At 71.1% G+C, this 56,236-nt stretch carries 51 protein-coding genes (2 of these 51 only partly in view); 33 read left to right on the plus strand and 18 right to left on the minus strand.

The genetic code is table 11. From position 1 onward, the window contains the following. On the minus strand, positions 1 to 43 hold the beginning of the coding sequence (locus tag ACFYQ5_RS18560; protein WP_389198634.1) for an ABC transporter ATP-binding protein. It extends 782 nt beyond the left edge of the window; the window shows 43 of its 825 coding nt (coding positions 1–43); it begins with the start codon at positions 41 to 43; the stop codon falls past the left edge of the window. Positions 44 to 81: 38 nt separating this feature from the next. Continuing rightward, a complete protein-coding gene (locus ACFYQ5_RS18565) occupies positions 82 to 759 on the minus strand; it encodes a bifunctional DNA primase/polymerase (protein WP_389198636.1) in 678 nt (225 codons plus the stop codon). 258 nt (positions 760 to 1,017) lie between these two features. Here ACFYQ5_RS18565 and ACFYQ5_RS18570 point away from each other — a divergent pair, with 258 nt between their 5' ends. Beyond that, the gene (locus ACFYQ5_RS18570) at positions 1,018 to 2,400 is read left to right on the plus strand and encodes a transcriptional regulator (protein WP_389198637.1); all 1,383 of its coding nucleotides are present in this window, start codon (positions 1,018 to 1,020) and stop codon (positions 2,398 to 2,400) included. Positions 2,401 to 2,589: 189 nt separating this feature from the next. Further along, positions 2,590 to 4,068: a hypothetical protein gene (locus ACFYQ5_RS18575; protein WP_389198639.1), complete on the plus strand. Its 1,479-nt coding sequence runs from the start codon at positions 2,590 to 2,592 to the stop codon at positions 4,066 to 4,068. Positions 4,069 to 4,129: 61 nt separating this feature from the next. Here ACFYQ5_RS18575 and ACFYQ5_RS18580 read toward each other — a convergent pair whose 3' ends face one another. After that, positions 4,130 to 5,398 carry an ABC transporter substrate-binding protein gene (locus ACFYQ5_RS18580; RefSeq protein WP_389198641.1) on the minus strand — a complete coding sequence of 423 codons (1,269 nt, stop codon included), beginning with the start codon at positions 5,396 to 5,398 and terminating at the stop codon, positions 4,130 to 4,132. 174 nt (positions 5,399 to 5,572) lie between these two features. Here ACFYQ5_RS18580 and ACFYQ5_RS18585 point away from each other — a divergent pair, with 174 nt between their 5' ends. Together ACFYQ5_RS18585 and purU are read left to right on the plus strand one after the other, a co-directional pair. Further along, positions 5,573 to 6,019 carry a hypothetical protein gene (locus tag ACFYQ5_RS18585; RefSeq protein WP_389198752.1) on the plus strand — a complete coding sequence of 149 codons (447 nt, stop codon included), beginning with the start codon at positions 5,573 to 5,575 and terminating at the stop codon, positions 6,017 to 6,019. Positions 6,020 to 6,047: 28 nt separating this feature from the next. Then, the gene (gene purU / locus ACFYQ5_RS18590; protein ID WP_389198643.1) at positions 6,048 to 6,947 is read left to right on the plus strand and encodes a formyltetrahydrofolate deformylase; all 900 of its coding nucleotides are present in this window, start codon (positions 6,048 to 6,050) and stop codon (positions 6,945 to 6,947) included. Positions 6,948 to 6,956: 9 nt separating this feature from the next. Here purU and ACFYQ5_RS18595 read toward each other — a convergent pair whose 3' ends face one another. Together ACFYQ5_RS18595 and ACFYQ5_RS18600 are read right to left on the minus strand one after the other, a co-directional pair. Beyond that, positions 6,957 to 8,222, minus strand: a complete 1,266-nt coding sequence (locus ACFYQ5_RS18595) for a maleylpyruvate isomerase N-terminal domain-containing protein (protein WP_389198645.1) — start codon at positions 8,220 to 8,222, stop codon at positions 6,957 to 6,959. Further along, on the minus strand, positions 8,219 to 8,800 hold the full coding sequence (locus ACFYQ5_RS18600) for an RNA polymerase sigma factor (protein WP_389198647.1): 582 nt from the start codon (positions 8,798 to 8,800) through the stop codon (positions 8,219 to 8,221). The genes ACFYQ5_RS18595 and ACFYQ5_RS18600 overlap by 4 nt, the downstream gene beginning before the upstream one ends. Positions 8,801 to 9,089: 289 nt before the next feature. On the opposite strand from ACFYQ5_RS18600, the gene ACFYQ5_RS18605 reads away from it, so the two are divergent. From ACFYQ5_RS18605 to ACFYQ5_RS18615, 3 genes are all read left to right on the plus strand, one after another. Beyond that, positions 9,090 to 9,464 (plus strand): STAS domain-containing protein, encoded by a 375-nt coding sequence (locus ACFYQ5_RS18605; protein WP_389198649.1) that lies wholly within the window; start codon positions 9,090 to 9,092, stop codon positions 9,462 to 9,464. Positions 9,465 to 9,546: 82 nt separating this feature from the next. Beyond that, complete coding sequence (locus tag ACFYQ5_RS18610; RefSeq protein ID WP_389198650.1) at positions 9,547 to 10,080, plus strand: EF-hand domain-containing protein; 534 nt, start codon at positions 9,547 to 9,549, stop codon at positions 10,078 to 10,080. Positions 10,081 to 10,813: 733 nt separating this feature from the next. After that, positions 10,814 to 11,275, plus strand: coding sequence for an ATP-binding protein (locus ACFYQ5_RS18615; RefSeq protein WP_389198652.1), 462 nt, complete (start codon positions 10,814 to 10,816; stop codon positions 11,273 to 11,275). A 9-nt stretch (positions 11,276 to 11,284) separates the two neighbouring features. On the opposite strand, the gene ACFYQ5_RS18620 is transcribed toward ACFYQ5_RS18615, so the two are convergent. Continuing rightward, positions 11,285 to 12,274 (minus strand): GlxA family transcriptional regulator, encoded by a 990-nt coding sequence (locus tag ACFYQ5_RS18620; protein ID WP_389198654.1) that lies wholly within the window; start codon positions 12,272 to 12,274, stop codon positions 11,285 to 11,287. A gap of 62 nt (positions 12,275 to 12,336) precedes the next feature. Here ACFYQ5_RS18620 and ACFYQ5_RS18625 point away from each other — a divergent pair, with 62 nt between their 5' ends. Together ACFYQ5_RS18625 and ACFYQ5_RS18630 are read left to right on the plus strand one after the other, a co-directional pair. Beyond that, positions 12,337 to 12,762 carry a DUF2809 domain-containing protein gene (locus ACFYQ5_RS18625; protein WP_389198656.1) on the plus strand — a complete coding sequence of 142 codons (426 nt, stop codon included), beginning with the start codon at positions 12,337 to 12,339 and terminating at the stop codon, positions 12,760 to 12,762. Positions 12,763 to 12,826: 64 nt separating this feature from the next. After that, on the plus strand, positions 12,827 to 14,131 hold the full coding sequence (locus ACFYQ5_RS18630) for an MFS transporter (RefSeq protein WP_389198658.1): 1,305 nt from the start codon (positions 12,827 to 12,829) through the stop codon (positions 14,129 to 14,131). A 104-nt stretch (positions 14,132 to 14,235) separates the two neighbouring features. Here ACFYQ5_RS18630 and ACFYQ5_RS18635 read toward each other — a convergent pair whose 3' ends face one another. The 5 genes from ACFYQ5_RS18635 to ACFYQ5_RS18655 form a co-directional block, all read right to left on the minus strand. Then, positions 14,236 to 15,423, minus strand: a complete 1,188-nt coding sequence (locus tag ACFYQ5_RS18635; RefSeq protein WP_389198660.1) for a flavin-containing monooxygenase — start codon at positions 15,421 to 15,423, stop codon at positions 14,236 to 14,238. A 92-nt stretch (positions 15,424 to 15,515) separates the two neighbouring features. Continuing rightward, a complete protein-coding gene (locus tag ACFYQ5_RS18640) occupies positions 15,516 to 16,106 on the minus strand; it encodes a hypothetical protein (RefSeq protein ID WP_389198662.1) in 591 nt (196 codons plus the stop codon). A 9-nt stretch (positions 16,107 to 16,115) separates the two neighbouring features. Further along, entirely contained in the window at positions 16,116 to 17,027 is a 912-nt protein-coding gene (gene htpX / locus ACFYQ5_RS18645; protein ID WP_389198664.1) for a zinc metalloprotease HtpX, read from the minus strand. A 105-nt stretch (positions 17,028 to 17,132) separates the two neighbouring features. Beyond that, a complete protein-coding gene (locus tag ACFYQ5_RS18650) occupies positions 17,133 to 17,798 on the minus strand; it encodes a pyridoxal 5'-phosphate synthase (protein ID WP_389198666.1) in 666 nt (221 codons plus the stop codon). Between the two features lie 141 nt (positions 17,799 to 17,939). Further along, entirely contained in the window at positions 17,940 to 18,587 is a 648-nt protein-coding gene (locus ACFYQ5_RS18655; RefSeq protein ID WP_389198668.1) for a TetR family transcriptional regulator, read from the minus strand. A gap of 415 nt (positions 18,588 to 19,002) precedes the next feature. On the opposite strand from ACFYQ5_RS18655, the gene ACFYQ5_RS18660 reads away from it, so the two are divergent. Both ACFYQ5_RS18660 and ACFYQ5_RS18665 read left to right on the plus strand, forming a co-directional pair. Next, positions 19,003 to 19,797, plus strand: coding sequence for a VOC family protein (locus tag ACFYQ5_RS18660; RefSeq protein WP_389198670.1), 795 nt, complete (start codon positions 19,003 to 19,005; stop codon positions 19,795 to 19,797). Between the two features lie 192 nt (positions 19,798 to 19,989). Further along, positions 19,990 to 22,368 (plus strand): PQQ-binding-like beta-propeller repeat protein, encoded by a 2,379-nt coding sequence (locus ACFYQ5_RS18665; RefSeq protein WP_389198672.1) that lies wholly within the window; start codon positions 19,990 to 19,992, stop codon positions 22,366 to 22,368. A 3-nt stretch (positions 22,369 to 22,371) separates the two neighbouring features. Here ACFYQ5_RS18665 and ACFYQ5_RS18670 read toward each other — a convergent pair whose 3' ends face one another. Beyond that, positions 22,372 to 23,049 (minus strand): hypothetical protein, encoded by a 678-nt coding sequence (locus tag ACFYQ5_RS18670; RefSeq protein WP_389198674.1) that lies wholly within the window; start codon positions 23,047 to 23,049, stop codon positions 22,372 to 22,374. Between the two features lie 214 nt (positions 23,050 to 23,263). Between ACFYQ5_RS18670 and ACFYQ5_RS18675 the strand changes: the two genes are divergently transcribed. After that, complete coding sequence (locus ACFYQ5_RS18675) at positions 23,264 to 23,794, plus strand: hypothetical protein (RefSeq protein WP_389198676.1); 531 nt, start codon at positions 23,264 to 23,266, stop codon at positions 23,792 to 23,794. 239 nt (positions 23,795 to 24,033) lie between these two features. Here ACFYQ5_RS18675 and ACFYQ5_RS18680 read toward each other — a convergent pair whose 3' ends face one another. The 3 genes from ACFYQ5_RS18680 to ACFYQ5_RS18690 all read right to left on the minus strand — a co-directional run bounded on the left by ACFYQ5_RS18680 (position 24,034) and on the right by ACFYQ5_RS18690 (position 28,019). Next, entirely contained in the window at positions 24,034 to 24,198 is a 165-nt protein-coding gene (locus tag ACFYQ5_RS18680) for a hypothetical protein (RefSeq protein WP_389198678.1), read from the minus strand. A gap of 205 nt (positions 24,199 to 24,403) precedes the next feature. Next, the gene (locus ACFYQ5_RS18685) at positions 24,404 to 27,361 is read right to left on the minus strand and encodes a BTAD domain-containing putative transcriptional regulator (protein ID WP_389198680.1); all 2,958 of its coding nucleotides are present in this window, start codon (positions 27,359 to 27,361) and stop codon (positions 24,404 to 24,406) included. Positions 27,362 to 27,815: 454 nt separating this feature from the next. Then, positions 27,816 to 28,019, minus strand: a complete 204-nt coding sequence (locus ACFYQ5_RS18690) for a cold-shock protein (RefSeq protein ID WP_003967102.1) — start codon at positions 28,017 to 28,019, stop codon at positions 27,816 to 27,818. A 284-nt stretch (positions 28,020 to 28,303) separates the two neighbouring features. Between ACFYQ5_RS18690 and ACFYQ5_RS18695 the strand changes: the two genes are divergently transcribed. The 4 genes from ACFYQ5_RS18695 (at position 28,304) to ACFYQ5_RS18710 (ending at position 33,190) form a co-directional block, all read left to right on the plus strand. Further along, entirely contained in the window at positions 28,304 to 29,182 is an 879-nt protein-coding gene (locus ACFYQ5_RS18695; protein WP_389198681.1) for a menaquinone biosynthetic enzyme MqnA/MqnD family protein, read from the plus strand. 419 nt (positions 29,183 to 29,601) lie between these two features. Continuing rightward, on the plus strand, positions 29,602 to 31,266 hold the full coding sequence (locus ACFYQ5_RS18700) for a serine/threonine-protein kinase (RefSeq protein ID WP_389198683.1): 1,665 nt from the start codon (positions 29,602 to 29,604) through the stop codon (positions 31,264 to 31,266). Between the two features lie 72 nt (positions 31,267 to 31,338). Then, complete coding sequence (mqnC, locus tag ACFYQ5_RS18705) at positions 31,339 to 32,538, plus strand: cyclic dehypoxanthinyl futalosine synthase (protein ID WP_389198685.1); 1,200 nt, start codon at positions 31,339 to 31,341, stop codon at positions 32,536 to 32,538. Positions 32,539 to 32,545: 7 nt separating this feature from the next. Continuing rightward, positions 32,546 to 33,190 (plus strand): hypothetical protein, encoded by a 645-nt coding sequence (locus ACFYQ5_RS18710; protein ID WP_389198687.1) that lies wholly within the window; start codon positions 32,546 to 32,548, stop codon positions 33,188 to 33,190. A gap of 41 nt (positions 33,191 to 33,231) precedes the next feature. Here ACFYQ5_RS18710 and ACFYQ5_RS18715 read toward each other — a convergent pair whose 3' ends face one another. Continuing rightward, positions 33,232 to 34,170: a DUF3152 domain-containing protein gene (locus ACFYQ5_RS18715; protein ID WP_389198689.1), complete on the minus strand. Its 939-nt coding sequence runs from the start codon at positions 34,168 to 34,170 to the stop codon at positions 33,232 to 33,234. A gap of 383 nt (positions 34,171 to 34,553) precedes the next feature. On the opposite strand from ACFYQ5_RS18715, the gene ACFYQ5_RS18720 reads away from it, so the two are divergent. Beyond that, positions 34,554 to 35,246 carry a demethylmenaquinone methyltransferase gene (locus ACFYQ5_RS18720; protein ID WP_389198690.1) on the plus strand — a complete coding sequence of 231 codons (693 nt, stop codon included), beginning with the start codon at positions 34,554 to 34,556 and terminating at the stop codon, positions 35,244 to 35,246. A 15-nt stretch (positions 35,247 to 35,261) separates the two neighbouring features. On the opposite strand, the gene ACFYQ5_RS18725 is transcribed toward ACFYQ5_RS18720, so the two are convergent. Beyond that, positions 35,262 to 35,780: a GNAT family N-acetyltransferase gene (locus ACFYQ5_RS18725; protein ID WP_389198691.1), complete on the minus strand. Its 519-nt coding sequence runs from the start codon at positions 35,778 to 35,780 to the stop codon at positions 35,262 to 35,264. 96 nt (positions 35,781 to 35,876) lie between these two features. Between ACFYQ5_RS18725 and ACFYQ5_RS18730 the strand changes: the two genes are divergently transcribed. Both ACFYQ5_RS18730 and mptB read left to right on the plus strand, forming a co-directional pair. Beyond that, positions 35,877 to 37,160, plus strand: coding sequence for a geranylgeranyl reductase family protein (locus ACFYQ5_RS18730; protein ID WP_389198692.1), 1,284 nt, complete (start codon positions 35,877 to 35,879; stop codon positions 37,158 to 37,160). Positions 37,161 to 37,188: 28 nt separating this feature from the next. After that, the gene (gene mptB, locus ACFYQ5_RS18735; RefSeq protein WP_389198693.1) at positions 37,189 to 38,688 is read left to right on the plus strand and encodes a polyprenol phosphomannose-dependent alpha 1,6 mannosyltransferase MptB; all 1,500 of its coding nucleotides are present in this window, start codon (positions 37,189 to 37,191) and stop codon (positions 38,686 to 38,688) included. Positions 38,689 to 38,755: 67 nt separating this feature from the next. Here the strand turns inward: mptB and ACFYQ5_RS18740 are convergent, their stop codons facing one another. Beyond that, complete coding sequence (locus tag ACFYQ5_RS18740; RefSeq protein WP_389198695.1) at positions 38,756 to 39,598, minus strand: C40 family peptidase; 843 nt, start codon at positions 39,596 to 39,598, stop codon at positions 38,756 to 38,758. A gap of 869 nt (positions 39,599 to 40,467) precedes the next feature. Between ACFYQ5_RS18740 and ACFYQ5_RS18745 the strand changes: the two genes are divergently transcribed. The 14 genes in view from ACFYQ5_RS18745 to nuoN are tightly spaced (at most 29 nt apart) and all read left to right on the plus strand, a layout consistent with a single transcriptional unit that may run on beyond the window. Then, a complete protein-coding gene (locus tag ACFYQ5_RS18745; protein WP_003992243.1) occupies positions 40,468 to 40,827 on the plus strand; it encodes an NADH-quinone oxidoreductase subunit A in 360 nt (119 codons plus the stop codon). Positions 40,828 to 40,845: 18 nt separating this feature from the next. Continuing rightward, positions 40,846 to 41,400 carry an NADH-quinone oxidoreductase subunit B family protein gene (locus ACFYQ5_RS18750; RefSeq protein WP_014154689.1) on the plus strand — a complete coding sequence of 185 codons (555 nt, stop codon included), beginning with the start codon at positions 40,846 to 40,848 and terminating at the stop codon, positions 41,398 to 41,400. Continuing rightward, positions 41,397 to 42,113 (plus strand): NADH-quinone oxidoreductase subunit C, encoded by a 717-nt coding sequence (locus ACFYQ5_RS18755; protein WP_389198697.1) that lies wholly within the window; start codon positions 41,397 to 41,399, stop codon positions 42,111 to 42,113. Before ACFYQ5_RS18750 ends, ACFYQ5_RS18755 begins: the two co-directional genes overlap by 4 nt. Then, on the plus strand, positions 42,113 to 43,435 hold the full coding sequence (locus ACFYQ5_RS18760; protein ID WP_389198699.1) for an NADH-quinone oxidoreductase subunit D: 1,323 nt from the start codon (positions 42,113 to 42,115) through the stop codon (positions 43,433 to 43,435). Before ACFYQ5_RS18755 ends, ACFYQ5_RS18760 begins: the two co-directional genes overlap by 1 nt. A 29-nt stretch (positions 43,436 to 43,464) precedes the next feature. Further along, entirely contained in the window at positions 43,465 to 44,283 is an 819-nt protein-coding gene (nuoE, locus tag ACFYQ5_RS18765) for an NADH-quinone oxidoreductase subunit NuoE (RefSeq protein ID WP_389198754.1), read from the plus strand. Continuing rightward, positions 44,283 to 45,656, plus strand: coding sequence for an NADH-quinone oxidoreductase subunit NuoF (nuoF, locus tag ACFYQ5_RS18770; RefSeq protein WP_389198701.1), 1,374 nt, complete (start codon positions 44,283 to 44,285; stop codon positions 45,654 to 45,656). The genes nuoE and nuoF overlap by 1 nt, the downstream gene beginning before the upstream one ends. Next, positions 45,653 to 48,160, plus strand: coding sequence for an NADH-quinone oxidoreductase subunit G (locus ACFYQ5_RS18775; RefSeq protein ID WP_389198702.1), 2,508 nt, complete (start codon positions 45,653 to 45,655; stop codon positions 48,158 to 48,160). The genes nuoF and ACFYQ5_RS18775 overlap by 4 nt, the downstream gene beginning before the upstream one ends. Continuing rightward, a complete protein-coding gene (nuoH, locus tag ACFYQ5_RS18780) occupies positions 48,157 to 49,590 on the plus strand; it encodes an NADH-quinone oxidoreductase subunit NuoH (RefSeq protein ID WP_389198703.1) in 1,434 nt (477 codons plus the stop codon). Before ACFYQ5_RS18775 ends, nuoH begins: the two co-directional genes overlap by 4 nt. Next, positions 49,583 to 50,179 carry an NADH-quinone oxidoreductase subunit NuoI gene (nuoI, locus tag ACFYQ5_RS18785; protein ID WP_389198704.1) on the plus strand — a complete coding sequence of 199 codons (597 nt, stop codon included), beginning with the start codon at positions 49,583 to 49,585 and terminating at the stop codon, positions 50,177 to 50,179. The genes nuoH and nuoI overlap by 8 nt, the downstream gene beginning before the upstream one ends. Further along, the gene (locus ACFYQ5_RS18790; RefSeq protein WP_389198706.1) at positions 50,176 to 51,030 is read left to right on the plus strand and encodes an NADH-quinone oxidoreductase subunit J; all 855 of its coding nucleotides are present in this window, start codon (positions 50,176 to 50,178) and stop codon (positions 51,028 to 51,030) included. Before nuoI ends, ACFYQ5_RS18790 begins: the two co-directional genes overlap by 4 nt. Beyond that, positions 51,027 to 51,326, plus strand: coding sequence for an NADH-quinone oxidoreductase subunit NuoK (gene nuoK / locus ACFYQ5_RS18795; protein WP_389198708.1), 300 nt, complete (start codon positions 51,027 to 51,029; stop codon positions 51,324 to 51,326). The genes ACFYQ5_RS18790 and nuoK overlap by 4 nt, the downstream gene beginning before the upstream one ends. A 12-nt stretch (positions 51,327 to 51,338) precedes the next feature. After that, entirely contained in the window at positions 51,339 to 53,234 is a 1,896-nt protein-coding gene (gene nuoL, locus ACFYQ5_RS18800) for an NADH-quinone oxidoreductase subunit L (RefSeq protein WP_389198710.1), read from the plus strand. A 4-nt stretch (positions 53,235 to 53,238) separates the two neighbouring features. Next, positions 53,239 to 54,810: an NADH-quinone oxidoreductase subunit M gene (locus ACFYQ5_RS18805; protein ID WP_389198712.1), complete on the plus strand. Its 1,572-nt coding sequence runs from the start codon at positions 53,239 to 53,241 to the stop codon at positions 54,808 to 54,810. Beyond that, positions 54,807 to 56,236, plus strand: the 5' portion of a protein-coding gene (nuoN, locus tag ACFYQ5_RS18810; RefSeq protein WP_389198713.1) for an NADH-quinone oxidoreductase subunit NuoN. Its footprint extends 235 nt past the window's final position; 1,430 of the gene's 1,665 nt are visible here — the first part of the coding sequence; the start codon lies at positions 54,807 to 54,809; its stop codon lies off the right edge, out of view. The genes ACFYQ5_RS18805 and nuoN overlap by 4 nt, the downstream gene beginning before the upstream one ends.

Below are 56,236 nucleotides of genomic sequence, written 5' to 3' on the forward strand. Positions count from 1 at the left end.
CCGCCGTGTCCGTCCCGCCCGAACTGTCCGCCTGGTCCGGCATGGCACTGCCTTTCGATATCCCCGCGTGTGGGGACCACCCTACGAAAGACGTGTCCGGGCGTCGGCCGCCTCCCTGGCGCAGGCGTACGCGAGCGGGGTGATCAGCTCGTCCGCTTCGGGCAGCCACAGATTGGCGCGGGAGGGGCGGCGGGCCCACTGCACGGCGCCGCGCCCCGCGACCCGGGTCGGCGGCCCGGCCACGTAATCGCCCTCACCGCGTCCCACCATGCCGATCGCCTCGGTGTCCCAGCCCAGTTGCCGTACGAGCCCAGGGGCCTTGGCGGCGGCGCCCGGCAGGGCGAAGAACAGCATGCGGCGGTCCGGGGTGCGGGTCACCGGGCCGAGCGTGAGGCCCATCCGCTCCATCCGGGCCAGGGCCAGGAAACCGGCGGACTCCGGCACGTCCAGCGCGTCGAACGTCCGGCCGGTGGGCATGAGGACCGACGACTCGGGCTGCCCGGACCACATCCGGCGGGCCGCGGCGGCGCTGCCGGTCGCCTGGCCCGCCCAGTCCGGCCGGGTGGGGTGGGCTCCGGGCGCGGCGCAGCCGGTGTCGCCGCACGAGCAGCACTCCGTCCCGCCGACGGTCTCGAGCCAGGCGCCCGGGAACACGTCCCAGTGCCGCTCCTGGGCGTACCAGGCCGCGGCCTCGAGGAGCTGTTCACCTCGCTGCCGGGGGACCTGGGGGGCTTCCGTCACTCCGATGGTCTCTTCCACGCCCCACTCAACTACCGGCGTCACCTGGGGTTACGGGCGAGCGTGCGCCCTTCGCGGCGGATCGATCCTGCACGTGGGGCGCACGGGTGCATGGACGGGGGCGCGTGGGAGGAAGCGCACCGATGCACGGGTAACCACTTGCAGGACTGCGCCAACTCACCACCGCTCGACCCGATACAGATGAATATGCGCATTTCTTGTCCCGTGCCGGGCAGTGATGCCTTCTCCGAATCACTGCGGTCCTCAGGGGGAAAACACATGGCAGCCAGGCCTCTCGTCGCCCGCCAGCCGAACGAACGGCTCCAGACGCTCATCCAGGAGGCGGCGTGTTCCAACGCCGGTCTCGCACGACGGGTCAACATGGTCGGGGCGGAGCGGGGGCTCGATCTCCGCTACGACAAGACCTCCGTGGCCCGCTGGTTGCGCGGACAGCAACCACGCGGCAGGGCGCCGGGAATCATCGCCGAGGCGATCGGGCGCAAACTCGGCCGCACGGTCACGATCGACGAGATCGGCATGGCCAACGGCAAGAGCCTGGCCTCCGGCGTCGGTCTGCAGTTCGCGCCCACCGTGCTCGGCGCCATCGAGCAGGTCTGCGAGCTGTGGCGCAGTGACGTGGGCCGCCGCGACCTGCTGTCCGGCTCGGCGGTGGCGGCCTCCGCCCTGGTCGAACCCAGCCGCGACTGGCTGATCACGGGCGCCGACCCGCAGGTGGCGCGGACGGCCGGGAGCCGGGTCGGCACGCCGGACGTGGCGGCGGTGCGGGCGATGACGGCCGCGCTCGTCGACCTGGACCACCGCTTCGGCAGCGGACATGTGCGGCCCGTCCTGGTGCACTACCTCAACAGCGTGGTGTCCGGGCTCCTTTCGGGTTCGTACCGTGAATCGGTCGGCCGCGAGCTGTTCGGCGCGGCCGCCAGACTCACCGAGCTCGCCGGGTACATGGCCGTCGACACCGGTCAGCCGGGGCTGGCCCAGCGGTACTACATCCAGGCGCTGCGTCTGGCCCAGGCCGCGGGCGACCGGGCGTACGGGGGCTACGTGCTGGCCGCTTCGATGAGCCATCTCGCGGCCCAGCTCGGCAATCCGCGCGAGATCGCCCAGTTGGCGCGGGCCGCGCAGGAGGGCGCGCGGGGACGTGTGACCCCGCGGGCGGAGGCGATGTTCCACGCGGCGGAGGCCCGGGGGCATGCCCTGATGGGCGATGCCCGCACCTGCCAGGCCGCGGCGGGCCGGGCGGTGGCCGCCCTGGAGCAGGCCGACCCGGAGAAGGGGGACGACCCCGTGTGGATCGCCCACTTCGACGCGGGTTATCTCGCCGACGAGCTGGCCCACTGCCACCGGGACCTGGGGCAGGCCGAGCCGGCCGCCCGCCGGGCGAAGGAATCCCTGGCGGCCCTCCCGGAGTCCCGGACCCGGCGCCGGGGCATCGGCCTGGTACTGCTGGCCACGGCACAGGTGCAGCAGCGTGAGGTGGAGCAGGCGTGCCACACGGGGCTGCGCGCGATGGAACTGCTGGCGACGGTGCGCTCCAGCCGCGGTGCCGAATATCTCGACGACCTCCAGCAGCGGTTCGAGCCGTACGCGAACGAGCCCGCGGTCCGGGAGTTCGGTGCCAGGCTGGAGCTCCAGGCCGCCTGACCGGCGCCCGACCCGGCACGGGTCCTGGGCGGGTCGACCATGAACAGCGCCGTGGGCGCCTCAGGTGTTACCCGCTGTTCTCACCGGCTGTGTGAAGGGGTGGTGAGCGCGCTCGGGCGCTTGGCGCCGGGCTCCGGGCACCCGGTAGCGTGAGCCGACGATTCCATAGGTTCACACGTAGGAGTCCCGGTGACGACGCAGAGCGGACAGGGTGACGAGCCGCAGCTTCCCGCTGTACGGCCCGCACACGAGGGTGTCGTGCTGCCCGCGGAGGGCGGTGCCCCCTGGAACACGGGGGGACCGGCGGGCGGGCAGCCGGACCAGGCCGTCCCCGCGGGCGGACAGCCGTGGGGCCGGCCCTGGGGGCCGCAGGCCGCCCACCAGGACGGACCGCCACCGGGGCAGCTGCCACCGGAGCAGCCCCAGCAGGGTGCGTACCAGCAGCCGCAGCACGGGCCGTACCAGCCCGCGCAGCAGCAGTACGCGCCCCAGCAGGGTGGCCCGTACCAGCAGGACTCGTACCAGCAGTACCAGCAGTCGCAGACGTACGCCCAGCCCCTGCCGCCCGAGGCCGGTCCCGGGGGGCAGGGCGGGGACACGGACGCCACGCAGTACATCGCACCCGTCCCCGGCGGCCCTCTCCCCGGAGGGCTGCCGCCCGAGAACCCGGCGGAGTCCACCCAGTACCTGGGGCAGTCCGCCGCCCCCGCCCAGCCGTCCGACGCGGACGCGACCCAGTACATACCCCCCGTGCCCGGAGGTGCTCCGTACGGGATCCGGCCGGGAGCTCCGGGCGACCGGCAGCCGCCCGCGGAGTTCGACAGCCTCTTCCGCAGCGAGGCGCCCGCGGGCCCCACACAGCAGATGCCGCACTTCGACGGGCGTCAGCAGCAGCGGCCCCAGCAGCCGCGCCGGCCCCAGCAGCCGCACCAGGCCGCTCAGCAGCCGCCGCAGGGCGCCCAGCCCTACCAGTCGGGCCTGCAGGGCCTCCACGGCGGACAGGAGCCGGACCAGGACCACGGCGCGCCGCCGCCGCGCAAGCGGTCCGCGGCCGTCCCGCTGATCGCGGCCGTCGTCATCGGCTGCGCCGTCATCGGGCTCGGCGCGGGCGCGCTGATGAGCGGCGGGGACAAGACCTCGGACGACAAGCAGCCGGTGGCAGCGCAGAGTTCATCCGCGGGCGACACGGCCGGGCAGGAGCCGGAGGACCCCGCGAAGCCCCAGGCCGAGGCGCTCGACAAGCTGCTCGCCGACAGCAACGACAGCCGCTCGGCGGTGATCAGCGCCGTGGAGAAGATCAAGGGCTGCCGGGCGCTCGACCAGGCGGCCACCGACCTGACGGGCGCCGCGGAGCAGCGCCGTGGGCTGGTGACCCAGCTCGAGGCGCTGAGTGTCGACCAACTGCCCGGCAACGCCGAGCTGAAAGCCTCCCTGACCAAGGCCTGGCAGGCGTCGGCGGAGGCCGACGACCACTACGCCACGTGGGCCGGCCAGGCCAAGAACGACAAGAAGGTCTGCAAGGGCGGCAAGGCCCGCTCGACCGGAGCGACCGCCCGGGCCGAGGCGTCGAGCAGTGACGCCACCATCCAGAAGCGCGAGGCCTCGGGCCTGTGGAACGACATCGCGCGGAAGTACGAGCTGACCGAGCGCGCACCCACGCAGCTCTGACACGGCGGCTTCCCCGTGCGGTGTCCGCCCCGGACACCGCACCGAGGGGCCGGAGCGTGTCTCAGCCGCCCGCGCGGGTGTCCACGAGGGTCTGCGTGACGTCCACGAAGCCCTTCTTCTCGGCGGTGAGACGTCCGTCCCGGACTACCTGGAACGTCACCCGCCCATTGACGATGCGCCCGTAGGCGGCCGTGCCGACCATGTCCTGGAAGCGCCAGCGCAGGACCGGGGTGAGGCCGCCGGTGTCCACCTCGGTGCCGCGGTTGAGGCTGACGGAGATACCGCCCGCCGTGATGTCCGGCTGGTCCATCGCCTCGACGACCGCCTTGAGCGCGGTGTACGCGATCCAGGTCGTCTGTACGCCCGTGTCCGACGGATCGATCCGGTTGTCCCCGAAGGCGTACTTCCGGATCACCTCGCGCATCTCGTTCCAGCGGGCGTCGCCGGACTCCGGGTACCAGCCGGTGACGAGGGCCCCCTCGAAGGGGCTGTCCGGTCCGCCCGTGCGGTCGATGAGGCCCTGGCCGACGCTGCCGAGCACCGAGGAGATCCGCACCTCGCTGCCCTCGGGCTCGAGCCTGCGGAAGGAGTCGAAGAACGTCTCCGTGTCCTTGCCGAGCACCGCGGTCACACAGCCGTCGCTCGCGTGGTCGAGAGCCTTCGCCGCCTCGGCGTCGTACGAGGTGGCCTCCTCGGCCGTGCTGATGTCGTAGGACGCGGGGCGCTTGCTCCGGCCGAGGCTCGAGTCGAGGAGCCCGGGCATGGTGTCGCCGACCAGGGTGTCGGGCCGCACGAGCGACACCCGCTCGCAACTGGCCGCCAGCTGCTCGCCGTTACCCGCGACGAGCGCCGGCTGGCCGCCGTTGACCGGGTAGGAGAGATAGCTGGTGAATTCGTCGGCGGAGGCGCCGTAGCCGCCGATGTACGGGATCCCGGCCGCCTCCAGCGGAGCCAGGAACGCCCGGCCGTGCCGGCTGTACGCGCCGACGACCGCCGCGACGTCCTCGTCGGCCGCCCGCCGGGCGCACTTCGAGGCCCCGGCCGCGGTGTCCTGCTCGTTGCAGGTGAGCACCCGGAGTTCGTGGCCGTCGATCCCGCCCTTCTCGTTGATCCAGCGGGCGTAGGTCCTCGCCATGGCCGGCATGCCCGCCATGTTCACCGTGTCGGCCCGGACGGCGTCGGGGGCCCAGGTCATCACGGTGACGGGCTCCCCGGAGTCCCCCGGGAGTCCAGGGACGATCCCGCAGCCGGATATCAGCAGCGCCCCGGCCGCCACCGTCGTGAGGAGCTTGCAGGGGCGGGGGGTGGTGAGGCGTCGCCGTCCGGTCATGGCAACGAACTCTCGCGGTTCACGGGTAACGCCGCAGCGTGCTCCGGTCACGGCACGGTGACATCGAGGTGAATTACGGGGGGCCGCCCACGGACGCCGGGAGGGAACGTACGATCGGCAACCGTGCAGCAAGGTTCCGAGAACACTTCCCGTCGCGGCCGTCGCTCCTCCACCATGGGCGGCATGCCGCTCAACGACATGCCGTGGTGGCGCTGGCGCAGCAACGTGCGCTCGGCGCTGCACATGCTCTCCGACCCCGTCTTCCACCACGAGTGCTGGCTGGCCGGCCGGGAAGGGTACGGGGACGTCACCGACGCCGTGTACCGCCTGGTCGAGGACACCTGGCTGGACAACTGGTCCGCCGAGAAGTACGTGGGGACGATCTTCCGCGACTCCGCCGAGGCGGCCCTCGTGGACGTCGCCGCCCTGCGGGTGCTGCGCATCATGCACCAGATAGGTGCCGACGCCCCGGTTTCCGCCTATCTGGAGCACCCGGGCTGGCAGGAGGCGGTCGTGGCCGCCCGCGAGGCCCATGTGATGCTCGCCACCAATGACGCGGAGGACCCCGACACCCCGCCCAAGTCCTTGGACGTGCTCCGCATCATGACCGGATCGGCGTGACCGGCGGGCGGTGTGGCACTCTACGTGGATGACCGCGCCGCAGCCCGCCGAACCCGTACCCGCTGCCTCGGACACCGCCGCCGAGCAGTACGTCCTCACGCTCTCCTGCCCTGACAAGCAGGGCATCGTGCACGCCGTGTCGAGCTATCTCTTCATGACCGGCTGCAACATCGAGGACAGCCAGCAGTTCGGCGACCGCGACACCGGTCTCTTCTTCATGCGCGTCCACTTCTCCGCGGACGCCACGGTCACCGTGGACAGGCTGCGGGCCGGCTTCGCCGCGATCGGGGACTCGTTCCGGATGGAGTGGCAGATCCACCGGGCGAGCGACCGGATGCGGATCGTGCTGATGGTCAGCAAGTTCGGGCACTGCCTCAACGACCTGCTGTTCCGCTCCCGCACCGGCGCCCTGCCCGTCGAGATCGTGGCGGTCGTCTCCAACCACACGGACTTCGCCGAGCTCGTCGCCTCGTACGGCGTCCCCTTCCGGCACATCCCCGTGAACAGGGAGAACAAGGCGGAGGCCGAGGCGCAGCTGCTGGAGCTGGTCCGTGGGGAGAACGTCGAACTCGTCGTCCTGGCGCGCTACATGCAGGTGCTCTCGGACGATCTCTGCAAGCAGCTGAGCGGCCGGATCATCAACATCCACCACTCCTTCCTGCCGAGTTTCAAGGGCGCGAAGCCCTACCACCAGGCCCATGCGCGCGGTGTGAAGCTGATCGGCGCGACGGCGCACTACGTGACCGCCGACCTCGACGAGGGGCCGATCATCGAGCAGGAGGTCGAGCGCGTCGGGCACGGCGTCACGCCGGACCAGCTCGTCGCCATCGGACGCGACGTGGAGTGCCAGGCGCTGGCCCGCGCGGTCAAGTGGCACGCGGAGCAGCGCATCCTGCTCAACGGCCGCCGTACGGTCGTCTTCGCCTGAGGGCCGTGATCACAGCCGGCTGAGGGAGGCCGCGGCGAACAGGACGTCGCGGATCGCCTCACGGTCGCCCTGCTGGCCGGCCGCGGCTTCGACCGGCGGCACATGGCCGGCGACCAGCCTGCAGAACTCCACCCCGTCGAGCGCCACCTGCGCGACCGTGTGGGCGGGGGAGCCGAGGGCGGCCGGTGAGTCGAGCGCGATGTACCAGTCGCCGCCACCGCGCCCCTCGACCTCCAGATGGAGGGAGCGGCCCGGCGACCCGGCGGTGACCAGGTGACGGGCCGGTGCGGCCAGCCCCGCGCGGCGGCGTCCGGCGAGGGTGGCGGGCAGCAGCCTGGCCGCCAGGTCGATCATCCGGTGGAGATGGGCGGCGGCGGGCGGCTCGTAGGGGTAGTCCACCGCGTCCGCGATGTCGCCGCCGTGCATCCAGCACTCGAAGGCCCGCTCCAGGAGCGAGTCCTGCAGCGGAAGGGCGAAGTGCCCGTACGGGACGGAGCGCTCCGCGATGGCGCGGCCGGCGAACGACACCGTACGGATGAGGGAATGGCTCTGGTCACGCCAGGGCTCCCGTACGGCCCGGGTGAGCGGCCGGGCAGGGCCCGACCAGCACGTCTCGGTGCGTCCGGCCGGCGTCGGAGGAGGGTCACCCTTGCCGAGCGGGTCGTCCAGATCGAGCGCCCTGGACACCAGACCGTCGACGGCCATCAGATGGCCGATGACCCCGGCGACCGTGGTCCTGCGGTTCACCTGCCGGTCGGACTCGAACCACTTCAGCCGTACCGGCGCGTGCCACTCCGCATCGCCGATGTCCCGCAGCAGCGCGTCGAGCCGTGCGGTCTCCGCGTCGTACGGAGCGGCCCAGGCCGGGACGGGGATGTGCGCCGGGCGGCGGCCGAGACAGCCCTCCAGGACCCGGGACCGGAGCATCGGGTCCAGGTCCAGGGTGCCGTCGGTGTGCAGCAGCCCCACGGCGTCGCGCAGTCGTCGCCCTTCTTCGGCGCAGGGTACGCACGAGGTGAGGTGCTCCTCGACGGCGTCCGTCTCCTCGGCGGAGCAGGCGGCCAGGGCCCAGGCGCCGAGCAGGGACTTCAGCACCTTGTGGGGGAGCGGCGGCTCCGGCGGTCCGGGCGGCTCGGGCGGTTCCGGTGGCTCCGCGCCCCGGGACCGTACGGGAGGCAGCTTCTCCCGGTCGTCCGCGGGCGCCCGGGGGCCCGGTATGCGCCGCTCGACCGGCTGCTCCCCGTCACGGCCGTCGCCGTCGTGGCCCCCGTTCATGGTGTCGGCCCGTATCCGGGAGGCGCCGAGTCCGCCGACGGCAGGGTGTTCGCGGTGGCGAGCAGCTGGAGGCCGAGCCGCAGCCGGCGCCTGGCCTCGTCCCCGGTGACGCCGAGGTCGGCGGCGGCCTGCCGGTAGTCCCGGCGCTGCACGTACGCGAGCTCCAGGGCGGCGCGCAGCGGCGCGGGCATGGAGGCGACGATGTAGTCGGCGCGGGCCGCGGCGGTTGCCTTGAGCACCCTGTGGTCCAGCTCCTCGGCCCGCGCGTCGGCGTCGGGCCCCTCGGTCCCGCCGTGGGTCCCGCGGAGCCGCTGCACGGACCGGCGGTGGGTGAGCCGCGCCACCCAGGAGCGCATGGAGCCGTGCCTGGGGTCGTACGCGTCGGGGTTCTCCCAGACGTCGCCGAAGACCTCGCGCGTCACCTGGTCCGCGGCGTCCTCGTCGTCGAGCATGCGATGGGCCTGGCTGTGCACGAGGGCGGCGAACCGGTCGAAGAGTTCGCCGAGCGCCGCCGCCTCGCCGCGTGCCAGCCGCTGCTGCATCCGGCGGTCCCAGCGCGGTGGTGCGTCCTTCGCCATCCAGCCCCCAGCCCTGTGCCTCTCGTCACCCCGAATGTAGTCGGACGCATAGTTCGAGCACGAACCTTTGCGGCAAGTACGTCCCCCGAGTGGCGCCGGATGATAGAAGGTGCTTCACCCCTTGCCCTCCCTGATCACATCAACGATCCTGAAGTGATCATTTCTGGATCGATCCTGTGCCAGGCCGGTGAGCGGAAAGGCGTTTCGCGGGCGGGGACGCGGGAAGCCGCGAGGAGGAACGGAAACTTCCGGATCCTCCGGAGACCCCCGGAACGAGAGGCCGAGTCGCGTGACGCTGAAGGTGTACGAGACCGAGCAGGACGCGTGGACCGTGCTGCGGATCCACGGCGAGCTCGACCTCGTGAGTTCACCCGTCGTGCGCCAGTCCGTCCACGGGGCGGTGGCCGCGGGACAGCACGACGTCGTCCTCGACCTCTCCGGCGTCCTCTTCTGCGACTCCAGCGGCGTCGGCGTCCTGATCGCCTCCCGCCGTCTCATGAAGTCCTGCGGGGGCCGGCTGCGGCTGATCCTCCCGGCCCGCGGCGCGGTCGACGGCTCGCATGTCAACAAGGTGCTCGGCGCCCTGGGTGTACGTCGTCTGTTCGAGGTCTACCCCGACACGGACGCCGCCACCGACGGCACGTCCAGGCCGCTCACCGCCTGACCCGCCGGATCGACGCGAAGTTGTCACACCGCGGAAGACCCGTAGTGACACGTGACGCCGCCAGGCGTCGTACGCTCCCCGCATGGACAGCGCAGAGTACGAGCGCAAGATCGCCCACCGCTTCGCCGCCTTCGACCAGGACGGCAACGGCTACATCGATCGCGCCGATTTCAACGCCGCCGCGGCCCGTCTGCTCTCCGAGTTCGGTACGACGGCCCGCTGCGACCGGGGCCAGTCGCTCTACACGGGTGCCGAGGCCTTCTGGCAGGGCATGGCGGGCATCGCCGACGTGGACGGGGACCAGCGCGTCACCCGGGAGGAGTTCGTCGGCGGGGCCGTGAAGAGGCTGCGTGACAACCCCGAACGATTCGCGGAGATCGCACGCCCCTTCCTGCGCGCGGCGATCGCCGTCGCCGCCGACACGGCCCCCGCCGCCGCACCCGCCTCGGCCCCGGTCGCCGCGGTGGAGCGGGCCCTGCGGGTGCTGGGCGCCCCGGGCGACATCGCGAGCGTCGCGGCCCGGAGCCTGGACACCGACCAGGACGGCCGGATCGCCGAGGCGGAGGCGGTCGCCGCCTTCGCCGCGTACTTCACCGTGATCGAGCCCGACGCCTAGGGCGTGTTTCGGAAGTCCCGCCTGTCCGGCGACGTCTGGCACGCACGCTCGCCGCGTTGTCGGGATCACCCCGATACACCAGTATCGGGGCGACCCTCCGCCTTGCGATCGCACGCACCAGACGCCGCCGGCCCCGCCCTCCGGGCGGACGGCGCTACTTCCGAAACACGCCCTAGCCCACCGGCACTCGTCAACACGCCCAACGACGTGAGAAGTTCACGCCCGCCCACGGCCCGGTCCCAGCGGTTCCCGGGCCGGGCCGCGGTGCCGGTCCCGGGGTGGTCGTGGCTGACCGGGGGGCGTGCGGAGCGTACGTCGCGGGTCACTCAACGCATCCGAAGTACGGGTGCGCCCCCGGAACGGTCCGTCACCGGCCGGAGTCAGAGGCCCGTGCTCGGGTACGCTCCGTTGGATGCGAGTGGTACTGGAACCGGAGGATCCGGGTTCGGCCCCTGTGGCCGCCCCGGGCGGCCCACGGTGCCCCGCTCGCGGCCCACGGAGCTGCGACGGGCCTGACGGGGAAGCGGTCCCCGAGGCGTCGGCGCGCTCCTGTTCGACTCTCCGCAGCGCGCGTCGCACAGTATGGACCACGCGTACTCCTTCGCGCTGGAATATGCCCGAAGCGCTTGTTGCGGTGACTGTACGTCAACCATGCTGTCTCGCAGAGGCGTCACGTTCCGTGACCCTGAGGAGGCGCTAGGCGATGTGTCCGCCGGTTCGGATGGTGTGAGCGGTGCAGGTGCTTCAGGTGCAGATGGAGGTCGGGCCGGATCCCGCGGAGGTGGGGAGGGCTCGCAGATGGGCGCGGTCGCGGCTGGCCGGGTCCGGGCTGGGGGATGACGAGCCGCTCGCCGAGACGCTCATCCTGCTGATCTCGGAGCTCGTCACCAACGCGGTGGTCCACACCGGCTGCCCGGCCGTGCTGCGCATGCTGTTCGGCACGGCGGATCCGACCGGTTCGGCGGGGACGGTGCGGGTCGAGGTGGCCGACACCAGCTGCCGTCCGCCCCGGCCGCGCCACGCGAAAGGCGAGGACACGGGCGGCCGTGGCCTGGAGCTGGTGGACGGCCTGGCGGACCGCTGGGGCTGGCAGCCGGAGGGCGCCGGAAAGCGGATCTGGTGCGAGGTCGACCGTGGCGGCCCGGTGATGATCCCGGTGGTCCAGGAGCAGCCCGGCGACCGGGCCCGTCTCTGAGGGTGCGGCTCAGCGCCCCGCGACCGTCGAGCGGAACGTCCGCCGGTATCCCGTGGGTGAGACCCCGAGCGCGGCCTGCACGTGCTGCCGCAGGGAAGTGGCCGTACCGAAACCCGCGTCCCGTGCCACCTGGTCGATCGACAGATCGGTGGACTCCAGCAGGTGCCGCGCCCGCTCCACCCTCTGCCGGGTGAGCCACTGCCCGGGGCTGATGCCGACCTCCTCCCGGAAGCGGCGGGTGAAGGTGCGCACGCTCATCGACTCCTGCCCCGCCATGTCGCGCAGCAGGATCGGCTGTTCCAGCCGTCCGAGCGCCCAGGTCCGTGCGGCCGTCGTCGTGGCGAGCCCGGCCTCGGGCAGCGGGCGCCGGATGAACTGCGACTGACCGCCGTCGCGGTGCGGGGGCACGACGGTGCGGCGGGCGACGTCGTTGGCGACGGCGGTGCCGTGGTCGCGGCGCACGATGTGCAGGCAGAGGTCGATCCCGGCGGCCACACCGGCCGAGGTCAGCACGTCCCCGTCGTCGACGAACAGGACGTCCGGATCGACCCGGACCTTCGGGTGGAGCCGCTGGAAGTGGTCGGCCGAGGACCAGTGGGTGGTGGCGGGGCGTCCGTCGAGATATCCGGCCGCGGCGAGGACGTAGCCGCCCGTGCAGATCGAGACCATACGGGTCCCCGGCCTGATGTACGCGAGCGCGGCGGCCAGTTCGTCGGTGAGCCGGCCCTCCTCGTACACCGGGCCGAGTTCGTACGAGGCCGGGACGACGAGGGTGTCGCCGGTGGCGAGGGCCTCGGGGCCGTGCTCGACCAGGATGCTGAAGTCGGCGTCGGTGCGGACCGGGCCCGGCGGGCGCACGGAGCAGGTCACGACGTCGTACAGCTTCTCGCCCGTGGCGGGGGCCTCCAGGCTCCGCGCGCGTCCGAAGATCCTTTGGGGGATGCCCAGTTCGAAGGGGATCACCCCGTCGAGCGCGAGAACGACGACACGGTGCGGCATCTGAGCTCCTGCTCTCCCACGGATTGGGTGGGACCGGCTACAGCCTGATAAACGTACCGGCCATGGAGGAAAAGCAGACCGCCCGTGTGTCCGTCCCCCGCACCGCCGCCGTCCGCGCGACGGCCCTGGCAGCGGCAATCGTGACCGTGGCGGCGGGTCTCGGCGTCCGCGCGGCGGCGGGCGGGGACGTGGCGAAGTACGCGGGCGACGCCCTCTACACCGTGCTGATCCACGCCCTGGTGGTCGTCCTGGTGCCCCGGGTGCGGCCGCTGACGGCCGCGGGCGCCGCACTGGCCTTCAGCTGGGCGGTGGAACTGGCCCAGCTCACGGGCGTACCGGCCGATCTGGCGCGGCAGAGCACGGTGGCGCGGCTGGTGCTCGGCTCGACGTTCAACGCCCCGGACCTGCTCTGGTACGGGGTGGGGGCGGCGCTGGCCTGGGCCGTCCACAGCGGCCTGCGGGCCGGGCGCTCCCCCGCGCGTCCCTGACCGTGGCCCGATCCCTGCGAAGGGTGTCCGTCCAGCCACTCGTCCGGGGGCGGCTGCCGACCGGATGCTGAGCGGCGTGACCCGGACAATTGACAGCGCGACGACCGAGCGCGCCTCCCGCCGCCGTTTCCCGCCACGGGTGCACCGTGCGTGGATCGTCGCCGGCGTCGCCTTCGTGACGATCATCGGCGGCGCCGCCTTCAACTCCCTGCCGGGTCTGCTCATCGACCCGCTCAACCGGGAGTTCGGCTGGTCACGCGGCGAGATCGGTCTCGCCGTCTCCCTCGACATGGCGCTGTACGGGCTGACCGCGCCGTTCGCCGCGGCGATGATGGACCGCTTCGGCATGCGCAGGGTCGTGGTCGTCGCACTCGGCGCGGTCGCGGCCGGGGCACTGGCGAGCGTCTGGATGACGGAGTCCTGGCAGCTGATGCTCTACTGGGGCCTCCTCGTCGGCCTGGGCACCGGCTCGATCGCGATGGCCTTCTCGGCGACCGTCACCCACCGCTGGTTCGTGGCCCGCCGCGGCCTGGTGACCGGCGTCCTGACGGCGGCCGGCGCCTCCGGCCAGCTGATCTTCCTTCCGCTGTGCGCCTGGATCGTCGTCGACCACGGATGGCGCCCGGCCTCGGTGACGGTCGCGCTGGCGGCGCTCGTCGTCGTCCCGTTCGTCTGGTTCCTGATGCGCGACCACCCGGCCGACGTGGGCCTCGCCCCGTACGGCGGCACGTACGTGGAGAAGCCGGCGCCCGTCAGGGGCGCCGCTACCCGCGCCGTGCGCGTCCTGCTCACCTCGGCCCGCACGGGACCGTTCTGGCTGCTGGCGGGCTCGTTCGCGATCTGCGGCGCTTCCACCAACGGCCTGATCCGCACGTACTTCGTCCCCTCGGCCCACGACCACGGCATGGGGATCCCCGCGGCGGCCTCGCTGCTGGCCGTCATCGGCGTCTTCGACGTCATCGGCACGATCTTCAGCGGCTGGCTCACGGACCGCTTCGACGCGCGCAGGCTGCTGGCGGTCTACTACGCGCTGCGCGGTGTCTCGCTGCTGTTCCTGCCGGTGCTGATGGCCCCGACGGTGCATCCGCCGATGGTCTTCTTCATCGTCTTCTACGGACTGGACTGGGTCGCCACGGTCCCGCCGACCCTGGCCCTGTGCCGGGAGCAGTACGGCGAGGACAGCGCGATCGTCTTCGGCTGGGTCCTGGCGTCGCACCAGCTGGGGGCGGCCCTGGTGGCCTTCCTCGGCGGGGTGGTCCGGGACGTGACCGGCTCGTACGACCTGGTCTGGTACGGCGCGGGGGCCCTGTGCGCGATGGCGGCCCTGATGGCCCTGGTGATCCGCCGCAAGGGGGTCGTCACCCCGTGACCCCCGGCCGGGCGGGTCGGACGGGGGTGCGGTGCGGTGCGCGAGGGGCGGACGCGGTACAGGCTCTGGTGCGTCAGGAGGCGTTGTGAGGCCGGAAGCGCCCGTCACCCCGTCTCGGGCAGCTTCCTGGCTATCCTGCGCGCGTCCAGGGCCATTTCGCGGAGCATGCCGCTGATCGGGTTGGTGAAGCCGGTGAAGTAGAGGCCCGGTGCCCCGTCCGGGGTGCGGGCGCCGTGCACCACGGGACGGCCCCTCGGGTCCAGTACGCCGAGGTGGCCGACCAGGCCCTCCAGGGCGCGTTCGTAGCCGGTCGCCGCGATCACGGCGTCCGGGGTGAGCCGGGTTCCGTCGGCCAGCACCACGGCGTCCCCGTCGAACGAGTCGACCGCCGCCACGGGCACCACCCGGCCGCTCTTCACCGCATTGATCAGCCCGACGTCCTGGACGGGGATCGCGCCTTCCCTGACCCGGGAGTACAGGCCCGTGTCCGGGCGCGGCAGGCCCTGTTCCGCCAAGTCCGGTACGGAGACGCGGCACATCAGGCGCCCTGCCCGGTCGACGAGCCGGACCGGCAGCCTGCGGACCAGCACGGCGGTCGCCTGGGCGGGCCAGCCGGCCGTGGAGCGGCGCACGATGTGCGGGGTCGTGCGGACCGCGATCCGCACCCCGGACGCACCGCCCTCGACCAGGTCCACGGCGATCTCCGCCCCGGTGTTGCCTATCCCGACGACGAGGACGTCCTTGCCCGCGTACGGGGCCGGGTCGCGGTACTCCGCGGCGTGCACCAGTTCGCCGGTGAAGCCCTCACGGCCGGGCCACGGAGGGATCCGAGGGGTGTGGTTGAAGCCGGTGGCCACCACCACCGCCCGCCCGGTGAGCACCCGTCCGCCGGTCGCGCTCAGCTGCCAGCCGGTGCCGTCGGCGAGCCGGTCGATCCGGGACACCTCGACGCCCGTCACCACTTCCAGCTCGTGGTGCTCGGCGTACTTCTCCAGGTAGCGCACCATGTCGTCGCGCGACACCCAGCGCCCGAACCGGCGGGGCATGGCCAGCCCCGGCAGCGCGGACCAGCGGCGGATCGTGTGCAGGTGCAGCCGGTCGTAGTGGCGGCGCCAGGAGGATCCGACGCGGTCGGACTTCTCCAGCACCACCGCCCGTACGCCCTGTTCCCGCAGTGCCGCGGCGGCGGCGAGGCCGCCCGGCCCGCCGCCGATCACATAGACCGGCCGGCCGTCGGTGCGGTCGATGGAGGCGGGCAGGGCGCCACCGGAGGTGGGGGTGGATGCGGGCATGCTTCGGAGCGTAATAGGACATGAGCATGATGGGTTCCGGTCCGGGTGGGAATCGGTTGCGAAATGATCACGGACCCCTGCGCCGGAGCCGTTCAGAGGCCGGGCGCGCCCCACACCGGGAACCAGCGGGCGAGGTCGGCCTCCACCCGCAGGTCGTCGCCGAGCACCGCCCGCACCTGGAGCTCCACCTGGTTGTCGCGCTTCTCCCCGCCGCCCGGAGCCGGGGCGAACGGATAGAACGTGCCCCGTTTGTAGAGGTAGACCAGGGCCAGTGAACGCCCCTCCGGATTCCGGAATCCGGTCATCGAGCAGAGCAGGTGCGGGCCGAAGCCGCCGTCCTGGAGGAGGGTGTTGACCGCGTGCAGGTCGTTGACCAGGGCGGTCAGGCCATCGGCGCCGGGCTCCTGACGGGCGAGCAGCCAGGTGTAGCCGTAGCCGTCCCGGCTGAACTCGACCGGGATCCCGCCCCGTCCCGTGTCCGCGTCGAGCAGTTCCCGGACGTCCTGCTGGATCCGGGCGAACGTGCCGCCCTCCACCCCCGCGAAGCACACCGAACCGAGCCCCGTCGGCGTGAATCCGGTGCCCGCCTGGAGGGTGAGCGCGGCGGACGGCACGGCGAAGAGCTGGTCGAGGTCGGGGCGTACCGGTCTGCGACGCCCCAGGATGCTGTCGAGCAGGCCCACAGGGGCTCCTTACGGGTGGGACAGGCCGGCGGAGATGCGGGCCAGCTGGTCCAGACGCTGTTCGAGGGTCGGGTGGGAGGAGAGCAGCCGGCCCAGGCTCTCCTTCGAGGCGAAGGCGGGCACGAAGTAGAAGGCGTTGTACGGCTCCGCCTTCCGCAGGTCCTCCGTCGGGATCCTGGCCATCTGTCCGCTCACCTTGGTGAGGGCGGAGGCCAGCGCCGACGGCCGGCCGGTGAGCAGGGCGGCCGTGCGGTCGGCGGAGAGTTCCCGGTAGCGGGAGAGCAGCCGGGTCAGCAGGAAGCTCAGGGCGTACACCACCGCGCTGATCAGCGGGATGAGCATGATGATGATGCCCGCCGGATCGTTGCCCCGGCTGTTGCGGGCGAAGCCGCCCCACAGGGCGACCCGGGTGACGATGCCGGCGAGGACCCCGAGGAACGACGCGATCGTCATCACGGCCACGTCGCGGTGCGCGACGTGCGACATCTCGTGCGCCAGGACGCCTTCGAGCTCTTCGGGCTCCAGTCTGCGCAGCAGTCCGGTCGTGGCGCAGACCAGGGCGGACTTCTCGCTGCGGCCGGTCGCGAAGGCGTTCGGCACGTCGCTGCGCGCGACGGCCACCCGGGGCTTGGGCATGTCGGCGAGGGCGCAGATCCGGTCGATCGCGCCGTGCAGCTCCGGCGCCTCCTGCGGGGTGACCTCCCGGGCTCCCATGCCGTACGCCGCGATGCGGTCGCTGAACCAGAACTGGGCGATGAACAGACCGCCCGTGATGATCAGGACGACGGGCCAGGAGCCGCGCAGGGCAGCCAGCAGTACGCCCACGAGGACCACGTACAGGAGCCCGATGAAGAACATCGTGCCCACCATGCGGGCGGTCAGGCCACGGTCCGGGGCGTAGCGGGAACCGGTTCGTGCCATGGGTGCCTCCAGCGGCTCACCTGACTCCCATAGTGCACCTTTCCCTGGTGAACCGGATGAACCAGGTGAACCAGGTGAACAGGATGAACCGGAGAAACGGGAGGTTCAGGGCCAGAGGAGTTCGCGGGTCCAGCCCGCACCGTCCCGGCGGTAGCGCAGCCGTACGTGCCGGCGGCGGTCGTCGCCCTGGAAGAACTCCACCTCCTGCGGCTCGACCACATACCGCGTCCAGGTCCCCGCCTCGGCGTCCGGCTCCGCCACGGCCCGCTCCCAGGCCGCCTCGGAGGCCCGTGCGAGGTCCTCTCCGGACGGCAGCACCTCGCTCTGCGACCCGGTCAGCGCGGCGGCCAGCGCGCCGGTGGACCTGGCCCGCAGATCGGCGCGGCTCTCCTCGCGGCTCGCGGGGGCGGCCGTGCCCCGTACGCGCACCTGGCGGCCCTGGGAGGGCCAGTAGAAGCCGAGCGCCGCGTACGGGCGGGCGGCGAGCTGGCGGCCCTTCGCGCTGGTGGTGTGCGTGGCGAAGTGCCAGCCGCGCTCGTCCGCGTCGTGCAGCATCAGCGTGCGCACATCGGGCCGGCCCTCCGCGTCCGCCGTCGCCAGGGTCATGGTGTGCGGCTCGGTCTGCCCGGCCGCCACCGCCTCGGCGAACCAGGTGCGGAAGAGCGGGAGGGGGGCGTCCGGCGCGGCGGACGGGTCGAAACGGGGGAGGGGTACGTCCCAGACGCGCTGCGCGTGGAGCAGTTCGCGGAAGTCCTTCTGTGCATCGCTCATGGGTCCATTCCACCGCGTCCCGCCCCGGTCCGGAAACGCCGACGGCGGACCACCGGGGGTGGTCCGCCGTCGGTGAGACAGGACATGGGGCGCCGTGGAAGGGCGCGGCGCCCGGCGCGGTGCGGGAGTCCTGGCCGCCGCCTACCTGGCCGGCTTCTTGCCGGTGATGCCCAGATGGACCAACAGGGCGAGGGTCGGCCGGAGTTCGGCCTGTTTCACGCCCCAGGTGGTGAAGCCCTTCTGGTGGGAGGCGGCACCCGACAGCATGACCACCAGGGATCCCGCCACCGCGGCGGGGCTGACGTCCTTGTCCACCTTGCCCTTGGACTGGAGCTCCTTGACCGCGTCCGTCAGGGAGTTGGTGACCGAGTTCAGGACCTTCATGCGGATCTTGTAGAACCGCTTGTCGCCCTCGGCCGCGCCGAGGTCGACGACGCGGAGGGTCGCGTCGTGGCGTCGCCAGAAGTCGAGGAATCCCTCGACGAGTTCTTCGGAGGCCTGCCAGCCGGCCTTGCCGACCCAGGAACGGCCGCCGACCAGTTCGGTCAGTCCGGCACCTTCCTTGGCCATTTCCTCGGCGAGTTCGAGAACGGCGCCCTCGACGTCGGGGAAATACTGGTAGAAAGTCGCGGGTGAAGTCCCCGCCTTCCGAGCCACGTCGATGACTTTGACGTCCCGGTACGGCGAGGAGCTGAGCATCTCGCTGAGGCAGTCGAGCAGCTTCTGCCGCGTCGCCTGACCTCGCCGACCAGCCACGCGGCCGTCGACGGTGCGCACTTGTCCTGTCATGCCGTCAGCTTACCGAGGGGTGATCCGAGCGCGATCTGACCGACTGCAAATGGGGAACGCCCCAGTGTGGGCGGCGTGAACGGCGCAATTCCCGGCGGCGTGTGCGCGCATTTCCGCGCGGCGTGAACATTTATGGAATTGCGCTTCTGTCCGTGCTGGGTGCGCTCCGGAGTGATGTTGTTATCAACAGCCTGTGGATAACTTCGGTGGACAACCCTTGTCCACGGGAACCGTGAAACCTTCACGATTCGGGCAAAGGTTCCATTCGGCCCCTCGGGGCGCGCCGGGAGGTCCTCGACGTTACGTTGAGTGTGACGGGCGTCACGGCTGCCCCGGTGCTGTGGTCCACAGCACCACCGCCGCGGTGCCGTTCGAGACGCCCTCGCGATCTCGCAGCGACGGAAGGACCCGGGCCATGGCCGTATTCGCGCAGTCCGCGCCGTGCTGGGTCGATGTGCGGCTCTCCGATCTGGAGGCCGGCAAGCGCTTCTACGGAGGGCTCTTCGGCTGGACCTTCCACGCGGGTGACGGCATGCCCTTCGCCGACGCGTACAGCGACGGCGCACTCGTCGCCGCGCTGGCCGCGAAGCAGGACGGCCGTATGCCCACGACCTGGGGCGTCTACTTCGCCACCGACGACATCCGTGCCTCCGTCGCCCTGGTCCGCAAGGCCGGCGGTCAGGTGATCACCGATCCCGTGCGGGCCGGCGGGGCAGGGGTCCTCGCCCAGGCGGCCGACCCCGGCGGCGCGGTCTTCGGCCTCTGGCAGGCGGGGGAGCGCGCGGGTTTCGAGAAGCAGAACGCGCCGGGCTCCTTCTGCTGGACCGAGGTCTACACCCGGCAGCCGGAGCGCGTGGACGCCTTCTACGAAGAGGTCTTCGGCTTCCAGGGGAGGGACATCGGGCTGCCGGGCGGTGACGGGACCGCCGAGACGTTCCGGACCTGGTCCCCCGCCGGCACCGAACCGGGCGAGGACACCGCGGTCGGCGGGCGCGCGGTCCTCACGGACGCGTTCCCGGCGATGCTGCCCAGCTACTTCCTCAACTACTTCGCCGTAGCGGACTGCGACCGCACCGCCGAGACCGCCGCACGCCTCGGTGGACGGATCACGGCCCGCCCCCTGGACATCCCGTACGGGCGGATGGCGGTCCTCCAGGACGACCAGGGTGCGGCTTTCGCCGTGCTCCAGCCGGCCGAGCCACTGTCGTAGCCGTCCCGTGGTGTCCTGAAAGGGATGGAGTGACACACAACACCCTGATCCGCCCCCGGGTTCGCAACCGGGGCCCCGGACAGGAAGAATCAAGGTGCGCACCGCCAAGTGGTGCCCAGTGGTGAGACGCTGCACAGGGCGGGATTTCGCGGGCTTCTGTTCCTGAGGTCCGTACGGGGAGGTGGCAGGCAAGTGGAGCAGCTGACGCAGCATGACCCGAGGCGGATCGGACCGTTCGAGGTGCTGGGACGGCTCGGGGCCGGCGGCATGGGGCTGGTCTATCTGGCGAGGTCGGCATCGGGCCGGCGGGTGGCGATCAAGACGGTCCGTACGGAACTGGCCGAGGACCAGCTGTTCCGGGTCCGGTTCACGCGTGAGGTGGAGGCCGCCCGCGCGGTCAGCGGTTTCTACACCGCCGCCGTGGTCGACGCCGACCCGAGGGCGGCCGTTCCCTGGCTGGCCACCGCCTACGTGCCCGCCCCCTCGCTCGAGGAGATAGTGAGTGAGTGCGGGCCGATGCCGACGCAGGCCGTGCGCTGGCTGGCCGCAGGGATCGCCGAGGCCCTGCAGTCGATCCACGGGGCCGGTCTCGTCCACCGTGACATGAAGCCGTCCAACGTCCTCGTGGTCGAGGACGGGCCGCGGGTGATCGACTTCGGTATCGCGTCAGGCGTGTCCAACACCCGGCTGACCATGACGAACGTGGCGGTGGGCACGCCCGCGTACATGTCTCCGGAGCAGGCCCGCGACTCGCGCAGCGTCACCGGCGCCAGCGATGTGTTCTCGCTCGGCTCGACCCTCGTCTTCGCGGCGACCGGCCACGCGCCCTTCCACGGGGCGAATCCGGTCGAGACGGTGTTCATGCTGCTGCGGGAGGGCCCCGACACGGAGGGGCTGCCCGACGATCTGCGGCCGCTCATCGAGTCCTGCATGCAGATGGACCCGACCCGGCGGCCCAGCCCGGCGGATCTCCAGTCCCAGCTGGCCCCGCACCTGTTCGCCTCCGGCGGTGACGACAGCGGCACGGCGTCGGCCTGGCTGCCGACCGTGGCGACCGCGATGATCGAGCAGCGCCGCGGCGGTGGCCGTGCCGTCGCCGTCGCGCCCGCACCCGTGGTCGTACCGCCGCCCCCGCGGCAGCCCCCGCCCGGGGCCGACCGGGACGGGGCCTGGCGCGGCGGCGATCTGCGGACCGCGCCGGTCCCCGCGGCGCCGGTGTCGGCGCCCGCCCCCGACGGCGGCCCCGTGCGGCTGCCCGGCGCCCAGGTGCCGATCGGGCCCGGGCCGCGCCCCGTGGACGTACGAGGTCCCGCCGCGGCGCACGCCAACCCGGCGACCGGCTGGGTGCGCGCCCCCGGCGGACAGACCTCGGCCGTGCCGACGGCTCCGATGCCCGCCCGCGCACCGGCCACGGACGCGGCGCCCGCCGCGCCGGACCGCTGGCGGCCGTGGCGGTTCCGCATGTCGAACGACGTGTGGGGCACGCCCGTCGTGGTGGGCGATCTGCTGTACGTGACGTCCTTCGAGGTCCACGCCCTGGACGTGGGCAACGGCCGCCGCCAGTTCAAGACCCGCGACGTGGCCTGGTCGATGGCCGTCGACGGAGGCCGGATCCACGCCTCGGACGGCCCGTCCCTGTACGCGCTGGACGCGACGACCGGAGCCGAGCGGTGGCGGCTCCAGACCGACGCCTGGGTGTACTCCCTCAAGGCCGACCGGGGCACCGTCCTGACCGGGACGCGAGGCGGCGGCGTACAGGCGTGGGAGGCGTCCGGCGGCGAGAAGCTGTGGGAGGCCGGCGGGGTCCAGACGGACTTCGAGACGCCGGAGGCCGGCCCCGTCATCCACGACGGCACGGTGTACCTGTGGCAGGACGCCAGGCTGCGGGCCGTCGACGCGCGGACCGGCGTGGAGCGCTGGTCGTACCCCATCGGCGACGCCGCCTCCTGCGGCGGGGTGCCGGTCCGGGTGACCCCCGCGTCCGACGGCTCCGTGTACGTCGCGGCGGGGACCCGGGTGCTGGCCGTGGACGCGGTCTCGGGCCGCGTGCGCTGGCACTTCGAGGCACCGGCCGTCTTCCTCTCCCCGCCCGCCTTCGCGCCGGGACACGCGGTCACGGGCGGCGGGGTGTACCTGGCGGACTACCTGGGCACGGTGTACGCCCTGGACGCCTCGACGGGCAAGGACCGCTGGCGGATCGCGACGGAGGCCCGGCAGTCCATCGAGCCGGTGCTGGTGACGGCGGGGAACGTGCACGTCGGCAGCGGCAGCGCGCTGTACACCCTGGACGCGGTGACCGGCACCCCGAAGTGGCGTTTCGCGGCGGGTGGCGAGGTGGTCGGCGCACCGGTGGTCGCGGACGGCCGGGTCCACTTCGGGTCGGCGGACCACGTGCTGTACACCCTGGACGCGGCGGGTGGCCAGCTCCGCTGGAAGCTGGCCACGGGCGGCGAGATCACGGGTTCCCCGGTGGCGCAGGCGGGCGTCGTGTACGCGTGCAGCAAGGACCGCTGTGTGTACGCCCTGGACGCGCTGAAGGGCACGGGCACGGGGAACAGGGCCCGGGCCTGACCCTCAGGGGTGGGGAGGGTGGTACCGGTCCCGGTCCTGCTGCTCACCCTGCGGGGGAGCGTCCTGGTCCTGGACCGGGTACTGGGCGGTGTCCGCCTCGTCGGAGGGGGACGCCCGGTGCCGGCCGGGCCCCGTGTACGGGTCCGCCTCGGGCTCCGGTCCGGGGGAGGTCTGCGCGGCAGGCCCCGGCTCCCGCGTCGGCGGCCAGATGTCCGGACGGTCGTCCGGTGGCACGGGATACGGCTCGGCCGTACGCCGCGCCCGTGCGTGCCGCCGCCCCGACATCAGCAGCGCGCCCAGCAGGAGGAGGAGCCCGCCCGCCAGCGCCTGCGCGACGCCCCACCGGAGCCCGTCGCCGTCACCGTCCACCGTGAGGCTCCCGGCGTCCTGCCCCTGCCGGACCATCCACAGCACGGTGAAGCCGAGCACGATCAGACCGGCGAGGGCCACCAACCAGCGCGAGCGGAACACGATGCCCACGAGGGTCACCAGTGCGGCGAACAGGAACGGCAGCAGGATCGACCCCAGTACGGACGACGACGCGGCGCTGATGCCGTCGAACAGGTCCTGGATGCGGTAGTCCCGCCCGAGACGGTTGTCGAACCAGTTGTGGAAGGGGCTCTGCACGGCCGCCGCCGCTCCTGCGAGCGCGACGACGGAGCCGAGGACATTGCGGATCATCGACAGCCTCCCGGACCATGGCGCACGGCTGTGCGCACCGCTCCCCGCGCTCGACGCTACGCCCGGCCGATCTTCCCTGCCATCCGGAGACCATGCCAGACCGTGACAGGGGCATGGCGGGACCATGGGTGAGCACCCGGAATGCCGTGCGTTACGGTGTCGGGCGGCCGTGCGGCGGCCGAGAAGTCGACTACGACCAAGGGGGGCTGCATCGATGGTGCGGCGACAGATGAAATTCGCGGCGGTACTGATCGTGGTGGTGCTCGCGCTCACCGGATTCTCGATGTCGAGCCACGGCGGGAAGAGCGGGAAGAGCCGCAGCAGCGGCGGTTCGAGCGGCGGAGGATGCTCCAACTCCAAGAAGAGCAACGGCGGTTACCGCGACTACGACGACGATGACTACGACAGCTCGTCGAGTTCGTCCGGCGGTTCCACGTACTCCACGCCGACGCCCACCGCCTCGGACGCCCCCGACATCCGCGTCATCCGGTGCGCCCAGCCGAGGAAGGGCAAGCGCAAGGCGGTGACGTCCTCGACGATCGAGATCACCTCGACGGCGTCCCTCGCGCACACCTACGAGGTGGACGTGACGTTCGTGGACGCCAAGGGCCTGACCGTCGACACGGGCGAGGCCACGGTCGACCTCGAACACGGTGAGACCAGGACCCTGGCCGTGCGGATGGACAGCCCGCGCTCGGTCTCGCGCGTGAAGCGCTGCCTGGTGACGGCGGAAACGCGCTACTGACGCCGCTCGGCAGGTTGCCTGGTGGGGCAACCAGGAAGTACCCGTCACCCCGGACGAGGACCGCCTGCGGAAGCCGTGACCGGCCGCAGGCGCCGGTCCGGGCATGGTGACCGGGACACACGCGGCAGGGCCCGAGCCGAACGGCTCGGGCCCTGCCGCGTACACGCAGACGTGCAGCGGCCGCGACGGCTCCCCCTCCGCGCCGCCGCGGCCGCTCCCCCGTCCCCGCAGAGTGAGGTCTACTTGGCCGGCTTGAGCGGCTCGGACGTGGCGTGCTGGTCGAGAGCCGTGATCTCTTCGCCCGTCGCGTGCTGGTCCTGCGTCGTGATCGGCGTCGCCGGCTCACCGGTGGCGTGCTGGTCGGCCGGCTTGAAGATCGGGTCCTGCTTGCTGGCGTCGGCCACGATGGTCAACTCCCTCTTTCCGCGTCGCTGCGTGATGGTTCTGCGAGGCCCGTCCGGCTGTTCCCCCGTGGACTGCCGGACGGGCCTCTCGGGGCCGTTCACCCTAGTGGTACGGCCGCTGTCGCCCCCGTCTGCCCCCCGACGCGACGGATCGACAGGCATGAGCATGCAGGGGGGCGATAAACGAACGATGAACGCCCCGTTTTCAGGCGGCTGCCGCTGGTGACAGCAGGGACCGGACCTCTTCCGCCTCCGGGGACGCGAGTTCCTCGTAGATCGCGAGGGCCTCCGCCCAGCAGACCTGGGCGCGGCCCGTCTGCCCTATGCCGGACAGGGCCCGGCCCAGGACGGTCAGCACGTTTCCCCGGCGCCACTCCCCACCGATGCCGCGGAGGACCGTGAGGGCCAGCTCGGCGAACTGGGCGGCCTGGGCGGGACGGCCCGAGGCGAGGTCGACCTCGGCGAGCCGGCACAGCGCCATGCCCTCCCACAGCCGCTGCCGGCTGTCGCGGAAGATCGCGAGGGCCTCGTTCAACTGCTCCGCTGCCGCTGCCGGCTTACCGCTCTGGGTGAGCGCCATGCCCAGGGCGTAGCGGCCGTTGGCGCCGCGCAGCGCGTGACCGAGGGAGTCGTAGATCTCTATACCCGCCGTCGCCAGGGTGATGGCGCTGTTCGTCCGCCCCGTCGCGAGGTGGATGCGCGACAGGTTGCACAGGGCGCTGGCTTCGCCGGGGCGGTTCTCGTCGCTCCGGAACGCCTCGATCGCCTGGTTCAGGAACGTCTCACCGTCCGCGTGACGGTTCTGGTACAGCGCGATGATGCCCCGGGCGTTGGACGCCCAGCAGGCGGGGAGCCGGTCGTCGACGGTGCCGGCGAGCCGCAGGGCTTCCTGAGCCTCGCGATCCGCGTGGTCGAACCGTCCGGCCAACTGGTGCACGTTGGCCAGCGACATGACGGCACGCCCCTCCGCCCGTGGGTCACCGCAGGCCCGGGAGGCTTCCCTGACGGTCACCGCCACCGCCTCGTACTGCTTCGAGTTGGCGCCCGACTCGCCCAGGTCGAGAGCGGCGTAGAGAAGGTCGACGGCGCGGGCCAGGGTGGCGGGGCGCACCGACTGGCGTACGCACGCCAGCAGGTTGGTCGCCTCGGAGTACAGCCAGTCCAGGGCGGAGTGCCGGTTCTCGAACAACAGGCCCGGGTGCTCCGTCGGTTCGAGGTGGTCCACCAGCCGGTCGCCCGGCCGCTCCAGCGCGTACACCCCCGCCGCCGTGGCCAGGTAGAAGTCCAGCAGCCGTGACAGCGCCCTCTCCCTCTCCACCGGCGGCTGCTCGTCGCGTTCGGCGCATGCACGCGCGTAGAGCCGCACCAGGTCGTGGTAGCGGTAGCGGCCCGGGGCCGCGGACTCCACGAGGCTGGTGTCGACCAGGGCCTCCAGGAGGTCCTCCGCCGTGTGCTGGTCCAGGTTCAGCAGGGCGGCCGCCGCGGCGAGGGAGATGTCCGGGCCGTCCGCCAGGCCCAGGAGGCGGAAGGCGCGGGCCTGGGCCGGTTCCAGCTGCCCGTAGCCGAGCTCGAAGGTGGCCTTCACGGCGAGGTCGCCGGCCTGGAGCTCGTCGAGGCGGCGGCGTTCGTCGGCGAGCTTCGCGGCCAGTACCGACACCGTCCAGGTGCGGCGGGCGGCCAGCCGGGAGGCGGCGATGCGGATGGCCAGCGGCAGGAAGCCGCACGCGGCCACCACGTCCAGGGCCGCCTCGCGCTCCGCGCGGACGCGCTCGTCGCCGACGATACGGGTGAAGAGCTGCAGGGCCTCCTCGGGAGACATCACATCCAGGTCCACGAGGTGCGCCCCGGCCAGGTCGACCATGCGTACGCGGCTGGTGACCAGCGCCGCACAGCCCGTCGTGCCGGGGAGAAGGGGCCGGATCTGGGCCGCGTCATGGGCGTTGTCGAGCAGGATCAGGACGCGGCGGCCGTCGAGGGTGGAACGGTAGAGCGCGGCCCGCTCGTCCAGGGAGTCGGGGATCGCGGAGTCGGCGGTGCCCAGCGCCCGCAGGAACGCGCCGAGGACGGTCTCGGGTTCGGCGGCCCTGGCGCCCGCGCCCTGGAGGTCGACGTACAGCTGGCCGTCCGGGAAGTGCGGGCGTGCCTGGTGGGCGACGTGCACGGCGAGGGTCGTCTTGCCGACACCGCCGATGCCGGCCAGGGCGGAGACCGCCATGACGGAACCCTCGGCGGACACGAGCCGGTCGCTGAGCTCACGTACGAACGCGGCGCGGCCCGTGAAGTCGGGGACGGTGGCCGGGAGCTGGGCCGGGCGGACCGAGGCGGAGGCAGGGGCCGGCTCGTCGGTCGGGCAGGCCAGCTCCTCGTCGGCCCGGAGGATCCGCTGCTGGAGCTGGGCGAGTTCGGGGCACGGGTCGACGCCCAGTTCCTCCGCGAGCAGGCGCCGGGTGTCGGCGTACACCGCGAGGGCCTCGGCCTGCCGGCCGCTGCGGTACAGGGCGACCATCAGCAGCTCGCGCAGCCGCTCGCGCAGGGGGTGTGCCGCGGTGAGGGCGGTGAGTTCGGAGACCGCCTCCGCGTGGCAGCCGAGCTCCAGGTCCAGGTCCAGGCGGGTCTCGATGAGCTGGAGGTGCCATTCCTCCAGACTCGTGCGCTGGTTCTCGGCGTACGGGCCGGGGAGGGAGGCGAGCGCCTCGCCGTCCCAGAGGCCGAGCAGTTTGTTGATCAGGGTGCGGGCCTGGTGGCGGTCCCCGCTCCCACGGGCCTTGTCCGCCTCGGCGGCCAGGTCCTGGGCGAGCGTCAGGTCCAGGGTCTCGCGCGGAACCCGGACGGCGTAGCCTCCGGCCTCGCTGACCAGCGTGTCCTGACCGAGGGTCTTGCGGAGCCGGGACGCGTACGTCCGTACCGTGGCCAGTGCCTGGGACGGGGGGTCCTCGCCCCAGAGGGCGTCGATGAGTTCGGCGGCGGTGGCCGTGCGGCCGTCGCGCAGGAGCAGCGCGGCCAGCAGGGCGCGTTGCTGCGGGGAACCCGACGGCAGGGCTTCGCTGCCGCGCCAGGCGCGTACGGGGCCGAGCACGGTGAAGCGCAGTTCGGTGCCGGCCGCCCGTTCCCGTGGAGCGCGTTGCTCCGGAACGCGCACACCGGGTCCGTTGTCGCGGTCCATGATGCCCCCTGTCCTGCTCGCCCCGCCGGTGCTGCTGATCCCGCTCTGCGACGTGCCGTTGGTATCGCGGTCAACAGTCTGCCTTGTTATGGGCGGGCTCGTCAGCATCGGGTGAGGCTCTGCACAGGCCCTCGACACGATTCCGGGGCGAGGGCCCGTGCGGAGGGCGCCGTCAGGTCACCCGTCGAGGGGCAACCGGAGTTCCGTGACCCAGTTCTCGCGGTCCTCCGGGCACTCCGGGGTGACCTCGCGGGCGTAACCGGAGGGACGTCGCCCGCCGTCGTCGAGCCGGCGGGGTCGGTGCGGCCCGGGCCGCCGCCGGCCTCCGGGAATCGCCTCGGGTTCTTCGCATTCCTGGGGACGGAAAAGGCAGGAGCCCCGTTCCTCCGCCGAAGCGGGGGAGCGGGGCTCCTTGGGTACTGCTCACTCGGCCGCGATCGGCCGACCCGGGCAACTAGGCCGGGGTGACGTTCTCAGCCTGCGGACCCTTGGGTCCCTGAGTGACGTCGAAGTTCACGACCTGGTTCTCCTCGAGGGAGCGGAACCCGGACGCGTTGATCGCGGAGTAGTGGACGAAGACATCCGGGCCGCCGCCGTCCTGGGCGATGAAGCCGAAGCCCTTTTCAGCGTTGAACCACTTGACGGTTCCGGTAGCCATAAGCCCTCCTTGGGCCAAAGGGTTGCCCTGCTCCAGAACCTGCAAACAAGTCTGAAAACTACAAAAGCCTGCGGGTTACATGCTCCGCAGGCTCTGTACTGCAAGGGAAACCAAACTGCAACTTGCGGCGAGCCTAGCACGCAGTCTGCGGGGAGCGGTAGAGGGAAAGATCACTTCACCCGGATGTTTGATTGGGGCCGCCGGAGAGCTGACGGACAAGGCCCGCGGAACTGTCCGGACGCCCCGCTGATGCAGGCCGGCAGGGACGGGTCTAGCCTCGCGATGTGGACAATTCAACCGTCTCTCCCGTAGAAGGCGACGACCGTCGCAGCAGGCCGCGCGTCGGCCACATCCAGTTCCTGAACTGCCTCCCCCTCTACTGGGGTCTGGCACGGACCGGGACCCTGCTCGACCTGGAGCTCTCGAAGGACACCCCGGAAAGACTCAGTGAGCAGCTCGTCAGGGGGGACCTGGACATCGGTCCCGTGACCCTGGTCGAGTTCCTGCGCAACGCCGGTGAACTGGTCGCCCTCCCCGACATCGCCGTCGGCTGCGACGGCCCCGTCATGTCGTGCGTGATCGTGTCCCAGCTTCCGCTGGAGCAGCTGGACGGGGCCCGGGTGGCCCTCGGCTCGACCTCGCGCACCTCCGTACGGCTGGCCCAGCTGCTGCTCTCCGAGCGGTACGGCGTCGAGCCCGACTACTACACCTGCCCGCCGGACCTCGGCCTGATGATGCAGGAGGCCGACGCGGCCGTGCTCATCGGTGACGCGGCGCTGCGCGCGAACCTGCACGACGCCCCCAGGCTCGGACTGCAGGTCCACGACCTGGGCGCGATGTGGAAGGAGTGGACGGGGCTGCCGTTCGTCTTCGCGGTCTGGGCGGTACGCAAGGACTACCTGGCCTCGCATCCCGACTACGTGGAGAAGGTGCACGAGGCGTTCCTGGCCTCCCGGGACCTCTCGCTGGAGGAGGTCACCAAGGTCGCCGAGCAGGCGGCGCGCTGGGAGTCCTTCGACGCCGAGGTGCTGGAGCGCTACTTCACCACCCTGGACTTCCGCTTCGGCCCGGACCAGCTCGCGGGCGTGCGCGAGTTCGCCCGGCGGACCGGTCCGACGACCGGCTTCCCCGCGGACGTGAACGTCGAACTGCTCGGCGGCTGACGCCTCCGGCACACGGGAATGGTGCGGGAAAGAAGGTGAATCCCGTACCATTCCCGGGCCCTCCCGAGGCCTTCCCGCCCAGGCCCGTCCTTTACCCCTGACGCATGACTCCGGCATTCCGTTCCCATGAATGGGGGTGAATGTCCGGAGTTCCGTCGCGGGTCTCTCCCGTTCCCTCTCCCGCTCTCTCTCCCGCGTCGACGCGTGGGCGAATAGCGGATGTCTCCCGGAACACCTTCCGGTTTCCCTCCGGTGATGCCCGATCGGCGTGGACGGACGACGTATTCACGCCTTTCCGTGTGGCGAAAACCCTGCTTCGTGCCCATAGGGGCGAAATCGACGGAAGGGGTCTTCGTGACCGTGCGACCCGGGCGCCCTAGGCTGCCGTGCGAGTCCCGGGGACCACAGGGGGAGACCGTATGCAGCCGCTGGAAGCCGGCGAACCGCACACCATCGGCGCCTACCGGCTGCTCGGCAGGCTCGGTGCCGGCGGGATGGGCCGGGTCTATCTCGGCCGCAGCGTCGGCGGACGGACCGTCGCGGTCAAGGTCGTGCACCCCCACTTCGCGCTCGACGAGCAGTTCCGCGCGCGATTCCGGCGTGAGGTGGACGCCGCGCGGCGCCTCGGCGCGCAGTGGACGGCCCCGGTCCTGGACGCCGACCCTGACGCGGCCGTGCCCTGGGTGGCGACCGGCTACGTGGCCGGGCCGCCGCTCTCCGACGCGGTCACCCGTCACGGCCCCCTGCCCGAGTACGCGGTACGGACCCTGGGGGCCGGACTCGGCGAGGCGCTCGACGCCGTACACGCGCACGGCCTCATCCACCGGGACGTGAAGCCGTCCAACGTCCTGCTCGCCCTCGACGGCCCCCGGCTGATCGACTTCGGTATCGCCCGGGCCCTCGGTGCCACCGTCTCCCTCACCTCCACCGGCGTCTCCGTGGGCTCGCCCGGCTACATGGCGCCGGAACAGATCCGAGGCCAGGACATCTCCGGCGCGGCCGACGTCTTCTCGCTCGGCGCCGTCCTCGCCTACGCGGCGACCGGCACCGCGCCCTTCCTCGGTGACTCCTCCGCCGTACTCCTCTACAAGGTGGTGCACGAGGAACCCGAACTCGGCGACCTGGAGGGCGAACTGCGGGAGCTGGTGGCCGGGTGTCTCGCCAAGGACCCCGCCGACCGGCCCGCCCCCGCCGCGCTCGCCCGCCGGCTCGCGCCCGGCGGGGCCGCGGCGCTGGTGGCGCCGGGCTGGCTGCCGGGCCCGCTGGAGCGCGAGGTCAGCAGGTCGGCGGTGGCCCTGCTGGACCTGGAGCCGCAGGACGAGCCCGTGCGGTCCGGGCCCGTCCCGTTCAGCAACGCCTCCCTGGGGAGCGCGGCGCTCGGCACCTTCGGCCCGCCCCTGCCGCCCCGGCCGGCCGAGCCCCCGGCCACCGTGGGCACCTCGCGGGAGCGGGGCCCCGAGGCCGGTGTCGCCGTCACCCTGGACACCGGCCCGCAGACCGGTACGAGCCGGGGGCGGCGGGTCAGCTGCACCGTCGCGCTCGCCCTCGCCGGCGCCCTCGCCGCGGTGACCGTCGGCGCCGCGACGCTGGGGGACCTGTTCACCGGCGGCGACAGCGACCAGGGCAACGACGCCGCACGGCCCCCGGCGGCCGGCCGGTCGGAGACCCCCTCGGGCTCCGGACAGCCGTCCCCGTCGGGATCCGCACAGGTGAGCGCGCTGCCGAAGACGTTCACCGGCACCTGGAAGGGCCCCGCGACCGAACGCAGCGGCGCACCGCACGGCACGGTCACCGCCGTCTTCGTCGAGGGGAAGAAGGGCGAGGAGGTGGTCCGGTTGTCGTACCGGTTCGACGCGCTCGGAACGACCGTCGTCTGCAAGGGCATCGGCACCCTCGTCTCCGGCACGGCCACCGAGCTGAAGATCCGGGAGCGCGCCGACCCGGACGCCCGCACCGGCGAGCTGTGCACCGGCGGCGAGGCCGACCTGGTCTTCACCCTCGGCTCCGACGGCACCCTGCGCTACGAGTCCCACGAGGAGGCCGCGGGCACCCCGAAGGGCACGCTCACCCGGTCCGGCGGCTGAGCCCCGCAGTGGCTGGCGTACGCTGAATCGGTCCGTAGATCCGTTGAAAAACCGCCGAAAGGTGACAGCCCGGTGACCGAGAAGGCCGACCTCCAGCCCATCCTCGACCGCGCCGCCGAAGGCGGGCGGATCACTCCTGAGGAGGCGCTCGACCTGTACAGGTCGGCTCCGCTGCACGCGCTGGGGGCCGCGGCCGACGCTGTGCGCCGCCGCCGCTACGCCGGTACGGAGCACATCGCGACGTACATCATCGAGCGCAACATCAACTACACCAACGTCTGCGTCACGGCCTGCAAGTTCTGCGCCTTCTACGCGCCTCCCAAGGACACCGCCAAGGGCTGGTCCCGCGACCTCGACGACATCCTGCGCCGCTGCGCGGAGACCGTCGAGCTGGGCGGCACCCAGATCATGTTCCAGGGCGGCCACCACCCGGACTACGGCGTCGAGTACTACGAGGAGCACTTCTCCGCGATCAAGAAGGCGTTCCCGCAGCTGGTCATCCACTCCCTCGGCGCCTCCGAGATCGAGCACATGGCCCGCATCTCGGGTGTCTCCGCCACGGAGGCCATCGAGCGGATCCACGCCGCCGGCCTGGACTCCTTCGCCGGTGCCGGTGCCGAACTGCTGCCCGCCAGGCCGCGTACGGCGATCGCCCCGCTCAAGGAGTCCGGCGAGCGCTGGCTGGAGATCATGGAGATCGCGCACGGCCTCGGTGTCGAGTCCACCTCCACCATGCTGATGGGCACCGGCGAGACCAACGCCGAGCGCATCGAGCACCTGCGGATGATCCGCGACGTACAGGACCGGACGGGCGGCTTCCGCGCCTTCATCCCGTACACCTACCAGCCGGAGAACAACAAGCTGAAGGGGCAGACGCAGGCCACGCTCTTCGAGTACCTGCGGATGATCGCCATCGCCCGGCTCTTCCTCGACAACGTCGCCCACATCCAGGGCTCCTGGCTGACCACCGGCAAGGAGGTCGGCCAGCTGTCCCTCCACTACGGAGCGGACGACCTCGGCTCGATCATGCTGGAGGAGAACGTCGTCTCCTCGGCCGGTGCCAGGCACCGCTCGAACCGGCTCGAGATCATCGACCTGATCCGCAAGGCGGGCCGTGTCCCCGCCCAGCGCGCCACGACCTACGAGCACCTGGTCGTCCACGACGACCCGGCGAACGACCCGGTCGACGACCGCGTCGTCTCGCACATCTCCTCCACAGCGATCGCCGGCGGCACGGCGCACCCGGAGCTCAAGCTCCTCGACGCCAACTGAGCCACCGATGCTGACCGTTCACGCCGCGCCGCTGGTCCTCCCGGTCGGCGCGGCAGGCGTCGTCGGGGGAGCGGTCGCGGTGGACGGCGACCGGATCGTGGCCCTCGGGCCCTACGACGCGGTGACGGCCGCGCACCCGACGGCCCGGGTCCGGCAGTGGCCGGGCGTCCTCACCCCCGGCCTGCGCCAGTGGGACGGCGTCCCCCTGCTGACCCGCCTCTACCACCCCGACCCGCGCGAGGCGGACGAGCTCGGCGAACAGCCGCTGACCGGGGCCGACTTCGAGCGGCTGGCCGGACGGATGGACGAGCCCCGCCGGGCCGGCAGCGTACGCCGCGGGCTGCAGCGCATGCTGCGCCACGGCACCACCCATGTCGCGGGCGGGTTCGCGGAGCCCGCCGTGCGCACCGCCGTGGGCCGCGCCGGCCTGACCGTGGTCCCGCCGGCCGGGACCGGGGCCTTCGAACCGAGCCTGGACCCCTTCGCCAGGGGGCGCGACCTGGCGGGATCCGCGCACGGCCCGCTGGCCGTCGGCGGCCGCGCCGACCTCGCCGTCTTCGACGTACCGGACGAGGCGACGCTGGTCGAGGCGGGCGCCGGGACCTGCGTCGCCACGGTGCTCGGCGGGCGGCTGGTCCACCGGCGGCGATGAGGCGGCGGCGGTACGGACGCCCGCACCGGGGCCGATGCGGGTCACGGGACCGAGGGCCCGCTCAGATAGCGGCCGTTGCCGTCGTACGGCCAGGCGTTGGACGTGCAGCCCTTCAGTCCCTTGATCTGCTGCATCATGGCGGGCGCCGGCTTCCCGGGGCCGGGGCAGGTCTCGTGGCCGTGCCCGAGCCAGTGGCCCACCTCGTGATTGATGATCAGGGCCCGGTACTCGGTCGCCGGACCGTCGAAGGTCGGTGAACCGAGCTGCCACCGGGCCAGATTGACCATGACGTTCTCCCCGCCGCGGCAGTTCACCTCGCCTCGGGTGTTCAGGCCGTACTGCCCGCAGAGCCGGTCGGTGGTCTTCGGCGTCCCTATCCGGATCACCAGTCCCGCCGAACTGTCGTCGACCTGCCGGAACGTATGGGTCCCGCCCTTGCTCCAGCCCCGGGGGTCGGTGAGTATCCCCGCGATGTCCTCGGCGGCCCTGTCCGGGTCCACGCCGATACCGTCCTCCACCTCGACGCGGTAGCGGCTGCCCCCGCCCTCGGACGAGACGCCCTCGCGGGCCACGGTGAAGGTGCCGGGGCCGGACTCCGGGACGGACTCCGGGTCGACGGGCTCCTCGGCGCTCGGTGAGCCGACGGGGGACTTCGACGGCTCGGGCCTCGCCGACGCCTTCGGTAAGGCCGATTCCTTCGGTGAGGCAGCGGCCTTCGGTGAGGCCGGGGCCGTCTCCTGGCCGGCCACCGTGGCGCCGTCGTCCTGCCACGGCGGGTCGAGGTGGAGGAACGCCGCGACGGCCGCCAGCGCGATCACCGCACCGGTGAACCCGGCGCGCCGGCGCCGCATCCGTCTTCGGCGGGCCACGGAGCGTTTCCGGGACTGCGCGCGTGAGGACCGCTCCCCCGGAGCGGGCTTCCCGGCCGTCCGGCGGGTGCCGCCGGCGTTCCGTATTCGATGTACGTCGTCACTGTGCATGCTCTCGTGATCATCCGTGGTCTCGGTGTGGTCGCGCGGAGGGATGACTCATCCGCCCCGCACGCTGATCTGCTTCTTGAGCACCGGGTGCTCGTCCGCGTACCGCACGACGTCCAGGAGTCGCTGGGCGGTCACCGGTGCGGAAACCCCTTTCCCTCGTCGGGTGAGACGTCGATCAGGACGGTGCTGTTCCCGAAACCGTCCTCGAAGCCGCTCGGACCGGTGGGGTCCCGGCCGCGCGGGACGGACACCCCGCTCCCCCTCCTCCGGTCCGGTGCGTCACACGGTGGACCACACCCCTGTATGAGTGCTGTCGGCGCCGAAAGGCCGAAGCGGTCCACGCCGCCGCGAGCGACCGGGCGCCGGGCTGCTTGAATGGGAGGGTGACCCGAGCATCCCTGGACAAGCAGCCGCACGAAGTCGCCTCGATGTTCGACGACGTGGCGGCGAACTACGACCTCACCAACGACGTGCTGTCGCTCGGACAGGCGCGGCTCTGGCGCAAGGAGGTCGCCCGGGCCGTCGACGCCCGCCCGGCGCAGAAGATCCTCGACCTGGCGGCCGGGACGGCCACCTCCTCGCAGCCGTTCGCCCGGGCCGGCGCCTATGTGGTGCCCTGCGACTTCTCGATCGGGATGCTCCGGGTCGGCAAGGAGCGCCACCCGTGGATGCCGTTCACCGCGGGCGACGGCACGAAACTGCCCTTCAAGGACGAGACCTTCGACGCGGTCACGATCTCCTTCGGGCTGCGCAACATCCAGGACACCGGCGCCGCGCTGAGCGAGCTGTACCGGGTCACCAGGCGCGGCGGACGCGTGGTCATCTGCGAGTTCTCCCAGCCGACGTGGACGCCCTTCCGGACCGTCTACACCGAGTACCTGATGCGCGCGCTGCCCCCGGTGGCCCGGGCGGTGTCGTCCAACCCGGACGCCTACGTCTACCTCGCCGAGTCGATCCGCGCCTGGCCCGACCAGGCCGGCCTCGCGACGCTGCTGCAGAAGGCCGGCTGGTCGAACGTGGCCTGGCGCAATCTCACCGGCGGCGTGGTGGCGCTGCACCGGGGCGTGCGCGACTGAGCCCTTTCCGCGGGCTCAGAGCTCCAGCCGGAAGCAGTACGCCTCCTGCTGCGACACCGGGCTCGTGTACGTCTCGGCCTGCCGCATGCCGAGACGTCCGGCCACCGCGAGCGAGCGCTCGTTGCGCGTGTTGATCATCGCCACGACCTCGCGCGTCCCGAGCGCCCGTATCCGTTCCAGCGTGGTGCGCGCCGCGGCGGTCGCGTAACCGTGCCCCCAGGCGGCCCGGCCCAGCCGCCAGCCGATCTCGACCTCGCCCACCGGGCCGAAGGACTCGTGCGGCCACGGCTGGGCGCCCGTGAAGCCGAGCACCTCACCGGCGTCGTCCAGCACCGTCCAGAGGCAGTGGCCGAGTTCCGCGTCGTGCCGGCGCTGGCGGGCGGTCAACTCCTCGTACACGGAGTACTCCGCCGAGCGGCCGCCGTGGAACTCCATGACCTCCGGATCGTCGAACACCCGATACCAGGCCAGGGCGTCCTCGTCGGTGGGGACACGCAGATGTACGGACGGATTCGAGTCAGGCACATGCGGCATCGGGGAGCCCTTCGGAAGGTGATCAGCAGGCACCCATAGACTGCACGCGACATGTGCCGCGCGGCACGCGAATTCGAGTCTTCGGGAGATCCGACCGTGACCGAGCCCCTCTCCGAGCACAGCGCGGACGTGATCGTCGTCGGAGCGGGCCCAGCCGGCTCCACGACCGCGTACCACCTCGCCAAGTCCGGACTCGACGTCCTCCTGCTGGAGAAGACGGCCTTCCCACGGGAGAAGGTCTGTGGTGACGGACTCACCCCGCGAGCCACCAAGCAGCTCGTCTCCATGGGCATCGACATCTCCGAAGAGGCCGGCTGGCTGCGCAACAAGGGCCTGCGCATCATCGGCGGCGGCGTCCGCCTCCAACTGGACTGGCCGGACCTCGCGTCGTACCCGGACTACGGTCTGGTCCGCAAGCGCGACGACTTCGACGAGCAGCTCGCCCGCCAGGCCCAGAAGGCGGGCGCCCGGCTGTACGAGCGCTGCAACGTCGGCGAACCGGTCAAGGACGAGCGCACCGGCCGCATCACCGGCGTCCACGCCAAGCTCGGCGAGGAGAAGACCCCGGTCACCTTCCACGCCCCGCTCGTCGTCGCCGCCGACGGCAACTCCACCCGGCTCTCCCTCCACATGGGCCTGCACCGCCGCGAGGACCGCCCGATGGGCGTCGCGGTCCGTACGTACTTCACCTCGCCCCGCCACGACGACGACTACCTGGAGTCCTGGCTGGAGCTGTGGGACCGCCGCGGCGCCGAGGACCGTCTGCTGCCCGGCTACGGCTGGATCTTCGGCATGGGCGACGGCACGTCCAACGTCGGCCTCGGCATCCTCAACTCCTCGTCCGCCTTCAAGGAGCTGGACTGGCGTGAGGTGCTCAAGGCCTGGTGCGCCTCCATGCCGGAGGACTGGGGCTACACCCCCGAGAACATGACGACGCCGATCCGCGGCGCGGCGCTCCCGATGGCCTTCAACCGCCAGCCGCACTACACCAAGGGCCTGCTGCTCGTCGGCGACGCGGGCGGACTCGTCAACCCGTTCAACGGCGAAGGCATCGCGTACGCCATGGAGTCGGGTCAGATCGCCGCGGACGTCATCGTCCAGGCGCACGCCCGCGCGACCCCGGCACAGCGGGAGCTGGCGCTGCACAACTATCCGAAGATCCTCAAGGACACCTACGGCGGTTACTACACGCTGGGCCGCGCCTTCGTGAAGATGATCGGGAACCCGAAGGTCATGAAGATCGCGACGCAGCGCGGTCTGACCCACCCCGTCCTGATGAAGTTCACGCTGAAGATGCTCGCGAACCTCACCGACCCGACGGGCGGCGACGCCATGGACCGCATCATCAACGGCCTTTCGAAGGTCGCCCCGAAGGCCTGACGGTACGGGCCCGCGATAGGTTCGGGCCATGGGGGCGACAGGAGCACGGATCACCGGCGTGTGGACCACCACCCGCACGCACCGACGGCTCGGCGCGGCCGGATCGCTGGCGGTCGCGCTGGGCGGCTGGGCCGTCGGCACGCTGCCGGAGCACGACCCGTGGGGCCTGTGGGTCTCCCACGGGCCCGTGGTGACCGCAGCCGGCTACGCACTGGCGTACGGCGGGCTGACGGTCCTCGTCGTCGCCTGGTGGCTGTACGGGCGGGCGGGAGCGTCCGTACGCGACACCCTCGTCACCCTCGCCTGGTGGACGGCCCCGCTGGTCCTGGCGCCCCCGCTCCACAGCGCCGACGTCTACAGCTACATCGCGCAGGGCGCGATGGTCCTCGAAGGGCACGACGTCTACAGCGTGGGGCCGTCCGTCCTCGACCCCGACGGGCCGGGCGGCGACGCCGCGGCGAGCGTCGGCGGGCACTGGACCGACACCCCGGCCCCGTACGGGCCGTTCTTCCTCGTTCTGGCGCGCGTCGTGGTCCGGGCGACCGACGGCACGATCGTGCCCGCCGTGCTGGGGATGCGCCTCATCGCCCTGGGCGCGCTGGTGCTGATCGTCTGGGCCCTGCGGAACCTCGCCCGGGAGCACGGCCGCAGCGAGAGCGCCGCGCTGTGGCTCGGGGCCCTGAATCCGCTGCTGCTCATCCACGTCGTCGGCGGCGTCCACAACGACGGGCTGATGACCGGCCTCATGCTGGCCGGTGTGCTGCTCGCCCTGCGCGGGAGGTGGATCACCGGGTCGGCGCTCATCGGGCTCGCCATGATGGTCAAGTCACCCGCGGCGGTGGCGCTGCTGTTCGTCGGCGTCGTGGTGGGCCGGGCCGCGAGCGGTCCGGTCGTACGGCGGGTGGCGAAGGGGCTGCTCGCGCCCGGACTGGTCGCCGGGGCGGTGGCCGTCGGCACGACGTTCCTCTGCGGCACCGGCTTCGGCTGGCTCGGGACGCAGAGCGTCGCGGCACGCATCCACACGGCGCTGTCCCTCAGCAGCGACCTCGGCCTGGGCCTCGGTGAACTCCTGCGGCTGCTGGCCGGAACCGACCCGGATCCGGTCAAGTCCGCCGTGCAGAACCTGGGGCTGCTGATCGCCCTGGCCCTGATCGCGCGCCTGGCATGGCACGCGACGACCGGGCGTACGGAACCCGTCCGCGCCCTGGGCCTCGCGCTGCTGGTCCTGGTCGCGCTCTCGCCGATGGTGCAGCCCTGGTACCTGCTGTGGGCGACCGCGGTGATCGCCGCCACCACGAGCGGCGGCCGCGCCCTGGGCGCGGTGACCGTGCTGTCGGCCGCGCTCGTCTACGAGACGCAGCCCTCGGGCTCGACTCCGCCGTACGGCTTCGTGCTGGCCGGTCTCGTGTGCGTGGCCGGCGTGGTGCTCCTGCGCCGGGACCGGGACGCCCCGGAACGAGGACAGGCACCCGGTCAGCGCCTCCCGGCTGACGAGGCCCTGGAAGCGGACGCGCCCACGGCACGATGACGGGCCGCCACTCCCGGTCGGAGGAGTGACGGCCCGCGATCGTGCTCAGGCGTGCGGAGCTTGTGAATCAGAGAACGCGGACGGCGCCCGACGGCGGGTCGTAGTCCAGGGACTGCTGCACGACGCCGGTGCTGGAGTTCTGCGCACCGACGAACTGGCCGCCGCCCACGTAGATCCCGACGTGGTACGCGCTGCCGGCGCCACCCCAGTACAGGATATCGCCGGGCTGGAGGTTGTCGAGCGAGACCTGGGTCCCGGCGGTCGACTGGCTCTGCGAGACGCGCGGCAGGTCGACGCCCACGCTGCCGAAGGCGGCCTGGACCAGGCCTGAGCAGTCCCACGAGTTCGGGCCGGTGCCGCCGGAGACGTACGCGTCACCGACCTGGGACTGCGCGAACGCGATGACGGCCGCGGCGGACCCGGTGGCGCTGGAGGAGGACGACGAGGAGGACGAGCCGGAGGAGGAGCCGGCGGACGCACTGAGCGTGGTGCGCTCGGAGGAGCGGGAGGCGCGCTCGGCGGCTGCCTCCGCTTCCGCCTCCGCTGCCGCCTTGGCCTTGGCGGCGGCTTCGGCCTTCTTCTTGGCCTCCGCCTTGCGGACCGCCTCGGCCTTGGCCTTCTTGGCGGCCTTGGCGGCCGTGTCGGCGGCGGCGTTCTCCTGGGCCTGGATCTCCAGGTCGAGAGCGACCGCCTGGGTTGCCTGCGCGGACGCGGCGACGGAGGTGGAGAGCCCGGCCGTGATAGTGGGCATCTCGATGGTCTGGGTGACCGGCTCGGCCTGGGCCGGACCGGCGGCACCCGCGACCGCGATGGTGCTGAGGACGCCACCGGCAACTCCTGCCCGCAGCGCCGTCTTCGAGGCACTCTGGCGGGGCTTCCGGTGGCTGGGTATGTGAGCGGTGTGGGACATGGGTACTAGCGCTATCAGGGCTGTAGGGGTCCCATCAAGAAACGTGTGTTGCGACACAGTTACGTTCGGAATCTATGAATCCGCTTATTGCGGGCCCTTATTGACGCCCTAACGGGCAAAACGGGCAGGCCTGTCCACCCCTGTGATCACGGGATTCTTTCAATACGCCCGAATTGCCCGTCGCTTACCATCCGTTCACACGGTTGGCCAAGCCCGCTTTTCTTGGAGTGCATGTGGAGTGACGCAGGTCACAGCATGTCTTTCCCGTGAGAGGCGGCCGCCCGATCGCGGCCGCGTGCGGAGCGGGGTCGGCCGCCCTCCTGTGGCGGCCTGACCTATTGGTGAGTCATGTCCGTTTCCGTGGGGGCCCGCAGGGTGATCGGCGGGTGGTGGCCGGGGTGCCCGTCGGGGGTGGCCGACCGGTGCGCGCGCCCGCTGCCCGGAAGTTCGTGAATGCGTGCGCATTGTCCATATCGGTACCGGAGGCCCCCCGTCCGAGTGGCTGCCGGAGGTGGCCGATTCCCATATCACCCGTACGGTGTCCATCGCCAATTTGCTTGTACGGGCCGTCGATTGATAGAGCCAGGCGCCTTTGACCAGCGGTAACGCCTCAAGATGTCACGTCTCGTAACCGCACGGCCGCTTCGCGTGCGTAGATCACCGCTCATCCGACTTCATGATCGTTCGTCAGGTGGCGTAGATCACAAAGACGTTGGTGTACCCCGTGTCGCAGATCACAGGATCACAGGCATAGGATGCGGGGCAGTCGGGCTTGTGAACTGCCTCACATGTGCACGATCTTGATGAGGTGGCGAGCCGGTTGCCCGATGCGGTCCAACGGTCAAGGACGACTGGAAGGAGCGAGGAGCGTGAATGCCTACGCGCCCATCCTCGTGCTCGGCGCCCTCGGGGCAGGGTTTGCGATCTTCTCCGTGGTCATGGCCACGCTTATCGGCCCTAAGCGGTACAACCGAGCAAAGCTCGAAGCGTACGAGTGCGGCATCGAACCCACCCCCACTCCAGCCGGAGGCGGCCGTTTTCCCATCAAGTACTACCTGACGGCGATGCTGTTCATCGTCTTCGACATCGAGATCGTCTTCCTCTATCCCTGGGCGGTCACCTTCGACGCCCTGGGGATCTTCGGGCTCGTGGAGATGCTGCTCTTCGTGCTCACCGTCTTCGTCGCCTACGCGTATGTGTGGCGCCGGGGCGGCCTGGAATGGGACTGAGGGGCTGAGGGGCACACCATGGGACTCGAAGAGAAGCTGCCGAGCGGCTTTGTGCTGACCACTGTCGAGCAGGCCGCCGGCTGGGTGCGGAAGTCGTCCGTCTTCCCGGCCACCTTCGGCCTCGCCTGCTGCGCCATCGAGATGATGACGACCGGCGCGGGGCGGTACGACCTGGCGCGTTTCGGGATGGAGGTCTTCCGCGGATCGCCGCGGCAGGCGGATCTGATGATCGTCGCAGGGCGGGTGAGTCAGAAGATGGCGCCCGTCCTGCGGCAGGTCTACGACCAGATGCCGAGCCCCAAGTGGGTCATCTCCATGGGGGTTTGCGCGTCATCGGGTGGAATGTTCAATAATTACGCCATTGTGCAGGGCGTTGATCATATTGTCCCGGTCGACATCTATTTGCCAGGATGCCCGCCGCGTCCCGAGATGCTGATCGACGCCATCCTCAAGCTCCACCAGAAGATCCAGGGCTCCAAGCTCGGGGTCAACGCGGAGGAGGCCGCCCGCGAGGCGGAGGAGGCGGCCCTCAAGGCACTCCCCCTGATCGAGATGAAGGGGCTGCTGCGATGAGCGACGAGCGGAACACCGACAGCGGCCAGGTGCCCACCCCGCGGGACGACTCCGGTGAGGTCATCGGCGTACGCAAGGGCATGTTCGGCGCCAACAACGGCGGTGACACCTCCGGTTACGGCGGACTCGTCCGCACGGTGACCCTGCCGGGTGCCACCTCCCGGCCGTACGGCGGGTGGTTCGACGAAGTCGCCGACGAGCTGGAAGGGGCCCTGGAGGAACAGGACCTGCTCCCCGGCAACGCCATCGAGAAGACGGTGGTCGACCGGGGCGAGGTCACCTTCTTCATCGCCCGTGAGCACCTGGTCCAGGTCGCCCGCACCCTGCGCGACGATCCGGCCCTGCGCTTCGAACTCTGCACGGGCGTCAGCGGTGTCCACTACCTGGGGGACAAGGGGCGCGAGCTGCACGCGGTCTACCACCTGCGCTCGCTCACCCACGGGCGGCTGATCCGCCTCGAGGTGTCCGCCCCCGACAGCGACCCGCACATCCCGTCACTCGTCGCGGTCTACCCGGCCAACGACTGGCACGAGCGCGAGACCTACGACTTCTTCGGCCTGATCTTCGACGGGCACCCCGCCCTGACCCGGATCATGATGCCGGACGACTGGCAGGGCTTCCCGCAGCGCAAGGACTACCCGCTCGGCGGCATCGCCGTCGAGTACAAGGGCGCCCAGATCCCGGCTCCGGACCAGCGGAGGTCGTACAGCTGATGACTACTCCCCACGCAACGCCCAGGGCCACGACCGAGGGGACTGTATATACAGTCACCGGCGGCGACTGGGACGAGGTCGTCGAGTCCGCCGCGAAGTCGGACGACGAACGCATCATCGTCAACATGGGCCCCCAGCACCCGTCCACGCACGGCGTGCTGCGGCTCATCCTGGAGATCGACGGCGAGACCGTCACCGAGGCCCGCTGCGGCATCGGCTACCTCCACACCGGCATCGAGAAGAACCTCGAATTCCGGAACTGGACGCAGGGCACCACCTTCGTCACGCGCATGGACTACCTGACCCCGTTCTTCAACGAGGCGGCCTACTGCCTCGGGGTCGAGAAGCTCCTCGGCATCGAGGACCAGATCCCCGACCGGGCCACCGTCCTGCGGGTGCTCCTGATGGAGCTCAACCGGATCTCCTCGCACCTGGTGTGCATCGCCACCGGTGGCATGGAGCTCGGCGCCACGACGATCATGATCTACGGCTTCCGCGATCGTGAACTCGTTCTCGATCTCTTCGAGCTGATCACCGGCCTGCGGATGAACCACGCGTTCATCCGGCCCGGCGGCCTCGCCCAGGATCTGCCGATGGGCGCGATCGACCGGCTCCGCGAGTTCGTCAAGACCATGAAGAAGAACCTGCCGGAGTACGACAAGCTCGCGACCGGCAACCCCATCTTCAAGGCCCGTATGCAGGACGTCGGGTATCTCGACCTGACCGGCTGCGTGGCGCTCGGGGCCACCGGCCCGGTCCTCAGGTCCGCCGGGCTCCCGCACGACCTGCGCAAGACCGACCCGTACTGCGGCTACGAGAACTACGAGTTCGACGTGCCCACCGCGGACAGCTGCGACGCCTACGGCCGCTTCCTCATCCGGCTGGAGGAGATGCGCCAGTCGCTCAGGATCGTCGAGCAGTGCCTGGAGCGGCTGGAGCCGGGCCCGGTCATGGTGGCCGACAAGAAGATCGCCTGGCCGGCGCAGCTCGCGCTGGGACCGGACGGTCTCGGCAACTCGCTCGACCACATCAAGAAGATCATGGGCACCTCCATGGAGGCCCTGATCCACCACTTCAAGCTGGTGACCGAGGGCTTCCGGGTCCCGGCCGGGCAGACGTACACCGCCATAGAGTCCCCCAAGGGCGAACTCGGCGTGCATGTCGTCTCGGACGGCGGCACGCGCCCCTTCCGGGTCCACTTCCGCGACCCGTCCTTCACCAATCTGCAGGCCATGGCGGCGATGTGCGAGGGCGGCCAGGTCGCCGACGTCATCGTCGCCGTCGCGTCCATCGACCCCGTGATGGGAGGCGTCGACCGGTGACCGCATCCAATCGAGAAGTCAGCCTGGGGATGCCGCAGCTCCCCGCCCCCGCCTACCCGGCCGACGTGCTCGCCCGGCTCGAGGCGGACGCGCGGGAGGTGATCGCCCGTTACCCCGGCAGCCGCTCCGCGCTGCTGCCGCTGCTGCACCTGGTGCAGTCCGAGGAGGGGTTCGTCTCCCGTACGGGCATGGCGTTCTGCGCCGACCAGCTCGGCCTCACCACCGCCGAGGTCACCGCGGTCGCCACCTTCTACACGATGTACCGCCGCCGGCCCAGCGGTGACTACCAGGTCGGGGTCTGCACCAACACCCTGTGCGCGGTCATGGGCGGCGACGCCATCTTCGACCGGCTCAAGGAGCACCTGGGCGTCGGCAACGACGAGACGACCGACGACGGCAAGGTCACCCTCGAACACATCGAGTGCAACGCGGCCTGCGACTTCGCGCCGGTCGTGATGGTCAACTGGGAGTTCTTCGACAACCAGACGCCGGAGAGCGCGACACGGCTCGTCGACGACCTGATCGCCGGCCGCACCGTGGAGCCCACCCGTGGCGCACCTCTCTGCACGTACAAGGACACGGCCCGGATCCTGGCCGGCTTCCCCGACGCGCGTCCCGGCGCCGTCGAGGCGAGCGGCGGGGCGGGTGCCGCCTCGCTGGTCGGTCTGAAGCTGGCCAAGGGCGAGGCAGCGCCGCACGCGCGCGTGGTCGGCCCGAGGGGCGGGACACCCCGGGACGCACAGCCGCAGAAGGGCGCCGAGCACCTCAGCTCTCATGATGCGCCGCAGCAGACCTCGGCCTCCGACCCGGAGTATCCGGCCGGGCCCGCCGCCGAGGAGGGGGAGTGATGACCTTGGCAGCCGAGATCGGCAAGAACGGGACCAGCCCGGAGAAGCTCCTGGCACCCGTCCTCTCCTCGTTCTGGGACGAGCCGGAGTCCTGGACGCTGGACACCTACCGCCGGCACGACGGATACGAGGGGCTGCGCAAAGCCCTGGCCATGTCGCCGGACGACCTCATCGCGTACGTCAAGGACTCCGGTCTGCGCGGACGTGGAGGCGCGGGCTTCCCCACCGGGATGAAGTGGCAGTTCATCCCGCAGGGCGACGGCAAGCCGCACTACCTCGTGGTCAACGCCGACGAGTCGGAGCCCGGCACCTGCAAGGACATCCCACTCCTCTTCGCCAACCCGCACAGCCTCATCGAGGGGATCGTGATCGCCTGTTACGCGATCCGGTCCTCGCATGCCTTCATCTATCTGCGCGGTGAAGTCGTCCCCGTGCTGCGGAGGCTGCACGAAGCGGTACGTGAAGCGTACGAGGCGGGTTATCTGGGGGCGAACGTCCTGGGTTCAGGGCTCGACCTGGAACTCACGGTGCACGCGGGTGCCGGTGCGTACATCTGTGGAGAGGAAACCGCGCTGCTCGACTCGCTCGAAGGACGGCGTGGCCAGCCCCGGCTTCGTCCCCCCTTCCCCGCGGTCGCCGGTCTGTACGCCTGTCCCACTGTCGTGAACAACGTCGAGTCCATCGCCTCGGTTCCCGCCATCCTGAACAGGGGCAAGGACTGGTTCAAGTCGATGGGCAGCGAGAAGTCCCCGGGCTTCACGCTGTATTCGCTCAGCGGGCACGTCACCAGCCCCGGCCAGTACGAGGCACCCCTCGGCATCACCCTGCGCCAGCTGCTCGACATGAGCGGCGGCATCAGGGCCGGGCACCGCCTGAAGTTCTGGACGCCGGGCGGCTCCTCCACCCCGATGTTCACCGAGGAGCACCTCGACGTCCCGCTGGACTACGAGGGCGTCGGCGCCGCCGGATCCATGCTCGGCACCAAGGCGCTGCAGTGCTTCGACGAGACCACCTGCGTGGTGCGGGCCGTCACCCGCTGGACCGAGTTCTACGCCCATGAGTCCTGCGGCAAGTGCACACCGTGCCGTGAGGGCACCTACTGGCTCGTCCAGCTGCTCCGCGACATCGAAGCGGGCAAGGGACAGATGGCCGACCTCGACAAGCTCAACGACATCGCCGACAACATCAACGGCAAGTCGTTCTGCGCCCTCGGCGACGGCGCCGCATCGCCGATCTTCTCCTCGCTGAAGTACTTCCGCGAGGAGTACGAGCAGCACATCACCGGCAAGGGCTGCCCCTTCGACCCCGCCAGGTCGACCCTCTGGGCCGACGACAAGGACGACAAGAACGCTCACCGGGGGGTGAACGCATGACAGTCACCACGAGTGCGCCCTCCGGGGGCGGCGAGGCGGCCGTTCCGCCCGAGGACCTCGTCACGCTCACGATCGACGGCATCGAGATCAGCGTGCCCAAGGGCACCCTCGTCATCCGCGCCGCCGAACTCCTCGGCATCGAGATCCCGCGCTTCTGCGACCACCCGCTCCTCGACCCGGCCGGCGCCTGCCGGCAGTGCATCGTCGAGGTCGAGGGGCAGCGCAAGCCGATGGCGTCCTGCACCATCACGTGCACCGACGGCATGGTCGTGAAGTCGCAGATCACCTCGCCCGTCGCGGAGAAGGCCCAGAAGGGGGTGATGGAGCTCCTGCTCATCAACCACCCGCTGGACTGCCCGGTCTGCGACAAGGGCGGCGAGTGCCCCCTGCAGAACCAGGCGATGTCGCACGGCGGCGCCGACTCCCGCTTCGACGGGAAGAAGCGCACCTTCGAGAAGCCCGTCCCGATCTCCACCCAGGTGCTGCTGGACCGCGAGCGGTGCGTGCTCTGCGCGCGCTGCACCCGGTTCTCCAACCAGGTGGCGGGCGACCCGATGATCGAGCTGCTGGAGCGCGGCGCGCTCCAGCAGGTCGGTACCGGTGAGGGCGACCCCTTCGAGTCGTACTTCTCCGGCAACACCATCCAGATCTGCCCGGTCGGGGCGCTGACCTCGGCGGCGTACCGGTTCCGCTCCCGGCCCTTCGACCTGGTGTCGACGCCCTCGGTGTGCGAGCACTGCGCCGGCGGCTGCGCGACCCGGACCGATCACCGGCGCGGCAAGGTCATGCGGCGGCTCGCCGCCAACGACCCCGAGGTCAACGAGGAGTGGCTCTGCGACAAGGGCCGCTTCGGCTTCCGCTACGCCCAGCAGCGCGACCGGCTCACCACGCCGCTGGTACGCAACGCGGAGGGTGTGCTGGAGCCGGCGAGCTGGCCGGAGGCCCTGGAAGCCGCGGCGGCCGGTCTCTCGGGGGCGCGCGGCAGGACCGGGGTGCTCACCGGTGGCCGGCTGACCGTCGAGGACGCCTACGCGTACAGCAAGTTCGCGCGGATCGCCCTCGACACCAACGACATCGACTTCCGGGCCCGCGTCCACAGCGGTGAGGAAGCCGACTTCCTCGCCGCGCGGGTGGCCGGACGTGGCCGCGACCTGGACGGCGGCGGGGTCACGTACACCGCGCTGGAGAAGGCCCCGGCGGTCCTGCTGGCGGGCTTCGAGTCCGAGGAGGAGGCGCCCGGCGTCTTCCTGCGGCTCCGCAAGGCCCACCGCAAGCACGGGCAGCGGACGTTCGCGCTCGCCTCGCACGCCAGCCGGGGCCTGGAGAAGGCGGGCGGCACGCTGCTCCCCGCCGCGCCCGGCACCGAGACCGAATGGCTGGACGCCCTCGCGGGCGGGGTCGGTCTGGAGGGCGACGGAGCCGTCGCGGCCGAGGCGCTGCGCGGCGAAGGCACCGTGATCGTCGTGGGCGAGCGGCTCGCGGCGGTACCCGGTGGACTGACCGCGGCGGTGCGCACCGCCGCGGCGACCGGCGCCGCACTGGTGTGGATCCCGCGCCGGGCCGGCGAACGCGGCGCGCTGGAGGCGGGCGCGCTCCCGTCGCTGCTGCCCGGCGGCCGTCCCGCGACGGACCCCCGGGCACGGGAGGAGGTGGCGTCCGTCTGGGGCGTCGCCGAACTCCCGGCCCGCTTCGGCCGCGACACCGGCCAGATCGTGGAGGCCGCGGCCACCGGCGAACTGGCCGCGCTGGTGGTCGCTGGGGTCGACCCCGAGGACCTGCCCGACCCGGCCCGCGCCGTGGAGGCGCTGGACGAGGTCGGCTTCCTGGTCTCACTGGAGCTGCGCCCCGGCGCGGTCACCGAGCGCGCCGACGTGGTCCTTCCCGTCGCCGCCGTCCCGGAGAAGCCCGGCACCTTCCTCAACTGGGAGGGCAGGGCGCGGATGTTCGAGGCCGCGCTGAAGCCCGAGCAACTGCCGAGGACGCTCTGCCCGACCGACGCGCGGGTGCTGCACATGCTGGCCGACGCACTCGACGTACACCTCGCCCTGCCCGACCTGAGGGCGGCCCGCCGCGAGCTCGACCGGCTCGGTGGCTGGCAGGGCGGCCACGCCGAGGACCCGCGGGCGACGTCCCGCCCGGTGCCCCGGCCCGGCGACGGCGAGGCGGTCCTCGCGGGCCACCGGATGCTGCTCGACCGGGGCCGGCTCCAGGAGGGCGACGAGGCGCTGGCCGGTACCCGGCACGCGTCCGTCGCCCGGCTCTCCGCGGCCACCGCGGCCGAGTCCGGGGTGAAGGACGGCGATCTGCTGGCCGTCACCGGCCCCGCCGGCAGCACCGAACTCCCACTGGTGGTCACCGAGATGCCGGACCGGGTGGTGTGGGTCCCCCTCAACTCCGTCGGCCGGGGCGTGCCCGCCGACACCGGCGCCCAGCCGGGCGGAGTGGTCCGGATCGGTCCGGCCGCCCCGGGCTCCCACGTCGTGACAACGGAGGTAGGAGAGTGACCGGCCTCGATCGACTCGCCGCGGCACCGCAGGGCACCGTCCTCGCAGCCGAGGACCTCTCGATGTTCGGCACGGACCCCTGGTGGCTCGTCGTCGTCAAGGCGGTGTTCTGCTTCGCGTTCCTGATGGTGACCGTGCTGTTCGCCATCGTGTGGGAGCGCAAGGTCGTCGCCTGGATGCAGCTGCGCATCGGCCCCAACCGGCACGGGCCCTGGGGCATGCTCCAGTCGCTCGCCGACGGCATCAAGCTGATGCTCAAGGAAGACGTCGTCGTCAAACGGGCCGACAAGGTCGTCTACATCCTGGCCCCGATCGTCGCCGCCGCTCCGGCGTTCATGGCGATCGCGGTGATCCCGTTCGGCCCGGCCGGCAACGAGGTCTCGATCTTCGGCCACCGCACGACGATGCAGCTGACGGACCTGCCGATCGCGATGCTGTACATCCTCGCGGTCGCCTCCGTCGGCATCTACGGCATCGTGCTGGCCGGCTGGTCCTCCGGATCGACGTACCCGCTGCTCGGCGGTCTGCGCTCCTGCGCCCAGATGATCAGCTACGAGATCGCGATGGGCGCCGCCTTCGCCTCCGTGTTCCTCTACTCGGGCTCGATGTCGACCTCGGAGATCGTGGCGGCGCAGGAGGACCGCTGGTTCATCCTCCTGCTGCCGGTCTCCTTCATCATCTACATCATCACGATGGTCGGCGAGACCAACCGGGCCCCGTTCGACATGCCGGAGTCCGAGGGCGACCTGGTCGGCGGCTTCAACACCGAGTACTCCTCGATCAAGTTCGCGATGTTCATGCTCGCCGAGTACGTCAACATGGTCACCGTCTCCGCGGTCTCCGTGACCCTGTTCCTGGGCGGCTGGCGGGCTCCGTACCCGATCAGCACCTTCTGGGAGGGCGCGAACCACGGCTGGTGGCCGATGCTCTGGTTCGTCATCAAGGTCCAGCTGCTCCTCTTCTTCTTCATCTGGCTGCGCGGCACGCTGCCCCGCGTCCGCTACGACCAGCTGATGAAGCTCGGCTGGAAGGTCCTGATCCCGGTCTCCGTGGTCTGGCTGATGCTGGTCGCCACCGTCAGGGCGCTGAACAACGAGGGATACGACTACACGAAGATCCTGCTGTACGTCGCCGGAGCCGTGATCGCGGTCCTGCTGATCTCCTTCGTCGCCGACGTCTTCCGCGACCGGAAGACCAAGGCCGCCGAGGAGGCGGCCGGGCCGGAGCCGGCGTTCGACCCGATGGCGGGCGGATTCCCCGTCCCGCCGCTGCCCGGCCAGGCCCTGCCACCGGTGCCCCGCCGCACGCCACGACGTGAGCGGGAGCTCGTTGTCAGTGGCGGGCCCGATACTCAGAGTGACGAACACGTGGGCGCCGGACGTCCGGGCGCCGGAAGTTCGAGTGACGGAAAGGAGGCTGACGGTGTCTGAGTCATCAGAACCCTCAGGGGAGAAGTTCCAGAATCCTGTGGCCGGCTTCGGCGTGACCTTCAAGGCCATGTTCAAGAAGCGGCTGACCGAGCAGTACCCGGAAACGCAGAAGGTGACGGCGCCGCGCTTCCACGGCCGGCACCAGCTCAACCGTCACCCGGACGGGCTGGAGAAGTGCGTCGGCTGCGAACTGTGCGCCTGGGCGTGTCCGGCGGACGCGATCTACGTGGAGGGCGCGGACAACACGGACGAGGAGCGCTACTCCCCGGGCGAGCGCTACGGCCGCGTCTACCAGATCAACTACGCGCGCTGCATCCTGTGCGGGCTCTGCATCGAGGCGTGCCCCACCCGGGCACTGACCATGACCAATCAGTTCGAGCTCGCCAACACCACCCGCGAGAGCCTCATCTACACCAAGGGCGAGCTGCTCGCGGGGCTCGAGGAAGGCATGGTCGACAGCCCCCACGCGATCTTCCCCGGCATGGACGAACAGGACTACTACCGAGGTCTGGTGACCGCTGCCGCACCCGGCACGGAGCGCCAGGCCGCCGTGTCCAAGGGAGATACGGACAAGGAGGGGGACGCATGACCTCCACCCTGGCCGCGGCGGCCACCGCCACCTCGAGCGGCGAGGCCGTCCAGTTCTGGATCCTCGGCACCGTCGCCGTCATCGGCGCACTCGCCACCGTCCTGATGAAGAAGGCGGTGCACAGCGCGCTGTCGCTCGCCGGCACCATGATCGTGCTGGCGGTCTTCTACCTCGCCAACGGTGCCTACTTCCTGGGCATCGTCCAGGTCGTCGTCTACACCGGCGCGATCATGATGCTGTTCCTCTTCGTGGTCATGCTCGTCGGCGTCACGGCGGCGGACTCGCTGAAGGAGACGCTCAAGGGCCAGCGCTGGCTGGCCGCCGCCTGCGGACTCGGCTTCGGCATCCTGCTGATCGCCGGCATCGGGCAGGCGTCCCTGAAGACCTTCAACGGCCTGGGGACGGCGAACGCCCGGCACGGCGGAAACGTCGAGGGCCTCGCCAACCTCATCTTCACCAAGTACGTCTTCGCGTTCGAGATCACCGGCGCCCTGCTGATCACGGCGACCGTCGGCGCGATGCTGCTCACGCACCGCGAGCGCACCGAACGCGCCAAGACGCAGCGTGAGCTCTCCCAGGAGCGGGTGCGCAGCAGCCATCTGCCGCCGCTGCCGGCCCCGGGTGTCTACGCCCGGCACAACGCCGTGGACATCGCGGGACTGCTCCCGGACGGCACCCCGTCCGAGCTCACCGTCATGCAGACCCTGCGGCAGCGCGGGCAGATCCGGGATGTGTCCAGCGAGTCGCTCGCCGACCTCAAGGCACTGGAACAGCGCTCCGGGGAGCGGCTCGGCCGTGACCGCGGACCGGCCCGTGACACGGCGGAAGAAGAGGAGGAGGTCGCCAAGTGAATCCGGTCAACTACCTCTACCTCGCGGCCCTTTTGTTCACGATCGGCGCCTCCGGTGTGCTGATCAGGCGGAACGCGATCGTGGTGTTCATGTGCATCGAGCTGATGCTCAACGCCTGCAACCTCGCGCTCGTCGCGTTCTCCCGGCTGCACGGCAATCTCGACGGCCAGATCATCGCGTTCTTCACGATGGTCGTCGCCGCCGCGGAGGTCGTCATCGGGCTCGCGATCATCGTGTCGCTGTTCCGTTCCCGCCACTCGGCCTCGGTCGACGACGCCAGCCTGATGAAGCTGTAAGGGGTCGGAATCGTGGAAAACCTGATTGCGCTGCTGGTCGCGGCGCCCCTGCTCGGAGCGGCGGTCCTGCTCTGCGGCGGACGTCGGCTCGACCGGACCGGCCACTGGATCGGCACGGTGCTCGCCGCCGCGTCGTTCGTCATCGGTGTCGTGCTGTTCACCGACATGCTGGGCAAGGGCGCCGAGGACCGCGCCCTGCACCAGAAGCTGTTCAGCTGGATCCCCGTCGAGGGATTCCAGGCCGATGTGGCCTTCCAGCTCGACCAGTTGTCGATGACGTTCGTCCTGCTGATCACGGGTGTGGGCACGCTGATCCACATCTACTCCATCGGTTACATGGAGCACGACGAGCGCCGCCGCCGCTTCTTCGGCTATCTGAATCTGTTCCTCGCGGCGATGCTCGTCCTGGTCATCGCCGACAACTACCTGCTGCTGTACGTCGGGTGGGAGGGTGTCGGCCTGGCGTCGTACCTGCTCATCGGCTTCTGGCAGCACAAGCCCAGCGCGGCCACCGCCGCCAAGAAGGCCTTCCTGGTCAACCGGGTCGGCGACATGGGCCTGTCGATCGCGATCATGCTGATGTTCACCACGTTCGGCACCTTCGCCTTCGGACCGGTGCTCGAAGCGGCGGGGGACACCGGCGAGGGCAAGCTCACCGCGATCGGCCTGATGCTGCTCCTCGCCGCCTGCGGCAAGTCGGCCCAGGTGCCGCTGCAGTCCTGGCTCGGTGACGCGATGGAGGGCCCGACCCCGGTCTCGGCCCTGATCCACGCCGCCACCATGGTGACCGCGGGCGTCTACCTCATCGTCCGTTCCGGCGCGATCTTCAACGCGGCGCCCGACGCCCAGACGGTCGTCGTGGTCGTCGGTGCGGTCACGCTCCTCTTCGGTGCGATCGTCGGTTGCGCGAAGGACGACATCAAGAAGGCCCTCGCCGGGTCGACGATGTCGCAGATCGGCTACATGATCCTGGCCGCGGGCCTCGGCCCCATCGGCTACGTCTTCGCGATCATGCACCTGGTGACCCACGGCTTCTTCAAGGCCGGGCTCTTCCTCGGCGCCGGTTCGGTCATGCACGGCATGAACGACGAGGTGGACATGCGGAAGTACGGCGGCCTGCGGACGTTCATGCCGGTCACCTTCGTCACCTTCGGCCTGGGCTACCTCGCGATCATCGGTTTCCCCGGTCTGTCCGGCTTCTTCTCCAAGGACATGATCATCGAGGCGGCCTTCGCCAAGGGCGGCACCGAGGGCTGGATCCTCGGCTCCGTCACCCTGCTGGGCGCCGCGATCACCGCGTTCTACATGACGCGCGTGATGCTGCTGACGTTCTTCGGCGAGAAGCGCTGGCAGCCGGACGCGGAGGGCCACGAGCCGCACCCGCACGAGTCGCCCAGGTCGATGACGATCCCGATGATCGTGCTGGCCTTCGGGTCGGTCTTCGCCGGAGGCTTCTTCTCCATCGGTGACCGGTTCATGCACTGGCTGGAGCCCGTCACCGGACACGACCACGGACACGCCCCGGTCAGCGCGACCACCGTCACCGCCGCCACCATGGTGGTGCTCGTCATCGGTGTCGCCATCGCCTGGGCCATGTACGGGCGCAAGCCCGTCCCCGCCGTGGCACCGCGCGGTTCCCTGCTCACCAGGGCGGCCCGCCGCGACCTTCTCCAGGACGACTTCAACCACGTGGTCCTGGTCCGCGGCGGCGAACACCTCACCCGCTCCCTGGTCTACGTCGACCACACCCTGGTCGACGGCGTCGTCAACGGCACGGCCGCCTCGATGGGCGGGCTCTCCGGTCGGCTGCGCAAGCTGCAGAACGGCTATGCCCGCTCCTACGCGGTCTCGATGTTCGGCGGTGCGGCGGTACTCATCGCCGCGACCCTGCTGATGAGGGCGGTCTGATCCCATGTCCTTTCCCCTCCTGACAGTGACGGCGGCGCTCCCGGCGATCGGCGCGATCGCCACCGCCGCCGTCCCGGCCGCCCGCCGCACCGCGGCCAAGTGGCTCGCCCTGGTCGTCTCGCTGGCGACCCTGGTCCTGGCCGGCATCGTGTTCGCCCGCTTCGAGCCGGGCGGCGACCGCTACCAGCTGACCGAATCGCACGCCTGGATCAAGGACTTCGGCGTCCGGTACGAGCTGGGGGTCGACGGCATCGGGGTGGCGCTCCTGGCACTCACCGCGCTGCTGATCCCCTTCGTCATCCTGGCGGGCTGGCACGACGCGGACACCCTGGAGACCTCGTCCTCGCGCTGGCGTCCCACCCAGGGCTTCTTCGCCCTGATCCTGATGGTGGAAGCGATGGTGCTCCTGTCCTTCGTGGCCACCGACGTCTTCCTCTTCTACATCCTCTTCGAAGCCATGCTCATCCCGATGTACTTCCTCATCGGCGGCTTCGGGGACCGGGCCCACTCGGGCACCGAAGAGAACGCGGCGGCTCAACGCAGCTACGCGGCGGTGAAGTTCCTCCTCTACAACCTGGCCGGCGGGCTCATCATGCTGGCCGCCGTCATCGGGCTGTACGTGGTCGCGGGCAGCTTCTCGCTCTCCGAGATCGCCGAGGCCCGGGCCAACGGCTCGCTGGACATGGCGACCTCCACCGAGCGGTGGCTGTTCCTCGGGTTCTTCTTCGCCTTCGCGGTGAAGGCCCCGCTGTGGCCACTGCACACCTGGCTGCCCAACGCCATGGGCGAGGCGACCACGCCGGTCGCCGTCCTGATCACCGCGGTCGTCGACAAGGTCGGCACCTTCGCGATGCTCCGCTTCTGCCTCCAGCTGTTCCCGGAGGCCAGCACGTGGGCCACGCCGGTGATCCTCGTCCTGGCGCTGATCTCCATCATCTACGGGGCTCTGCTCGCCGTCGGCCAGCGCGACATCAAGCGGCTCATCGCGTACGCGTCGATCTCGCACTTCGGCTTCATCGTGCTCGGCATCTTCGCGATGACCAGCCAGGGCCAGTCTGGCGCCACGCTCTACATGGTCAACCACGGTCTCTCGACGGCCGCGCTGATGCTGGTCGCCGGATTCCTCATCACCCGGCGCGGCTCGCGCCTCATCGCCGACTACGGCGGGGTGCAGAAGGTGGCGCCCGTCCTGGCGGGAACCTTCCTCGTCGGTGGTCTGGCCACCCTGTCGCTGCCCGGCCTCGCGCCGTTCGTCAGCGAGTTCCTGGTCCTGGTCGGAGTGTTCAGCGCGTACCCGGTGGCCGGCGTCATCGCCACCGTCGGCATCGTGCTCGCCGCGCTCTACGTCCTCGTCCTCTACCAGCGGACGATGACCGGGCCGGTCAGGGAGGGGATCGGAGGCATGCCCGACCTCAAGGTCCGTGAGCTGGCGGTGGCCCTTCCGCTGATCGCCCTGCTGATCTTCCTGGGTGTCTTCCCGAAGCCGCTCACGGAGGTCGTCAACCCGGCGGTGCAGCACACCATGCACGACGTACAGAAGAAGGACCCCCAGCCCGAGGTGGAGGCCGCCAAGTGAGCGCAACAGCTGTCCACAGTCTGTGGACGACGGCGGGCGAGGTGACATCGGCCGCCCCGGGCGACAAGTTCACCGCTCCGACCATCGAGTACGCCCAACTGGCACCCGTCCTGATCGTGGTCGGTGCCGCCGTTCTCGGGATCCTGGTGGAGGCCTTCGTCCCGCGACGGGCCCGCTACACCACCCAGGTGTTCCTGACGGTCGTCGCGATCGCCGCCGCGTTCGCCGCGGTGGTGGGGCTCGCCGCCGACGGGTACGCCACGGAGAACGCGCACATCGCCGCGATGGGCGCCGTCGCCGTCGACGGTCCCGCCCTGTTCCTCCAGGGCACCATCCTGCTCGTCTCCATGGTCTCCGTCTTCACGTTCGCCGAGCGGCGCCTCGACCCGGCCTCGCACGGCAACCGGGTGGACTCCTTCGCCGCCCAGGCCGGCTCGGTGCCAGGCAGCGACGGCGAGAAGGCTGCGGTCAAGGCCGGATTCACCACGACCGAGGTCTTCCCGCTGGCGCTCTTCTCCGTGGCGGGCATGCTGGTCTTCCCCGCGGCCAACGACCTCCTGACGCTCTTCGTCGCGCTCGAGGTCTTCTCGCTCCCGCTCTACCTCCTGTGCGCCGTCGCCCGCCGCAAGCGGCTGCTGTCGCAGGAAGCCGCCGTGAAGTACTTCCTGCTCGGTGCCTTCTCCTCGGCGTTCCTGCTCTTCGGGATCGCCCTGCTCTACGGATACGCGGGCACCGTGTCGTACGCGGGCATCGCGAACGTCGTCGACGGCACCGTCCAGCAGATCGACCCGGCGCTCGCCGGCACCATGGGCAACGACGCGCTGCTGCTGATCGGCGGGGCGATGATCCTGATGGGTCTGCTCTTCAAGGTCGGCGCGGTCCCGTTCCACATGTGGACCCCGGACGTGTACCAGGGAGCCCCGACCCCGGTCACCGGCTTCATGGCGGCGGCCACGAAGGTCGCCGCGTTCGGCGCGCTGCTGCGCCTGCTGTACGTGGTGCTGCCCGGCCTCACCTGGGACCTGCGCCCCGTCATGTGGGGTGTCGCGATCGTCACGATGCTGGGCGGGGCGATCGTCGCGATCACCCAGACCGACATCAAGCGGCTCCTGGCCTACTCCTCGATCGCACACGCGGGCTTCATCCTCGCGGGTGTCATCGCGGCCAGCCCGGAGGGCATCTCCTCGGTCCTCTTCTACCTCGCGGTGTACTCCTTCGTGACGGTCGGTGCCTTCGCCGTCGTCACCCTGGTGCGGGACGCGGGCGGAGAGGCCACCCACCTGTCGAAGTGGGCCGGTCTCGGCCGGCGCTCGCCGCTGACCGCCGCCGTCTTCGCCGTGTTCCTGCTCTCCTTCGCCGGTATTCCGCTCACCTCGGGCTTCTCCGGAAAGTTCGCCGTCTTCAAGGCGGCGGCGGACGGCGGCGC

This window comes from Streptomyces sp. NPDC005794 (genome assembly GCF_042871445.1).
Lineage (GTDB): Bacteria > Actinomycetota > Actinomycetes > Streptomycetales > Streptomycetaceae > Streptomyces.

Coding starts and splice junctions, on each gene's coding strand:
- ACFYQ5_RS18570 (WP_389198637.1), top strand. CDS start 1,018: ATGGCAGCCAGGCCTCTCGTCGCCCGCCAGCCGAACGAACGGCTCCAG.
- ACFYQ5_RS18580 (WP_389198641.1), bottom strand. CDS start 5,398: ATGACCGGACGGCGACGCCTCACCACCCCCCGCCCCTGCAAGCTCCTC.
- ACFYQ5_RS18585 (WP_389198752.1), top strand. CDS start 5,573: ATGGGCGGCATGCCGCTCAACGACATGCCGTGGTGGCGCTGGCGCAGC.
- purU (WP_389198643.1), top strand. CDS start 6,048: ATGACCGCGCCGCAGCCCGCCGAACCCGTACCCGCTGCCTCGGACACC.
- ACFYQ5_RS18595 (WP_389198645.1), bottom strand. CDS start 8,222: ATGAACGGGGGCCACGACGGCGACGGCCGTGACGGGGAGCAGCCGGTC.
- ACFYQ5_RS18600 (WP_389198647.1), bottom strand. CDS start 8,800: ATGGCGAAGGACGCACCACCGCGCTGGGACCGCCGGATGCAGCAGCGG.
- ACFYQ5_RS18610 (WP_389198650.1), top strand. CDS start 9,547: ATGGACAGCGCAGAGTACGAGCGCAAGATCGCCCACCGCTTCGCCGCC.
- ACFYQ5_RS18620 (WP_389198654.1), bottom strand. CDS start 12,274: ATGCCGCACCGTGTCGTCGTTCTCGCGCTCGACGGGGTGATCCCCTTC.
- ACFYQ5_RS18625 (WP_389198656.1), top strand. CDS start 12,337: ATGGAGGAAAAGCAGACCGCCCGTGTGTCCGTCCCCCGCACCGCCGCC.
- ACFYQ5_RS18630 (WP_389198658.1), top strand. CDS start 12,827: ATGCTGAGCGGCGTGACCCGGACAATTGACAGCGCGACGACCGAGCGC.
- ACFYQ5_RS18635 (WP_389198660.1), bottom strand. CDS start 15,423: ATGCCCGCATCCACCCCCACCTCCGGTGGCGCCCTGCCCGCCTCCATC.
- htpX (WP_389198664.1), bottom strand. CDS start 17,027: ATGGCACGAACCGGTTCCCGCTACGCCCCGGACCGTGGCCTGACCGCC.
- ACFYQ5_RS18650 (WP_389198666.1), bottom strand. CDS start 17,798: ATGAGCGATGCACAGAAGGACTTCCGCGAACTGCTCCACGCGCAGCGC.
- ACFYQ5_RS18655 (WP_389198668.1), bottom strand. CDS start 18,587: ATGACAGGACAAGTGCGCACCGTCGACGGCCGCGTGGCTGGTCGGCGA.
- ACFYQ5_RS18660 (WP_389198670.1), top strand. CDS start 19,003: ATGGCCGTATTCGCGCAGTCCGCGCCGTGCTGGGTCGATGTGCGGCTC.
- ACFYQ5_RS18670 (WP_389198674.1), bottom strand. CDS start 23,049: ATGATCCGCAATGTCCTCGGCTCCGTCGTCGCGCTCGCAGGAGCGGCG.
- ACFYQ5_RS18675 (WP_389198676.1), top strand. CDS start 23,264: ATGGTGCGGCGACAGATGAAATTCGCGGCGGTACTGATCGTGGTGGTG.
- ACFYQ5_RS18685 (WP_389198680.1), bottom strand. CDS start 27,361: ATGGACCGCGACAACGGACCCGGTGTGCGCGTTCCGGAGCAACGCGCT.
- ACFYQ5_RS18690 (WP_003967102.1), bottom strand. CDS start 28,019: ATGGCTACCGGAACCGTCAAGTGGTTCAACGCTGAAAAGGGCTTCGGC.
- ACFYQ5_RS18700 (WP_389198683.1), top strand. CDS start 29,602: ATGCAGCCGCTGGAAGCCGGCGAACCGCACACCATCGGCGCCTACCGG.
- ACFYQ5_RS18710 (WP_389198687.1), top strand. CDS start 32,546: ATGCTGACCGTTCACGCCGCGCCGCTGGTCCTCCCGGTCGGCGCGGCA.
- ACFYQ5_RS18715 (WP_389198689.1), bottom strand. CDS start 34,170: ATGCACAGTGACGACGTACATCGAATACGGAACGCCGGCGGCACCCGC.
- ACFYQ5_RS18725 (WP_389198691.1), bottom strand. CDS start 35,780: ATGCCGCATGTGCCTGACTCGAATCCGTCCGTACATCTGCGTGTCCCC.
- mptB (WP_389198693.1), top strand. CDS start 37,189: ATGGGGGCGACAGGAGCACGGATCACCGGCGTGTGGACCACCACCCGC.
- ACFYQ5_RS18740 (WP_389198695.1), bottom strand. CDS start 39,598: ATGTCCCACACCGCTCACATACCCAGCCACCGGAAGCCCCGCCAGAGT.
- ACFYQ5_RS18750 (WP_014154689.1), top strand. CDS start 40,846: ATGGGACTCGAAGAGAAGCTGCCGAGCGGCTTTGTGCTGACCACTGTC.
- ACFYQ5_RS18755 (WP_389198697.1), top strand. CDS start 41,397: ATGAGCGACGAGCGGAACACCGACAGCGGCCAGGTGCCCACCCCGCGG.
- ACFYQ5_RS18760 (WP_389198699.1), top strand. CDS start 42,113: ATGACTACTCCCCACGCAACGCCCAGGGCCACGACCGAGGGGACTGTA.
- nuoE (WP_389198754.1), top strand. CDS start 43,465: ATGCCGCAGCTCCCCGCCCCCGCCTACCCGGCCGACGTGCTCGCCCGG.
- nuoF (WP_389198701.1), top strand. CDS start 44,283: ATGACCTTGGCAGCCGAGATCGGCAAGAACGGGACCAGCCCGGAGAAG.
- ACFYQ5_RS18775 (WP_389198702.1), top strand. CDS start 45,653: ATGACAGTCACCACGAGTGCGCCCTCCGGGGGCGGCGAGGCGGCCGTT.
- ACFYQ5_RS18790 (WP_389198706.1), top strand. CDS start 50,176: ATGACCTCCACCCTGGCCGCGGCGGCCACCGCCACCTCGAGCGGCGAG.
- ACFYQ5_RS18805 (WP_389198712.1), top strand. CDS start 53,239: ATGTCCTTTCCCCTCCTGACAGTGACGGCGGCGCTCCCGGCGATCGGC.